Annotated in this window: 47 protein-coding genes, 1 pseudogene and 3 riboswitches; of the genes and pseudogenes, 33 read left to right on the top strand and 15 right to left on the bottom strand. The window is 68.0% G+C overall.

Features of this window, described 5'->3' with window-relative positions:
* From DQP58_RS11800 to DQP58_RS11715, 17 genes are all read left to right on the top strand, one after another.
* Positions 1-967: S8 family serine peptidase (locus tag DQP58_RS11800; RefSeq protein ID WP_165827849.1), on the top strand; the 967-nt coding region annotated here is incomplete at its 5' end.
* A gap of 19 nt (positions 968-986) precedes the next feature.
* Positions 987-2,195, top strand: a complete 1,209-nt coding sequence (eccE, locus tag DQP58_RS11795) for a type VII secretion protein EccE (protein ID WP_112708564.1) — start codon at positions 987-989, stop codon at positions 2,193-2,195.
* Entirely contained in the window at positions 2,192-4,024 is a 1,833-nt protein-coding gene (eccA5, locus tag DQP58_RS11790) for a type VII secretion system ESX-5 AAA family ATPase EccA5 (RefSeq protein WP_112708563.1), read from the top strand. Before eccE ends, eccA5 begins: the two co-directional genes overlap by 4 nt.
* A gap of 125 nt (positions 4,025-4,149) precedes the next feature.
* Positions 4,150-4,325: riboswitch (M-box (ykoK) riboswitch) on the top strand.
* A 282-nt stretch (positions 4,326-4,607) separates the two neighbouring features.
* Complete coding sequence (locus tag DQP58_RS11780; RefSeq protein ID WP_112708562.1) at positions 4,608-4,907, top strand: PE family protein; 300 nt, start codon at positions 4,608-4,610, stop codon at positions 4,905-4,907.
* Positions 4,908-4,925: 18 nt separating this feature from the next.
* The gene (locus DQP58_RS11775) at positions 4,926-6,107 is read left to right on the top strand and encodes a PPE family protein (RefSeq protein WP_112708561.1); all 1,182 of its coding nucleotides are present in this window, start codon (positions 4,926-4,928) and stop codon (positions 6,105-6,107) included.
* Positions 6,108-6,126: 19 nt separating this feature from the next.
* A complete protein-coding gene (locus DQP58_RS11770) occupies positions 6,127-7,338 on the top strand; it encodes a PPE family protein (protein WP_112708560.1) in 1,212 nt (403 codons plus the stop codon).
* Positions 7,339-7,355: 17 nt separating this feature from the next.
* Positions 7,356-7,691: a DUF732 domain-containing protein gene (locus DQP58_RS11765; protein WP_112708559.1), complete on the top strand. Its 336-nt coding sequence runs from the start codon at positions 7,356-7,358 to the stop codon at positions 7,689-7,691.
* A 1,105-nt stretch (positions 7,692-8,796) separates the two neighbouring features.
* The gene (locus DQP58_RS11760) at positions 8,797-10,056 is read left to right on the top strand and encodes a PPE family protein (RefSeq protein ID WP_112708558.1); all 1,260 of its coding nucleotides are present in this window, start codon (positions 8,797-8,799) and stop codon (positions 10,054-10,056) included.
* Between the two features lie 67 nt (positions 10,057-10,123).
* Complete coding sequence (locus DQP58_RS11755) at positions 10,124-11,527, top strand: PPE family protein (RefSeq protein WP_112708557.1); 1,404 nt, start codon at positions 10,124-10,126, stop codon at positions 11,525-11,527.
* A 39-nt stretch (positions 11,528-11,566) separates the two neighbouring features.
* Positions 11,567-11,890: a DUF732 domain-containing protein gene (locus DQP58_RS11750; RefSeq protein ID WP_112708556.1), complete on the top strand. Its 324-nt coding sequence runs from the start codon at positions 11,567-11,569 to the stop codon at positions 11,888-11,890.
* A 105-nt stretch (positions 11,891-11,995) separates the two neighbouring features.
* A complete protein-coding gene (locus DQP58_RS11745) occupies positions 11,996-12,322 on the top strand; it encodes a DUF732 domain-containing protein (protein ID WP_112708568.1) in 327 nt (108 codons plus the stop codon).
* A gap of 168 nt (positions 12,323-12,490) precedes the next feature.
* Positions 12,491-13,732: a PPE family protein gene (locus DQP58_RS11740; RefSeq protein ID WP_112708555.1), complete on the top strand. Its 1,242-nt coding sequence runs from the start codon at positions 12,491-12,493 to the stop codon at positions 13,730-13,732.
* 87 nt (positions 13,733-13,819) lie between these two features.
* Entirely contained in the window at positions 13,820-15,214 is a 1,395-nt protein-coding gene (locus DQP58_RS11735) for a PPE family protein (protein ID WP_112708554.1), read from the top strand.
* A complete protein-coding gene (locus DQP58_RS11730; RefSeq protein WP_112708553.1) occupies positions 15,211-15,528 on the top strand; it encodes a DUF732 domain-containing protein in 318 nt (105 codons plus the stop codon). Before DQP58_RS11735 ends, DQP58_RS11730 begins: the two co-directional genes overlap by 4 nt.
* Before the next feature lie 120 nt (positions 15,529-15,648).
* Positions 15,649-16,365 carry an MgtC/SapB family protein gene (locus DQP58_RS11725; RefSeq protein ID WP_112708552.1) on the top strand — a complete coding sequence of 239 codons (717 nt, stop codon included), beginning with the start codon at positions 15,649-15,651 and terminating at the stop codon, positions 16,363-16,365.
* 78 nt (positions 16,366-16,443) lie between these two features.
* Positions 16,444-17,406 (top strand): sterol desaturase family protein, encoded by a 963-nt coding sequence (locus DQP58_RS11720; RefSeq protein WP_205869406.1) that lies wholly within the window; start codon positions 16,444-16,446, stop codon positions 17,404-17,406.
* Positions 17,407-17,500: 94 nt separating this feature from the next.
* The gene (locus DQP58_RS11715) at positions 17,501-18,178 is read left to right on the top strand and encodes a hypothetical protein (protein ID WP_112708550.1); all 678 of its coding nucleotides are present in this window, start codon (positions 17,501-17,503) and stop codon (positions 18,176-18,178) included.
* 25 nt (positions 18,179-18,203) lie between these two features.
* Here DQP58_RS11715 and DQP58_RS11710 read toward each other — a convergent pair whose 3' ends face one another.
* Complete coding sequence (locus DQP58_RS11710) at positions 18,204-18,665, bottom strand: nitroreductase family deazaflavin-dependent oxidoreductase (protein WP_112708549.1); 462 nt, start codon at positions 18,663-18,665, stop codon at positions 18,204-18,206.
* Positions 18,666-18,785: 120 nt separating this feature from the next.
* Here DQP58_RS11710 and DQP58_RS11705 point away from each other — a divergent pair, with 120 nt between their 5' ends.
* From DQP58_RS11705 to DQP58_RS11695, 3 genes are all read left to right on the top strand, one after another.
* A complete protein-coding gene (locus DQP58_RS11705; protein ID WP_205869405.1) occupies positions 18,786-19,469 on the top strand; it encodes a TetR/AcrR family transcriptional regulator in 684 nt (227 codons plus the stop codon).
* A 133-nt stretch (positions 19,470-19,602) separates the two neighbouring features.
* The gene (locus DQP58_RS11700) at positions 19,603-20,103 is read left to right on the top strand and encodes a VOC family protein (protein WP_112708566.1); all 501 of its coding nucleotides are present in this window, start codon (positions 19,603-19,605) and stop codon (positions 20,101-20,103) included.
* Between the two features lie 49 nt (positions 20,104-20,152).
* Positions 20,153-21,646, top strand: coding sequence for an FAD-binding protein (locus tag DQP58_RS11695; RefSeq protein ID WP_112708548.1), 1,494 nt, complete (start codon positions 20,153-20,155; stop codon positions 21,644-21,646).
* A 3-nt stretch (positions 21,647-21,649) separates the two neighbouring features.
* Here DQP58_RS11695 and DQP58_RS11690 read toward each other — a convergent pair whose 3' ends face one another.
* Positions 21,650-23,569, bottom strand: a complete 1,920-nt coding sequence (locus tag DQP58_RS11690) for an ABC transporter ATP-binding protein/permease (protein ID WP_112708547.1) — start codon at positions 23,567-23,569, stop codon at positions 21,650-21,652.
* A 71-nt stretch (positions 23,570-23,640) separates the two neighbouring features.
* Between DQP58_RS11690 and DQP58_RS11685 the strand changes: the two genes are divergently transcribed.
* The 12 genes from DQP58_RS11685 to gcvP all read left to right on the top strand — a co-directional run bounded on the left by DQP58_RS11685 (position 23,641) and on the right by gcvP (position 37,163).
* Positions 23,641-25,284 carry an acetolactate synthase gene (locus DQP58_RS11685; RefSeq protein ID WP_112708546.1) on the top strand — a complete coding sequence of 548 codons (1,644 nt, stop codon included), beginning with the start codon at positions 23,641-23,643 and terminating at the stop codon, positions 25,282-25,284.
* 37 nt (positions 25,285-25,321) lie between these two features.
* On the top strand, positions 25,322-27,652 hold the full coding sequence (gene secA2 / locus DQP58_RS11680) for an accessory Sec system translocase SecA2 (RefSeq protein WP_112708545.1): 2,331 nt from the start codon (positions 25,322-25,324) through the stop codon (positions 27,650-27,652).
* 67 nt (positions 27,653-27,719) lie between these two features.
* Positions 27,720-28,349, top strand: a complete 630-nt coding sequence (locus tag DQP58_RS11675) for a CDP-alcohol phosphatidyltransferase family protein (RefSeq protein ID WP_112708544.1) — start codon at positions 27,720-27,722, stop codon at positions 28,347-28,349.
* On the top strand, positions 28,342-29,268 hold the full coding sequence (locus DQP58_RS11670; RefSeq protein WP_112708543.1) for a DUF881 domain-containing protein: 927 nt from the start codon (positions 28,342-28,344) through the stop codon (positions 29,266-29,268). Before DQP58_RS11675 ends, DQP58_RS11670 begins: the two co-directional genes overlap by 8 nt.
* Before the next feature lie 55 nt (positions 29,269-29,323).
* Positions 29,324-29,656, top strand: coding sequence for a small basic family protein (locus DQP58_RS11665; RefSeq protein WP_064950365.1), 333 nt, complete (start codon positions 29,324-29,326; stop codon positions 29,654-29,656).
* 22 nt (positions 29,657-29,678) lie between these two features.
* A complete protein-coding gene (locus DQP58_RS11660) occupies positions 29,679-30,545 on the top strand; it encodes a DUF881 domain-containing protein (RefSeq protein ID WP_112708565.1) in 867 nt (288 codons plus the stop codon).
* A gap of 28 nt (positions 30,546-30,573) precedes the next feature.
* Entirely contained in the window at positions 30,574-30,972 is a 399-nt protein-coding gene (gene gcvH, locus DQP58_RS11655; RefSeq protein ID WP_112708542.1) for a glycine cleavage system protein GcvH, read from the top strand.
* Positions 30,973-31,268: 296 nt separating this feature from the next.
* On the top strand, positions 31,269-31,742 hold the full coding sequence (gene garA / locus DQP58_RS11650) for a glycogen accumulation regulator GarA (RefSeq protein ID WP_369829979.1): 474 nt from the start codon (positions 31,269-31,271) through the stop codon (positions 31,740-31,742).
* Positions 31,742-32,494, top strand: coding sequence for a transcriptional regulator FtsR (ftsR, locus tag DQP58_RS11645; RefSeq protein WP_112708541.1), 753 nt, complete (start codon positions 31,742-31,744; stop codon positions 32,492-32,494). The genes garA and ftsR overlap by 1 nt, the downstream gene beginning before the upstream one ends.
* Before the next feature lie 112 nt (positions 32,495-32,606).
* The gene (locus DQP58_RS11640; protein WP_007771374.1) at positions 32,607-33,101 is read left to right on the top strand and encodes a bifunctional nuclease family protein; all 495 of its coding nucleotides are present in this window, start codon (positions 32,607-32,609) and stop codon (positions 33,099-33,101) included.
* A 273-nt stretch (positions 33,102-33,374) separates the two neighbouring features.
* Complete coding sequence (locus DQP58_RS11635) at positions 33,375-33,998, top strand: MerR family transcriptional regulator (RefSeq protein WP_112708540.1); 624 nt, start codon at positions 33,375-33,377, stop codon at positions 33,996-33,998.
* Positions 33,999-34,059: 61 nt separating this feature from the next.
* A riboswitch (glycine riboswitch) is annotated at positions 34,060-34,157 on the top strand.
* Positions 34,158-34,280, top strand: a riboswitch (glycine riboswitch).
* Between the two features lie 51 nt (positions 34,281-34,331).
* Positions 34,332-37,163: an aminomethyl-transferring glycine dehydrogenase gene (gene gcvP, locus DQP58_RS11630; protein ID WP_112708539.1), complete on the top strand. Its 2,832-nt coding sequence runs from the start codon at positions 34,332-34,334 to the stop codon at positions 37,161-37,163.
* A gap of 15 nt (positions 37,164-37,178) precedes the next feature.
* On the opposite strand, the gene DQP58_RS11625 is transcribed toward gcvP, so the two are convergent.
* The 7 genes from DQP58_RS11625 to DQP58_RS11595 form a co-directional block, all read right to left on the bottom strand.
* Entirely contained in the window at positions 37,179-37,823 is a 645-nt protein-coding gene (locus DQP58_RS11625; RefSeq protein ID WP_112708538.1) for a TetR/AcrR family transcriptional regulator, read from the bottom strand.
* Positions 37,824-37,904: 81 nt separating this feature from the next.
* Entirely contained in the window at positions 37,905-38,849 is a 945-nt protein-coding gene (locus tag DQP58_RS11620; protein WP_240629758.1) for an oxygenase MpaB family protein, read from the bottom strand.
* Between the two features lie 55 nt (positions 38,850-38,904).
* The gene (locus DQP58_RS11615; RefSeq protein ID WP_112708536.1) at positions 38,905-39,795 is read right to left on the bottom strand and encodes an oxygenase MpaB family protein; all 891 of its coding nucleotides are present in this window, start codon (positions 39,793-39,795) and stop codon (positions 38,905-38,907) included.
* 445 nt (positions 39,796-40,240) lie between these two features.
* Positions 40,241-42,328: a substrate-binding domain-containing protein gene (locus tag DQP58_RS11610; RefSeq protein WP_112708535.1), complete on the bottom strand. Its 2,088-nt coding sequence runs from the start codon at positions 42,326-42,328 to the stop codon at positions 40,241-40,243.
* 101 nt (positions 42,329-42,429) lie between these two features.
* Positions 42,430-44,634 carry a malate synthase G gene (locus DQP58_RS11605; RefSeq protein ID WP_112708534.1) on the bottom strand — a complete coding sequence of 735 codons (2,205 nt, stop codon included), beginning with the start codon at positions 44,632-44,634 and terminating at the stop codon, positions 42,430-42,432.
* A gap of 301 nt (positions 44,635-44,935) precedes the next feature.
* Positions 44,936-45,976, bottom strand: a complete 1,041-nt coding sequence (locus DQP58_RS11600; RefSeq protein WP_066872762.1) for a hemolysin family protein — start codon at positions 45,974-45,976, stop codon at positions 44,936-44,938.
* Complete coding sequence (locus DQP58_RS11595; RefSeq protein WP_112708533.1) at positions 45,973-47,343, bottom strand: hemolysin family protein; 1,371 nt, start codon at positions 47,341-47,343, stop codon at positions 45,973-45,975. Before DQP58_RS11595 ends, DQP58_RS11600 begins: the two co-directional genes overlap by 4 nt.
* A 305-nt stretch (positions 47,344-47,648) precedes the next feature.
* Between DQP58_RS11595 and DQP58_RS11590 the strand changes: the two genes are divergently transcribed.
* Positions 47,649-48,266, top strand: a complete 618-nt coding sequence (locus DQP58_RS11590; RefSeq protein WP_112708532.1) for a GNAT family N-acetyltransferase — start codon at positions 47,649-47,651, stop codon at positions 48,264-48,266.
* Here the strand turns inward: DQP58_RS11590 and mbtN are convergent.
* The 6 genes and pseudogenes from mbtN to DQP58_RS11560 form a co-directional block, all read right to left on the bottom strand.
* On the bottom strand, positions 48,233-49,417 hold the full coding sequence (gene mbtN, locus DQP58_RS11585; protein ID WP_430915904.1) for a mycobactin biosynthesis acyl-ACP dehydrogenase MbtN: 1,185 nt from the start codon (positions 49,415-49,417) through the stop codon (positions 48,233-48,235). The two genes, DQP58_RS11590 and mbtN, sit on opposite strands and share 34 nt — an antisense overlap.
* Complete coding sequence (mbtM, locus tag DQP58_RS11580) at positions 49,418-50,974, bottom strand: long-chain-fatty acid--ACP ligase MbtM (protein WP_112708530.1); 1,557 nt, start codon at positions 50,972-50,974, stop codon at positions 49,418-49,420.
* Complete coding sequence (locus DQP58_RS11575) at positions 50,967-51,242, bottom strand: acyl carrier protein (RefSeq protein WP_112708529.1); 276 nt, start codon at positions 51,240-51,242, stop codon at positions 50,967-50,969. The genes mbtM and DQP58_RS11575 overlap by 8 nt, the downstream gene beginning before the upstream one ends.
* Positions 51,243-51,292: 50 nt before the next feature.
* On the bottom strand, positions 51,293-52,729 hold the full coding sequence (locus DQP58_RS11570; protein ID WP_112708528.1) for a GuaB1 family IMP dehydrogenase-related protein: 1,437 nt from the start codon (positions 52,727-52,729) through the stop codon (positions 51,293-51,295).
* 47 nt (positions 52,730-52,776) lie between these two features.
* Positions 52,777-54,246, bottom strand: coding sequence for an NADP-dependent phosphogluconate dehydrogenase (gene gndA, locus DQP58_RS11565; RefSeq protein WP_112708527.1), 1,470 nt, complete (start codon positions 54,244-54,246; stop codon positions 52,777-52,779).
* Positions 54,247-54,345: 99 nt separating this feature from the next.
* Positions 54,346-54,485 (bottom strand): annotated as a pseudogene (locus tag DQP58_RS11560) (M56 family metallopeptidase); the annotation flags it as partial.

Raw genomic sequence — 54,485 nt, 5'->3', positions numbered from 1 at the left:
GGTGGCCCCGGACGTCGACATCATCGCGATCCGGCAATCCAGCCAGGCCTTCGGCCTCAAGGACGCCTACACCGGTGACGAGGATCCACAGACCTCGGCGAAGATCGACAACGTGCAGACGATGGCGCGGGCGATCGTGCACGCCGCCAACATGGGGGCTCAGGTCATCAACATCTCCGATGTGACCTGCATGAGCGCGCGCAACATCATCGACCAGCGCTCGCTGGGCGCTGCGGTGCGCTACGCGGCCGTCGACAAGAACGCCGTCATCGTGGCCGCCGCGGGTGACACCAGCAAGAAGGACTGCAAGCAGAACCCGCCGCATGATCCGTTGCAGCCCAACGATCCTCGCAACTGGAACGCGGTCACCACGGTCGTGACGCCGTCCTGGTTCAGCGACTACGTCCTGACGGTCGGCGCCGTGGACAACGACGGCCGCCCGCTCAGCCAGGGCAACCAGGGTCAGGCGTCGACGAGCGTGGCCGGGCCGTGGGTCGGGATCGCCGCACCGGGAACGGACGTCATCGGTCTGTCACCCCGCGATGACGGCCTGATCAACGCGATCGACGGGCCCGACAACACGCTGCTGGTCCCGTCCGGCACCAGCTTCTCGGCGGCGATCGTGTCCGGGGTCGCCGCGCTCGTGCGGGCGAAGTTCCCGCAGCTATCGGCGTATCAGGTCATCAACCGATTGACGCGTACCGCCCGGGCGCCGGCACGCGGCGTGGACAACCAGGTCGGGCACGGCGTCGTCGACCCGGTCGCGGCTTTGACCTGGGACGTGCCCGACGGTCCGGTGAAGCCGCCGCAGCAACTGTCGGCACCGCTGAACGTTCCGAAACCCGTGCCGCACCGGGATATGGTGCCAGTGTGGGTGGCCGCCGGCGGCTTGCTGGGCGCGCTACTCATCGGCGGCGGAGTGTTCGGTACGGCGATGCTGATGAAGCGATCGCGGAAACAGCAATAGGGGCGGAGCAGCAACACTCATGAAGGCTCAGCGCAGATTTGGGTTGTCGTTAACGTGGCCGCGGCTGACCGCGGTGTTCTTGGTCGACGTGGTGATCATGGTGGTGGCCAGCCACTGCCCCGAGTCATGGCAGGGCACGTATCGGATCGCGTTCTGGGTGGGCGTCGGTCTGGCCCTGCTGGTGACGCTGCTGTCGCTGGTCACCTATCACGGGCTGACGGTGACCTCGGGGTTGGCCACGTGGCTGTGGGACTGGTCCGCCGACCCGGGTTCGGCGCTGGCCGCCGGCCGCACCCCTGCCCTCGATCACCAACGCCAATACGGGCGCGACAAGGTCGGCGTGCGGCAGCACGACGGCCAGTTGGTCACGGTGATCGCGATCAACGGCGGCGACGAGGAGTCGGCCTCGCGGCTTCGTCACCGCAACTCGCCCCCCACGCTGCTGGTGTCGGCGGTCGCGTCGGGCCTGCGCCAGTTCGACATCCACCTCGACGACATCGACATCGTGTCGGTGAAGGTCCGGCGCGGCGGCCCCGAAGCCAGAGCCGCTGAGTTGTCCAAGCTGGACGACTGGGGGCCCGAAGAGTGGGAGGTGGCCAACGACCAGCCCACCTCCTACATTCGCCGCACCTGGCTGGTGTTGCGGATGAACCCGCAGCGCAACGTCGCCGCCGTGGCCGCCCGCGATTCGCTGGCGTCCACCCTGGTGGCGGCCACCGAGCGGCTCGCCCAGGACCTCGACGGGCTGACCTGTGCGGCCCGGCCGTTGACGGCCGACGAGCTCGCCGAGGTCGACCGGGCGGTGCTGGCCGATCTGGAACCGACCTGGAGCCGTCCCGGGTGGCGCCGCCTCAAGCACTTCAACGGTTTCGTCACCAGCCTGTGGTTGTCGCCGTCCGACATCACCACCGAGAAGCTGGACGAGCTGTGGGACGACGAGACCTTCGCGACCGTGCTGACCATCCGGCTCACCTCGCGCGGCGGCCGGCCGCAGGTATCGGCTTGGGTTCGCTACCACACCGAGAAGCGGTTGCGCAGGAACGTCGCGTCGGGGCTCAACCGTCTCACCGGACGCCAGCTGGCCGCCGTGCGCGCCAGCCTGCCCGCCCCCACGGCGCGCCCCCTGCTGGTGGTGCCGAGTCGTCCACTGCGCGCCGACGATGAAGACCTTGCGTTATCCGTCGACCAGCTGCGAGGGAGCTCGGCGGGCGTACCTGTAGCGCAATGACGAGGCCGCAATCCACCGCTGAAGGCGCCCGCAACGCGATGGTCGCCGGCCTGTTGGCCTCCGGCGTCTCGGTCAACGGGCTGCAGCCCAGTCACAACCCGCAGGTCGCGGCGCAGATGTTCGCCACCGCGACCAACCTGGATCCAGGCATGTGTGACGCCTGGCTGGCGCGAATCCTGGTGGGGGAGCAGAGCATTGACGTGCTCTCCGGTGCGTGGTCGTCCATCCGGACGTTCGGTTGGGAGACTCGCCGCCTCGGAGTCACCGAGCTGCAGTTCCGTCCCGAGGTTTCCGACGGGCTGTTCCTGCGGCTGGCGGTGACCAGCGTCGAGACGTTGGCGTGCGCGTACGCCGCGGTCCTGGCCGAAGCGAAACGCTACGAGGAAGCCGCAAAACTCATCGACAGCGTCGAGCCCCGCCAGCCCGTCGACGAGGAACTCGTCAGCTACGTGCGCGGTGTGCTGTACTTCCGCACCGCTCGGTGGCCGGATGTGCTCAACCAGTTCGCCGAGGGGAAGAGCTGGCGACAGCCCGAGCTGAAGGCCGCGGGTGCCGCGATGGCCACCACGGCGCTGGCTTCGCTGGGTGTGTTCGAGGAGGCCTTGCGCCGCGGTCAGGACGCCATCGAGGGTGACCGGGTGCCCGGCGCGGCCAACATCGCCCTGTACACCCAGGGGATGTGCCTGCGACACCTCGGCCGCGAGGACGAGGCCGTCGAGTTGTTGCGGCGAGTGTACTCGCGGGACCCGAAGTTCACGCCGGCCCGCGAGGCGCTGGACAATCCCAATTATCGGCTGGTCTTGACCGACCCGGAAACGATCGAGGCCCGCACCGACCCGTGGGACTCCGACAGCGCGCCGACCCGGGCCGAGACCGAGGCCGCTCGTCACGCCGAAGAGGCGGCGAAGTACCTGGCCGAGGGCGACGCCGAGCTCAACGCCATGCTGGGCATGGAACGCGCCAAGCGCGAGATCAAGCTCATCAAGTCGACGACCAAGGTGAACCTGGCGCGCGCCAAGATGGGCCTCCCGGTGCCCGTGACCTCGCGCCACACGCTGTTGCTCGGACCGCCCGGCACCGGAAAGACCTCGGTGGCAAGGGCTTTCAGCAAGCAGCTGTGCGGGTTGACCGTGCTGCGCAAGCCCGTGGTGGTGGAGACCAGCCGCACCAAGCTGCTGGGGCGGTACATGGCCGACGCGGAGAAGAACACCGAGGAGATGCTCGAGGGCGCCCTGGGCGGCGCGGTCTTCTTCGACGAGATGCACACGCTGCACGAGAAGGGCTACCAGCAGGGTGACCCGTACGGCAACGCGATCATCAACACGCTGTTGTTGTACATGGAGAACCACCGCGACGAGCTGGTGGTCTTCGGCGCCGGTTACGCCAAGGCCATGGACAAAATGCTGGAAGTGAATCAGGGTCTGCGACGGCGGTTTTCGACCGTCATCGAGTTCTTCAGTTACACCCCGGACGAGCTGGTCGCGCTGACGCGGTTGATGGGCCAGGAGAACGAAGACGTCATCACCGATGAGTCAGCCCACGCATTGCTGCCGTCGTACACAAAGTTCTATCTCGACGAAAGTTATTCCGAGGACGGCGATCTCATCCGCGGCATCGATACGCTGGGCAACGCCGGTTTCGTGCGCAACGTGGTGGAGAAGGCCCGGGATCATCGCAGTTTCCGTCTGGACGACGAGGACCTGGATGCGGTGCTGGCCAGCGACGTGACCGAGTTCAGCGAACGTCAACTGCTGCGGTTCAAGGAACTGACACGGGAGGATCTGGCCGAGGGTCTCAGTGCGGCGGTCGCCGAGAAGAAGGCGGACTAGCCGGGTCCTACCCCGTCCGGTGGCCGGCATTGCGCGCGCGGTTCAGGTAACGGGCGCATGAACCGTTGGGGATGCGTTGTCCTTCAGCTTGACTCGGCGACCGCCGAGTGCCACCATGGCCAATGCAAGCACCTCGCTAGGTGAGGCGTCTGCACGGACAAAGGCCACTGACCTCGAACGTCGAAAGACGCCCAGGGTCAGGACAGCTCTTCCCGGATTAAGGGTTGAGCCCAAGTGGCTTCCGGCTTCAGGTAGCCGGATACGCCGTGTGGTGCCGAAGCTCTGACGAGAGGGGTGCCGCGACCGACTGTTTCGCCTGGTCGTTCCTCCCCGTGTGCACCGTGTGGCACCCCCGCGTGCCCTGGCTTGGAGGAGGTGAGAGCGACGTGAGTCCCGACGACAGTCCGTATTCCAGATCGATGACCATCTCGCTTCGATCCGACCTCGGCATCGATATTTCCTGAATTGGCTTGTATTTAGCCAACTTTCGTAACGTGCGCGCTCACTGACGTGTGGCGCTGATGCGCGCCTCGGTGCGGCCAGGGATCCTGGCGCGCCTCATTTCTTCGTGGGGAGATTTGTAATGAACTTTGTTACCGCACAGCCGGATTCACTGGCCGTGGCCGCCGGTCGGCTGCACGAGATCGGCTCGGCGCTGACCGCGCAGAGCTCGGCCACCGCGGCCCCGATGACCGGGGTGGTGCCTGCCGCCGCGGACGTGGTGTCGATGCTGACGGCGGCGCGATTCGCCGGACACGGCCAGCTGTTCCAGGCGTTGAGCGCTCAGGCGGCGGCGCTGCACGAGAACTTCGCGATCACCTTGCAGGCCAGCGCCGGTTCGTATGCGGCCACCGAGGCCATCAACGCGGCGTCGGCCCGCTGACATCGTTGGGAATGCATCGTGTTGGATTTTGCGGCGCTGCCGCCGGAAATCAACTCGGCCAGAATGTATTCCGGGCCCGGATCGGGTCCGATGCTGGCCGCCGCCGCGGCATGGAGCACGATGGCCGCGGAGATGCGCTCGGCCGCAGCCGCTTGCGGGTCTGTGGTGACCGAACTGACCGGTTCGGGTTGGCTGGGGCCGTCGTCGATGTCGATGTTGGCCGCGGCCGCGCCCTATCTGGCCTGGCTGGACGGCACCGCCACACAGGCGCAGGAGGCCAGCGGCCAGGCGTTCGCGGCAGCGTCCGCCTTCGAGTCGGCCTTTGCCATGACGGTGCCACCGCCGGTGATCGCGGCCAACCGCGCTCAGCTGGCCGCGCTGGTGGCAACCAACGTGTTCGGCCAGAACACGCCCGCCATCGCGGCCACCGAGGCGCAGTATGCCGAAATGTGGGCGCAGGATGCGGCCGCGATGAACGGCTACGCCAGCGCTTCGAGCACCGCGTCGCAACTGGCTCCGTTGGTTACGCCGCCGTCCACCGCGAACACCGACGGGGTGGCGGCGCAGGCGAACACGGTGGCCCAGGCGGCCCAAACGCCAGCAGGTTCGGTGCAGTCGGCACTGTCGTCGGCCGGGGGCGGTATCTCGTCGCCCGGTTCGCTGTCGTCGTATCTGGCCGGCCTGCTGAGCGGATCGGATGATTCCGCTTTCGGTACGTTCACGAACGGCAACTTCTTCAGCACGGCCGTCGTCAATGGCGCGCTGGCCGGCGGTCCCTTCAACCCGCAGTTCATCATTTCCTCGGTCCAGGGCGTCCTGGCAGCCCAGCATGCGACGACGCTGGGGGGCCTCGCGGATTTCGCCGCCGACGCCGACGACGCCACGAGTGCCGGCCTGGCGTCGAGCACGGTGGGGTCGGCCGGCTTGGGCGGCGCGTCCGGCGGGGTGGGCAACGCGCGGCTGGTGGGATCGCTGTCGGTGCCGCAGAGCTGGACGTCGGCGGCCAATATCAACCCTGGCCAAACGGCCGTCCAGGCCACCGGCGTCACCGGTCTCACCGACACCACGGCGGCCCCAGCCGCGGGTGGGCCCGGAGGTGTCGCGGGGCCGACGGGTAGCACCGGCCGGCGACTGCGCCGCGCCATCCCCAAATACGGGTTCCGGCCCGTCGTCATGCCACGTCCGCCGGCCGCCGGCTGAACACTCTGGAGAAGATGCCATGTCGCTATATGCGGGATTGCCGCCCGAAATCAACTCGGCAAGAATGTATTCCGGCCCCGGCTCGGAATCGATGCTGACCGCCGCGGCCGCGTGGAACACCATTTCCGCTGAAATGCGTTCCGCTGCAACCAGTTATGAATCGGTGATCGCGGCGCTCACCAGCGAATCCTGGTTCGGACCGTCCTCGGCGAAGATGTCGGCGGCGGTGGCACCGTTCGTCGAGTGGCTCAACAACACCGCCGCCCAGGCGGAGCGGGCCGGTACACAAGCCAACGCGGCCGCGGCCGCATACGAGGCCGCGTTCGCCGCAACCGTGCCTCCGGCCCTCGTCGCGGCCAACCGCACGCAGCTGACGAAGTTGGTGGCGAGCAACCTGTTCGGCCAGAACGCTGGATTGATTGCGGCCAACGAGGCCCAATATGGCGAGATGTGGGCTCAAGACGCCGCCGCGATGACCAGCTACAGCACCGCCTCGCGCGCGGCAACCGAAATGAGGCCGTTCCAACAGCCGCGGTCCGGCACCACCAGCGGCGGCGTCGCGCAGCAAGCCGCCACGGTCGCTCAAGCCAACGACGCGACCGGCGCCGGCGACCCGTCGGGAGGACTGCTCGCATGGCTGGGACTCGCGCCGAACACTAACGGCTCCGGCCAGCCCGGGCTGGCGGGACTCATGAACTTTTTGGATGGATCCGACGGCAACGTGTTCGGGAGCTTCCTCAACAACGCCTCGGTCGCAAACTTGTCCAATGCCTTTACCACCAGCGGGTTGTTGAACCCGACGTCGTTCGTCGATTCGGCGGTCAACATGAATTCCATCTCGTCCTTGAATGCGGTAGACGCAAGCACGTCGGGACTGGGGGTGCTGGCGGCCGGTCTTGGTGGTACCGCCAACCTGGCGTCGGTGACCGCGCCCGGCGCGGCGGCGGTAGCCGGCGTCGGACAGGCGAGTCTGGTGGGGGCCTTGTCGGTTCCGCCTGCCTGGGGCGCGGCTGGGGCGGCAATCACGCCAGTGGCGGCGACGACCCAGGTCGGCCTAGGCGCTTACCACGGCTTCGGTTCTGCCACCCCGATGGTGATGGAACAGGCTGGGGGAGTCGGCATGCCGGGTGTGCCGCTGGCGGGCATCCCTGGTGGGCATGAGGACGAGTTCTCCGAGCCGATGTACGGGTTTCGCCCCCGCATCATGGGTCGCCCACCGGCCGCCGGATAAAGAGAGCGAATTCCGGCATGAAGTACCTACCGATTCTGACTGCCGTCATTGCCGTGGCCGGCACGGCAATACCAGCGCACGCCGGCTCCGACGACGACGCGTTCCTCGCCGCCCTCAACAAGGCGGGTATCACCTACTCGAACCCCGACCGCGCGATAAAGGCGGGGCAAAAGGTTTGCGACTTGGCCAACTCAGGCGCCACGGAGCTCGACATCATCAGGGACGTCCATGAGCTCAACCCGGCGTTCACCGCAGCAAAATCCGCCCTCTTCGTCCAGGCCGCGGCCAGCGTCTACTGTCCCGATCGTCTCTCCGCCAGCGATGGCGGAACAAACCCCCACAGCGGTGGCTAACGCCCATACCGGAGGCTGACAAACGTCGGGTGGCGCGGCGCTGACATCGTTTGCCCTGCCGAATCCGCGCCGGGGGACGGACCGCCTTCGTGATGCTCGGCCGTTCAATCCCTTACCTGAGCGCGCAATTCCCAATGGCGGCTGTTCGGCAACGTCTCATCGTCCATTGCCGCTGCTTCCAGTGAGACCGGAAAGCCGCAGTGATCTGCAGAAACGGCCTTCCAGGAAACTGCCAGTAGCTAATCAGTGCCACAGCAGAGTGGCCGCGTCTACTCGTATGAGGGAACCTTAGGAGAACGGTTGTGAAGATCAATTATCAGTTCGGCGCTATAGCTGCCCGAGGTGCTTTGTTCCGCGCCCGGGCCGCGCTCTCGGACGCCGAATATCGGGCCGTCGTTCCTGGTGTGCCGGTTACTACCGGCGCCCCGTGGAGCGCCGCTGCTCGGCTCGCGCGTCGGAAGGTCACCACCGGCGCCGGTCCGCAACCCGGAATACTTCGAGTGCGTCACCACAACCGACAGTGTTGTCCGGGGTGCTATTCCGACGGTCCGCACAATATCGCGCTTAGTAATTTCTTTAATTGATATAGGAGGCTGTCAAGATTCGCGATCGGAGACAACAGCGGTAGCTTCTGAGCGTAGTTTATAGCGTCGGCAACGGTGCCGATTAGGCAATCAGAATACGCGAGTTAGGCATCCACGGATTTGAGTTATATCAAGCCGTGTGGTCAACGCTGCCCACCTACGCTTTACCACGTGATTTACCCCACAAACTCAACCGTTGCATGCAGCGGTCTCACACAGGTCAAGCCGTTGCAAACACATTTGTTTAACAAACGTTTACCTGACGGGAACGCCCACTGAATAAGCGTTGGTCAGCATCGTCAGTGCAATAGCAGCGTGGCTTGACCAGTTGTTCATACGCCATTCGGGCGCCCATTTACAGCTAGGAGCGGTATGGCTTTGTTGCCTGCACCACATGAGGTTTGTGCATGTGTCCTATAACGATTCCGTCGCATTCCTTGCGAGGTGTCGCCATTGTGTCGATGTCGCGGCCATGGAGCGGTGCGTGCGCCAGCCGCCAGATGAGGGATCGGAGGCCCTAGATGTTGGATTTCGGGGCTTATCCGCCGGAATACAACTCGGGGCGGATGTACGTCGGTGCGGGCTCGGGGCCGCTGCTGGCCGCTGCCGCGGCATGGGACGAATTGGCCGCGGAGCTGCAAAGCACTTGGGCGTCGTACAGCTCGACCATCGAGACGCTTGCAACGGGGCCGTGGACAGGCCCATCCTCGATCGCCATGGCGGCCGCCGCCGCTCCCTACGTGGCCTGGATCCATGCCACCGGCGCGCAAGCCGAACAGGCCGGCGCCCAGGCCAAGCTCGCGGCCGGCGCCTACGAGGCCGCCTTCGCCGCGACGGTTCCGCCGCCGGTGATCGCGGCCAACCGCTCGCTGCTCGCGACGTTGATCGCGACCAACATCCTGGGCCAGAACACGCCGGCGATCGCCGCCACCGAAGCCCACTACATGGAGATGTGGGCGCAGGATGCCGCCGCGATGTATACCTACGCGGCGACCTCAGCTAGTGCCGCTCAGCTGACCCCGTTCGCCGAGCCGCCGCGAACCACCAACGATTCGGCGGGCCCCACACAGGCGGCCGCGGTCGCCCAGAGCACCGGGCAGTCGAGCTCGAACACTGCCAGCCACCTCGCGCAGCTGAGCAGCACGATGCAGCCCGCGGCCCAGGCCGTCACCAATGCCAGCTCCGCGGCGACGACGTCGACGGAATTGACCACGCCGAGTTTCATCACCAACTGGAACGAGTTCTGGTCGGTGGTGACGGGCGTGTACTCGCCGCAGTCGTGGACCACCATTCCCGGCGGTCCGTTCCTGTCGTTTGGCCAGGCCTATGCCTGGGGGCAGAACGGACAGGGCGCGGCCGCCTATCTGGCTGGGCCCAAAGCCATTTCCGGCGCGTTGGCGCCGCTGACCAGTGGTGCCAACGCCGTCAAGCCCGTGCTCAGCTCCGCGGTCGGGGCGGGGCAGGTATCGGGGTCGATGGGCAAAGCCGCTCTGGTGGGCAGCATGTCGGTGCCGCAGGGTTGGACCGAGGCCGCCCCGGCGATCCGAACCATCGCCCAGGTGCTGCCGACCAACATGGCCGCGGCGCCGGCCGCAATGGTCGGCGAAGAGGGCGTGTTCAGCCAGATGGCCCTGTCCAGCTTGGCCGGACGCGCCGTCGCGGCCGCCGCAACCCGGCCCGCCGGCGGTGCCGCCTCGGTGGCGGGTTCGCTGGGTGGCGTTGCCGCCGAGGCCGATCCGGCCGCGGCCACCATCATCGTGATCCCGTGCATCGAGGAGTGATCGCGATGACGCAATCGGATGGCAGCCAATCACCGACCGCCCGGACGCGAAGGTAGGGGTACGAGAGATGTTTTACGGAGCCTTTCCACCCGAGTTCAATTCGGGCCGGATGTACAGCGGTCCGGGCGCGGGGTCTTTGGTGGCCGCGGCGACGGCCTGGCAGAACCTGGCCACCGAATTGCAGTCCACCGCAGCGTCTTACTCGTCGGTGCTCTCCAGCCTGACGGCCGGGCCCTGGGTGGGACCGTCATCGTTGGCGATGGCGAGCGCGGCCGCCCCGTACGTCGCCTGGATGCAGCAGACCGCCGCGCAGGCCGCCCAATCCGCGATCCAGGCCACCGAGGCCGCGGCCGCCTACGAGACGGCCTTCGCCGCCCACGTGCCGCCGGCGGTGATCGCGGAAAACCGGGCCCTGCTCGCACAGCTGGTGACGACCAACCTGTTCGGGCAGAACACGGCGGCGATCGCCGCGAATGAGGCCCAGTACAGTGAATTTTGGGCTCAGGACGCCACCGCCATGGACACTTACTTCGCCTCGTCGGCGACGGCGTCCAACAACCTGACGGAGTTCAGCCCGGCGCCCAAGACCACCAACGAGGCGGCCGAGCCGATGCAGGCCGCCGCGGTGAGTTCGGCGGCCAGCACCCCGGCCGCCAACGTCGCGAACGCGGCCGCGTCGGCGGCGACCACCACCCTGCCCTACAGCGGGCCCTTCTCCGTCCCGGCGAACCTGGCCTATCTGTACCAAACGTTCATGACCAATCTGTTCAATACCGTCCCGGGCGGGGCCAGCTTCTACACCAGCATGTACAACGCCGTGAAGGTGCCACTGGGTTTGACCACCCAGTTCAACGACATCGGCTTGCTGGTCAACTTTCCGTTGTCCCAGTGGCTCAAGTTCGCACCACCCGTCGGGTACGGGGCGCTGCCAAAAGACGCCCTGGGCGCCGGGCTGGGGGCGTTGGGCTTCGGCCGCGGCACCCTGTACAGCTCGATCACCCCGATCGCCGGCATGGGCAACGCCGGCACACTGGTCGGAAAGCTGTCCATCCCGCCGAGCTGGGCCACGTCCACCCCGGCCGTGAGAACGGTTGCGGCCGCGCTCTCGGCGGCCGGAACCGAAGCCGTGCCCGCGGCCGCGCTGGGCCAGGGGAGCCTGTTCAGTTCGATGGGGCTGGCCGGGATGCTCGGCAGCGCCGTCGGCTCCGGTGGACCCACGGTGGCGCGTGCCGGTGTGCGCAACCGGATGACTCCCATCAAGGACCTCAAAGACAAGCAATCACCGGAACAGCTGAAACGCCTTGTCGCACAGATCTCGGAGCAGCCCGAAACCGTGCAACACCACAACGTCGATCAAGAGAACCTCGACGCGCTGCTCGAGCAGCTGGCCAAGAAGCCGGGCATCCACGCCGTGCATCTGAAGAAGGGCGACAAGTCAAAGGTCATACCCGCCGATGCCCAATTGGGTTGAGCGGCAAGGACAATCCGCCACGACGGAAAGGTGATAGCGATGAAAAGACTACTGGCGTTGCTTGGCGTCTTTGCGATGATCGGGCTGGCCGCACCGGCGTACGCCGACCCTCCGCCGGTGCCCGACGGGGACGACGGCGGCTTCGTCGCCGCGCTGCAGCAGGCCGGCTTCAGCTTCAACAGCCCGGGGTCGGCCGTCGCCGCCGGCAGGGCGGTGTGTTCGTGCTTGAACAACGGCGAATCAGGCCTCGAGCTGGTCCACGACGTGAAAACCCACAATCCCGGGATGGACATGGAGATGGCGTCGAATTTCGCCGTGCTTTCCGCGAAGTACTACTGCCCCCACCAGCTCGCCAAGGCCTGACGCCCTGCCGCAGCACTGACCCGTGAAACACACTGCCGCTCAACATGTCTGCGAAGCGCCGCGCGCCGCTGCGGTCACGTCCCGAACATGGGACAATCACCGGTCATGAGACTGCTGCTGGCGCTCGGCGTCGGCGTTTCGGCCGCGATCGCGCTGGCCCCGCCTACCCATGGCGACCCGGCGGCGCCCGGCGTCGACGAGGCCGGTTTCCTCGCCTCGCTGCGGAGCGCGGGCATCACCTACTCGACCCCTGACGGGGCGATCAAGTTCGCCAAAGCGGTGTGCGTGTCGATGGCCAACGGCGAATTCGGCCCGCAAATGCTGGACGAGCTCAAGAGTGAAAACTCCGGGCTCACCAATGATCACGCCGCGTCTTTCCTGGCGATCGCGGCGAAATACTATTGCCCGCAGCAACTCGACGCAAAACGCTGACCTGGCGACGGCGGGTTCGACCGCGGCGCGGCGGAGCACCTCTCCAATCACATGAAACATAGATATGTTCCGCCTGCGAATCCCATGAATTCCATTTGAGCCGGAGCTTGTTTGCCGGCTGGTCGCGTATGCGCTCCTACCCTGGCGCCAGAGGACGGGAGGCAACGGGTGGACTTTGGGGCGCTGCCACCAGAGGTCAATTCGGGACGGATGTACGTGGGCGCCGGATCGGGGCCCTTGCTGGCTGCCGCCGCGGCATGGGATGCGCTGGGAGCCGAGCTGTATTCCTATGCGGCGGCGTACAGTTCGACGATTTCGGGCATGACCGTCGGGTCGTGGTTTGGACCGGCAGCGACGTCGATGAGTGCCGCCGTCGCCCCGTATGTGGCATGGGCAAATCAGTCCGCTGCCCAGGCAGAGCAGGTCGCGATGCAGGCAAGACTCGCTGCCATGGCCTACGAGACAGCGTTCGCGGCGACTGTGCCCCCACCGGTGATCGCCGCCAACCGCAGCCTGTTGATGACGCTGATCGCCACGAACATCCTCGGCCAGAACACCGTGGCCATCGCGGCCGCCGAAGCGGAGTACGCCGAGATGTGGGCCCAGGACGCCGCGGCGATGTATGCCTACGCTGCCTCGTCGGCAGCGGCCACACAGTTGCCGCACTTCACTGAGCCGCCGCAGACCACCGATTCGTCCGCGGTGGCGAGGCAATCCGCAGCGATGGCGCAGAATGCCGCGCCGGACGTCGTATCCCAGCTGCCGGCGCTGATCGACGCGCTGCCCGCGATGCTGCAAGGCCTGGCGTCGACACCGTCGGCGGCGGCGGCGACGCCGGCGGCATCGATCATCGAAGCCATTTACCCCATCACCGCCGCCCTCAGGCCGTTTTTCGCCGCCATCACCGGCGCCTACAGCCCCATCGGGGCGATCATCTTGCCCGGCGGCTGGTGGCTGCTGTCCCTGCAGGCCTTGGGGCTGGCCCAGAACGCGCCGGGTGTCGCCGAACTGCTCGGCGGCGGGAAGGCCATCGCCGGCGGGCTGTCGCCGCTGGCTCCGTTACGGGGTGGTTACGTCTCCGCGGTGACACCAGAGAACGGGGGCGTAGCGGGTTTTATGGGCCGCGCGACCCTGGTCGGCTCGCTGTCGGTCCCGCAAGGCTGGGCCGCAGCCGCGCCCGTGATGAAGACAGTCGCCTCGGTACTGCCGAGCGCGAGTATGGGGCCTGTCCCGACGATCCCCACGACGCCGCAAGGGGTCATGTTCGGCGAGATGGCCGCGGCCAGCCTGGCCGGACGCGCCTTGGCGGGCGCCGGTGTCCGCACCGTCAGCAATGGCACTACCGGCCTCGCGGCGGCGGCCGATGGCGTTACCACCACGGCCACAATCATTGTGGTACCGGCGGATTGAGCGGACCTTCGACATGACACCTCGGACGGCACCAAAACCGGCGGCCCATGGAGGACGCGCCATGCCCTCGGTGACCAGGGCGCCGCGATGAATTTCGCTTTCCAGCCACCCGAGATCACCTCTGGCCAGATGTACCTGGGTCCGGGGGCGGGACCGATGCTGACGGCCGCCGCCGCGTGGGACGCGTTAGCGGTCGAATTGCAGTCGGCCGCATCGTCTTACAGTTCGGTCATCGAGGGGCTGACGAACGAGGCGTGGGCCGGCCCGTCGGCCGTCGCGATGGCCGCCGCGGCCGCGCCATACGCGGCCTGGATGTCGACGACCGCGGCGCAGGCCAAGACGGCGGCCATCCATGCCACGGCGGCCGCGGAAGCCTACGAAAGCGCCTTCGCGGCGGTGGTGCCACCGACCGCGATCGCGACCAATCGCGCACGATTGGCAATGCTGTTGGCCACCAACGCTTTCGGGCAGAACACCACCGCGATCGCCGCAACCGAGGCCGAATACGGCGAAATGTGGGCGCAGGACGCCGCCGCCATGTTCGGCTACGCCAGCGCGTCTGCCGCCGCCACGCGCCTATCCCCATTCACCGAGCCACCCCAGACCACCAACGCGACGGGAATCGCGGCCCAGTCCGCCGCGCTGGGCCAGGCCAGCGCTCTGGCGAGCGGTACCGGTGCGGCCGCGGACGCCGCGTCCCCACCGTCGGGCATCATCAGCCAGCTACTCGAGGCCCTCGGCGGCGCTTCCCGCGGCTACATGGAGTTCTGGGACCAGGTGCTCAACACCCTCACGGGTTCCCCGCTGGCCGGCACGACGTGGCAGAATACCTTCGGCATCCTCGCCGACATCGGCCGGTTCAGCACGGTCGCCAACGACAGCATGAGCCCGATCAACCTCGCCATGACCGAGTTCAAGATGTTCTACAAAGTGCCGGTCGAGGGCACGGAAATCCCAAAGTCCGCCTTGGGTGCGGGGCTCGGTCTGCGTTCGGCCGGCGCCGGCCTGACCGGCGCGGTATCAGCCGGCGTGGGCGAGGCGAACGTTGTGGGCAAATTATCGGTGCCGCCGACCTGGGCCTCGGCGACCCCGGCGATCAGGCTGGCCAGCAGCCTTCCCGCCGCCGGCCTGGCCGCGGCCCCCACCGCCGCGATCCCAGGCAGCCTGCTCGGTCAGATGGCGCTGGGCAGCCTGACCGGGGGCGCCCTCGGCGCTGTCGCGCCGCAAGTCGTGGGCGGCGGAGGCGTCCGGGCCGGCGGCGCCACGAAGAGCACCGAGCCCGTCAAACTCGACGAGGTCATCGCGAAGCTGCAAAAGCAACCGGAAGCCGTGCAGCACTGGAATGTCGACAAGGCCGGACTGGACGCTCTGCTCGACCAACTGTCGACAAAGCCCGGCATCCACGCGGTGCACGTGTCCAGCGGTGACACGCCCACGGTGACCCTGCCCGACGCCCCGGGCAGGAAGGCGCGAACGGTATGAGACTCCTAGTTGCGCTGCTCGGCGCCATGGGCACGATCAGCTTCGCGGCGCTCGCGCATGCCGAGCCCGAGGGTGACGATGGGGCGTTTTTGGCAAACCTCAACAGTTCGGGCATCACCTACAGCAGCCCGGGCCAGGTCATCGCGTCCGCCAAAGCCGTGTGCGGCTTGCTGGGCAGGGGCGAGACGGGTTTGCAGGTCGTCAGCGACATCAAGGATCAAAACCCCGGCATGACGATGGACGCCGCCGCCAAATTCGCGGCGCTCGCGTCGAGCGCCTACTGTCCCCACCACCTGACGCCCAAAACCGGTTAGCCTGGACTCGCCGTTCGCCGGGTCATACTCCCGACGTCGGCGATTCGGCCGGCTCCACTTGCCGTTAACCCGGATCTGGTTAGCTCCCTTCGCCGGCTTGCAACCGGGAAGGAGCGTGTCTTGGAGACGTTGAGCGCCCTCGATTTCGCGCTCCGGCTCGGCGTCGGCGTCGGCTGCGGCGCCCTCATCGGCCTGGAACGGCAATGGCGGGCGCGTCGGGCCGGGCTGCGCACCAACGCGCTGGTCGCCGGAGGCGCCACCCTGTTCGTCCTGTACGCGGCCGCCACCTCCGACAGCAGCCCGACGCGCGTCGCGTCCTATGTGGTGTCCGGTATCGGATTCCTCGGCGGTGGGGTGATCCTGCGGGAGGGCGTCAACGTCCGTGGCCTGAACACGGCCGCCACCCTGTGGTGCTCGGCGGCGATCGGCGTGCTGGCGGCTTCCGGGCACCTGGTGTTCGCGCTGATCGGCACCGCCACCGTCGTCGGCATTCATGTCCTGGGACGCCCGCTCGGCCGGCTGATCGATCGCGACAACAGCGCCGAGGAAGACGAGAGCCTGCTGCCGTATCTGGTCCAGGTGATCTGTCGTCCCAAGCACGAGAAGTACGCCCGCGCCCAGATCATCCAGCACGCCGGCAGCAACGACATCACACTTCGCGGGATCCACACCGGCAACCCGGACGGCGACGAGGTTGCGCTGACCGCCCACCTGCTGATGAACGGCGATGCCCCGGCGCGGCTGGAGCGGCTGGTGGCCGAACTGTCGCTGCTGCCCGGCGTCCGCGCGGTGCAGTGGTATGCCGGGGACGAAGCGCAGTCCGACGATCGTCGCTGATCTACGCGCCCCCGCGGCGCGTCGCCCGACCAACAATGGCGAGGTGACTATTGCGGCGCTCGTCGTAGTCTTACCTGTGTGAGCGCCCTCTCAGGCTTCCTATCCGCGCTGCCTCCGCAGATGCGGGATCCGGTGCTGTTCGCCGTCCCGTTCTTCCTGCTGCTGTTGACCCTCGAATGGACCGCCGCCCGAAAGCTGGAACATCTGACGGCCGAGGGGGCCGAGAGCGCCCAGACCGTCGACGCCGCGCGGCCGGCGTCGGGAGCGCACCTCACCCGCGATTCGGTGGCGAGCATCTCGATGGGGCTGGTGTCGGTGGCCACCACCGCCGCCTGGAAGACGCTGGCGCTGTTCGGCTACGCGGCGATCTACGCCTACGTGGCGCCCTGGCAGCTGCCCGCGACCCGTTGGTACACCTGGGTGATCGCGATCCTCGGTGTGGACCTGCTCTACTACGCCTATCACCGGATCGCGCACCGCGTGCGGTTGATCTGGGCGACGCACCAGGCCCATCACTCCAGCGAGTACTACAACTTCGCCACCGCGCTGCGCCAGAAGTGGAACAACAGCGGCGAAATCCTGATGTGGATCCCGTTGCCGCTGTTGGGGATTCCACCGTGGATGGTGTTCTTCAGTTTTTCGCTGAACTTGATCTACCAGTTCTGGATCCACACCGAGCGCATCGACAAGCTGCCGCGGCCATTCGAGTTCGTCTTCAACACGCCGTCGCATCACCGGGTGCACCACGGAATGGACAAGGTGTATCTCGACAAGAACTACGGCGGCATCTTCATCGTGTGGGACCGGCTGTTCGGCACCTTCCAGCCCGAGCTGTTCCGGCCGCATTACGGGCTCACCAAGCGCGTGGACACGTTCAACATCTGGACGTTGCAGACGCGCGAATACGTCGCGATCGCCCGCGACTGGCGATCGGCGACGCGCCTGCGTGACCGGTTGGGGTACGTGTTCGGCCCGCCGGGCTGGCTGCCGCGGGCGGCCCGTCCGGCCGACGCCACCACCCCGCTCGTGACCTCGCTGTAACATTTGCGCGGGCCGGCGCGAAAAGCTGAGCGTGGCGGAGGGTTACGCCGTGACCCCCGCCTCCCGTCAGGATCGGCCCGATGGATCGGAGTTCATGGTGCATCGACTGGCAACGCGCGCATTCGCCGCGTCGACTTCTGTCGCAGCGCTCGCCTCCTTGCTGCCGGCCGCGCAGGCCAAAGCCGACGTCATGGTGTATCCGGGCATGGAGATACGCCAGGACAACCGGGTGTGCACGCTCGGCTACGTCGACCCCGCCCTCAAGATCGCGTTCACCGCGGGCCACTGCCGCAGCGGGGCCGGAGTGGTGACGGACCGGGGTGGCGCCGTCATCGGCCGGATGGCGGCCTTCCGGGACAACACGCCCAGCGGGACGACGGTGTCCACCAGCCAGACGATCAGCGACTACGAAGCGATCGTGCTGGACAACAGTGTCACGGCGAACAACATCCTGCCCGGCGGTCGGCCGCTCGTCTCCGATCCCGGGCTGGCGCTCGCGCCCGGACAGCCCGTCTGCCATTTCGGCGTGATCACCGGGGAAACCTGCGGGACCGTGGAAAGCGTGAACAACGGCTGGTTCACCATGTCGCACGGCGTGCAAAGCCACAACGGCGATTCGGGCGGACCGGTGTACCTGACGCCCAACGGCGGCCCGGGGCAGATCGTCGGGATCTTCAACAGCGTGTGGGGTGACTTGCCCGCCGCGGTGTCGTGGGGGGCCACGTCGCAGGAGGTCCGCGAGGATCTCGGCGTGCGCGACAACGCGCACTAGGTCATTGCGTGCGCGACAACGCGCACTAGGCCAAGCCGGCCGCGCCGATCGGGGTCAGCGCGAACACCGGAATCGAAGCAGCGGCGGCGCGGAACTGCTCGTCGGTGCTGTCCGGGGTCAATCCGGCGACGTACCCCTTGACCTGCCAATACCACCGGGCCAGATAGCGCCTCAGCAGCTCCGGCTTGGCCGCGTCGTCGACCTCGCTGACCCGGACGCTGCGCCGGTGCCAGCGGGGGCCCACCTCGACGACGGCGGCCGCCCGGACATTGCGGGCCCACTGGGTGTTGCCGCGCGGGGAGATCAGGTAGTCGATGCCGTCGACGGTCAGCAGGTTGATCACGACGGCGCGGGGCTTTCCGGTTTTGCGGCCGCGCACCCGCAGGGCCCGGGTGCCGGCGATGCTGATCCCCGCTTCGGCCAGCGAGCGGACGACCCGGTTGGCGGCGCGCGCGGCCCGGTTCGGTTGTTCGTATCGCGTGGACATGTCGTGGCCTCTCAGCAATCCCGATCGAAATTCGAGAGCGGTGCTCTCTGATTGGACGATGCTGCCACGACCCGCCGCGGAAAGCAAGAGCGGTGTTCTCGGTTGTGCCAGACTGGCCGCGTGGGCAAACGCCAGGAATCGCGCGAGCAGATCGAGGCTCGCATCATCGAACTCGGTCGCCGCCAGTTGGTCGACCGCGGCGCCGCCGGACTGTCGGTGCGTGCGATAGCCCGCGACCTGGGCATGGTGTCGTCGGCGGTGTACCGCTACGTGTCCAGCCGCGACGAACTGCTGACCCTGCTGCTCGTCGACGCCTATTCCGACCTGGCCGATGCCGTGGATCGAGCCCGTCAGTCGATCGGCGACCTGTGGAGCGACGATGTCGTCGCCATCGCGCGGGCCACCCGGGAGTGGGCCGTCGCGCACCCGGCCTGCTGGGCCCTGCTGTACGGCAGTCCCGTGCCCGGATATCACGCGCCGCCCGAGCGCACGGTTGCGGTGGGCACCCGGGTGGTGGCGGCGCTGTTCGACGCGGTCGCCGCAGGAATCGCCACCGGTGACATCCGGCTAACCAATGATGTTGCCCCGCAACCGATGTCTTCGGACTTCGAACGAATCCGTCAGGAATTCGGGTTCCCCGGTGACGACCAGGTGCTGGCCAAGTGCTTTTTGCTGTGGGCGGGTGTGCTCGGTGCCATCAGCCTCGAGGTGTTCGGGCAATACGGCGCCGACACCCTGACCGACCCGCAGGGCGTCTTCGAGGCCCAGCTGCGGCTGCTGGTGGACGTACTGAGCCGGCACTGAGGGGTGCAGCGGCCACCGGCAAACCGGAATTAGAACGTGTTCACCCGGCGATCGGGCGGCCGGTGGAGCCGGCCACGGCAAAGTCGTTCGGCCCCCTTCTGGCGGCCCGGCGGCTGGACTATTGTGCGAGACGATGACGCTTCCCCTCGAATCACCGACGCAGATTGCCTGGGTCACCGGCGACCTGGATGCCACCGAAACGGCCCTCACCGGGCTGTTAGGGGTCCGCAAGTGGGTGCGCATACCCGAGGTGCACTTTGCTCCGGAGGCGTGCAGCTACCGCGGCGAGGCCGCCGACTTCTTTGCCAGCATCTCGCTGAGCTACCTCGGCGACATGCAGTTGGAACTGATCCAGCCGGTCCGCGGTCAGAACATCTATAGTGACTTCCTGTCCGAGTGCGGGCCGGGTTTGCACCACATCTGCATGGAGGTCGAAAGCCCCGAGCAACTGGAAGTGGCGGTGAGCGAGGCCGGCGAGCGGGGCGCCGCGGCTGTGCAGCGAGGCGTGATGCCCGGCGGTATCCACTTCGTCTACCTGTCGGCGCCGCAGGCGGGTGTGCCGTATGTGGAGCTTGCGTACGTTTCGCCCGAAATGCGGGCCTTTTACGACTACATCAAACAGGAGCAGCGGTGAGCCGCGCCGGCGACGGTGCGCGACGCAGCGATGAGGAGGAGTGGCGCCAATGAGCACGGAGATACCGGCGACAGTCAGCGCGAACGACGTGACCGCGTGGTCGGATGACGTCGACGTCCTGGTGATCGGGTTCGGCATTGCCGGCGGCTGCGCCGCGGTGAGCGCGGGGGCCGCCGGCGCGCGGGTGCTGGTGCTCGAACGCGCGGCCGCGGCGGGCGGCACCACTTCGCTTGCCGGGGGCCACTTTTACCTCGGTGGCGGGACCGCGGTGCAGCAGGCGACCGGTCAAGACGATTCCGTCGAGGAGATGTACAAGTATCTGGTCGAGGTGTCGCGGGAACCCGAACTCGACAAGATCCGCGCCTACTGCGAGGGCAGCGTCGAGCATTTCAATTGGCTGGAAGATTTGGGTTTTCAGTTCGAGCGCAGCTATTACCCGGGCAAGGTCGTCGTGCCGCCGGGCACCGAGGGACTGAGCTATACCGGCAACGAGAAGGTCTGGCCCTTCTGCGAGCGGGCCAAACCGGCACCGCGCGGGCACTCGGTGCCGGTGCCCGGCGAATTGGGCGGCGCGAGCATGGTTGTCGACCTGCTGCTCAAGCGGGCCGACGCCCTGGGCGTGCAGATCCGCTACGAGACGGGGGTGACCAACCTGGTCACCGACGGCGATGGCGCGGTCGTCGGCGTGGCCTGGAAACACTTCACCGAAACCGGCGCCATCAGGGCCAAGTCCGTCATCATCGCGGCCGGCGGATTCGCGATGAACCCGGAGATGGTCGCCGAGCACACGCCCGCATTGGGTCAGGAGCGACGCACCAAACACCACGGCGTAGTGGCGCCCTACATTCTGGGCAATCCCAACGACGATGGACTCGGCATCCGGATGGGCGTCTCGGCCGGCGGCGCCACCAAGAACATGGACGAGCTGTTCATCACCGCGGCGGCCTACCCGCCCGAGGTGTTGCTTACTGGTGTGATCGTCAACAAAGACGGCCAGCGGTTCGTCGCCGAGGACTCCTATCACTCGCGAACGTCGGCCTTCGTGTTGGAGCAGCCGGACCAGACGGCGTACCTGATCGTCGACGAGGCGCACACCGAGATGCCCGCCATGCCGCTGATCCGCTTCCTCGACGGGTACGAGACCATCGCGGAAATGGAAGCCGCGCTTGGCATTCCGGCCGGCAATCTCGCGGCCACGCTGGACCGCTACAACAAGAATGCCGCCGCGGGCGAGGACCCCGATTTCCACAAGCAGCCGGAATTCCTTGCACCGCAAGACAATGGCCCGTGGGCGGTGTTCGATCTGTCGCTCGGGCGGGCGATGTACTCGGGATTCACCATCGGCGGCCTCGCGGTGACCGTCGACGGCGAGGTGCAGCGGGAAGACGGCTCCGTCGTGCCCGGCTTGTACGCCGCCGGGGCGTGCGCGTCCAACCTCGCCCAGGACGGCAAGGGCTACGCGAGCGGAACGCAGCTGGGCGAAGGGTCGTTCTTCGGCCGCCGCGCCGGAGCGCACGCGGCGCAACGCGCCGGGGGAGCGTAGGCGTCAGACCGGCGCGGGTTCCTTTTCGACGGGTCCCAATTGCCACGGGCCGCCGCCGAGCAGATGCAGCTGCTGGGAGTGGTGCTGTTCGACGGTGGGTCGGTGGCTCACGCTGACCATGACGCACTCGGGCAGCTCGGTCCGCACCAACTGGTACAGCGCGAATTCCAGCCCCTCGTCCAGCGCGGAGGTGGCCTCGTCGAGGAAGACCGCCTTCGGCTGGGTCAGCAGGATGCGCGCGAAGGCGACCCGCTGCTGTTCGCCAGGCGACAGCACCTTGGCCCAGTCATTCTCTTCGTCGAGCCGGTTGATCAGCGGCGCCAGGGCCACCTTGGTGAGGATGTCGCGCAGCTGTTCGTCGGGCACGTTGTCCGGCGAGTTCGGGTAGCACACCACGGTGCGCAAACTGCCCAGCGGCACATACGGCAGTTGGGACAGGAACATCGTCGCGTTGTCGCCGTCCGGGCGGCACAGGGTCCCCGACGCGTACGGCCACAGTTCGGCGAGGCTGCGCAGCAGCGTGGTCTTGCCGGCCCCGGACCGGCCGGTGATCACCAGGCTGTCGCCCGAATCGAGCTGGATGTCCAGCGAGTCGACCAGCTGGTCGCCCTCCGGCGTGCGCACCTCGATGCCGCGCAGTTCCACTGCGGAATCCTCGCTGGGCTTGACCAAGATGGTGGGCAGCGCGCGGCCCTTGCTGTTGGCGTCGACGAGGCCGTGCAACCGGATGATCGCCGCCCGGAAGGCCGCGAACGCGTCATAGTTGTTCCGGAAGAACGACAGTGAGTCGTTGATGTTGCCGAAAGCCTGCGCGGTCTGGGTGACATCGCCGAAGGCGATCTCCCCGGCGAACAGGCGCGGCGCCTGAATTGCCAACGGCAGCGGAATGATGGTCTGCGTCGCCGACCAGTTCCATCCGTTGAAGATGATGGTCCGGCGGACAAACCTGCGGTAGTTGTCGATGACCGGCGTGAAGCGCCCCCACAGTTGCGCCCGCTCGACGCGCTCGCCGCGGTAGAAGCCCACCGCCTCCGCGGCGTCGCGAAGGCGCACCAGGGCGTAACGGAACGCGGCGTTGAGTTTCTCGTTGTTGAAGCTCAGCCAAATCAGCGGGCGCCCAAGCCAAATCGCGACCACCGTCGCGATCAAGACATAGATCAGAACGGTCCAGAACATCGCACGCGGCACGGTCACACCGAAAAGATCGAAGTCCCCGGACAGATTCCACAGGATCGCGGCGAACGAGATCACCGATGCCACCGCGTTGACGGCACCGAACAGCAGGGTGTTGGTCGTCCCGTTGGACGGGATGTTCGGGGTGCCGCCCACCCCCGCGGTGAAGATGTCGACATCCTGTTGGATGCGCTGGTCGGGGTTGTCAATAGTGTTGTCGATGAACAGATCCCGGTAATAGGCCCGGCCCGCGAGCCAGTCGTCGGTGAGATGGCCCGTCAACCACATGCGCCAGGCGATGATGAACCGCTGCGTCAGGTAGATGTCGAGGATCACTCGGGCGATGAAGATGGCCGCCAGCAGGATGAAAATCCCGAGCGAGACCCAAAAGTTGTGGATCCCGGACTGTTTGACCTCATTGTTCCCCGTGGCGAGCCCTTTCAGTGCCACCTGCAACGCCGTGTACATGTCGTTGCTCTGATAGCTGAACAGGACGTTGAGCCGGACCGAGAAGAGCACCAGCAGCAGCAGCACACCGAGCCCCAGCCACGCCCTGACGCTGGTCGGCCCGACGAAGTAGCCGCGCGTGATCCGCCAGAATTGGCGGCCCCACGGGGTCAGATACCTGGCGGCGACCAGCGCGGCCAGCAGGCAGACGGCACCGATAACCCATGCGATGGCCAGCCACCGCAGGGAATCCTGAAATGCCGACGACCAATCGATGGACGGTTTGAACAGCTTCGAGTCCAATTTCGGCGTCTCCTTCTGCGGTCGGCACTTCCCCGCAAATTACCCGAGCGGTCCTCGAATAGGCTGCGCAGATGAGCATCGACGCTCCATCCAGCCAGACCGTACATGCCGGCCGACTCATCGCGCGCCGCCTCAAAGCCAGCGGTGTCGACACCGTCTTCACGCTGTCCGGCGGTCACCTGTTCTCCATCTACGACGGGTGCCGCGACGAAGGAATCCGCCTGATCGACACCCGCCACGAGCAGACCGCGACCTTCGCCGCCGAGGGCTGGTCGAAGGTGACGCGGTCGCCGGGCGTGGCCGCGCTGACCGCGGGGCCGGGCATCACCAACGGGATGAGCGCAATGGCCGCGGCGCAGCAGAACTCCTCGCCGCTGGTGGTGCTGGGTGGTCGGGCGCCGGCGCAGCGCTGGGGCATGGGGTCGCTGCAGGAGATCGACCATGTGCCGTTCGTGGCGCCGCTGGCCCGCTTCGCCGCCACCGCGCAGTCCGCGGGCGAAGCCGGCCGGCTCGTCGACGACGCGCTGCGCGCCGCGGTTACAGCGCCCTCGGGCGTCGGCTTCGTCGACTTCCCGATGGACCACGTGTTCTCCATGTCCGACGATGACGGCCGGCCCGGCGCGCTCGTCGACCTGCCGCCCGGCCCCGCGCCCGACGGTGCGGCCCTGAGTCGGGCCGCGGCCCTGCTCTCCGCGGCGCAGCGGCCGGTGATCATGGCGGGCACCAATGTGTGGTGGGGGCACGGCGAGGCGGCCCTGCTGCGCCTGGCCGAGGAACTGCATATCCCGGTGCTGATGAACGGCATGGCCCGCGGCGCGGTTCCCGCCGATCATCCGTTGGCGTTCTCCAGGGTCCGCGGAAAAGCGTTGGGGGAGGCCGACGTTGCGCTGATCGTGGGGGTCCCGATGGATTTCCGGCTCGGCTTCGGCGCGGTCTTCGGGCCAGACACCGAGCTCATCGTGGTCGACCGGGTCGAACCCGACCGCCGCCATCCCCGGCCGGTGGCGGCCGAGCTGTACGGCGACCTGTTGACGATCCTCGCCGCGCTGGCCCCGGCCACCGGGAACGACCATCGCGGCTGGATCGACGAACTGCGAATCGCCGAGAAGGCGGCGCGCGACAAGGAGAAGGCCGAACTCGCCGACGACCGCATCCCGCTGCACCCGATGCGGGTCTACGCCGAGCTCGCGCCGATGCTGGACCGCGATGCGGTCGTCGTCGTCGACGCCGGCGATTTCGGGTCCTACGCCGGGCGGGTGATCGACAGCTACCAGCCGGGCTGCTGGCTGGACAGCGGGCCGTTCGGCTGCCTGGGGTCGGGCCCCGGCTACGCCCTGGCCGCCAAGCTGGCTCACCCGGACCGCCAGGTGGTGCTGCTGCAGGGCGACGGCGCGTTCGGGTTCAGCGGCATGGAGTGGGACACCCTGGTTCGGCACAACGTGCCGGTCGTCTCCGTGATCGGCAACAACGGAATTTGGGCGCTGGAGAAGCACCCCATGGAAGCGCTGTACGGCTACTCGGTGGTCGCCGAACTCCGTCCCGGGACGCGCTACGACGAGGTGGCCCGCGCCCTGGGCGGGCACGGCGAACTGGTCGCCGCGCCCGGCGAGCTGCGGCCCGCGCTGGAACGGGCCTTCGCCAGCGGCCTGCCGGCCGTCGTCAATGTGCTCACCGACCCCGACGTCGCATATCCACGCCGGTCCAACCTCGCGTGATGGATCCGCGCGGTGGGTCACCGCGTACCGTTGACCTGTGCCTAAGACGACCCGCGCTCAACCCGGCCGGCTGAGCAGCCGCTTTTGGAAGCTGCTCGGCGCCAGCACCGAAAAGGATCGCAGCCGCTCGCTCACCCAGGTCAAGGACTCGTCGGAGTACGACGACGAGGCGGCCGGGCTGAGCGACGAGCAGCTGCGCAAGGCGGCCGGGCTGCTCAACCTCGACGACCTCGCCGATTCCGAGGACATCCCGCAGTTCCTCGCCATCGCCCGGGAGGCGGCCGAAAGATCGACGGGCCTGCGCCCATTTGATGTGCAGCTGCTCGGGGCGCTGCGCATGCTGGCCGGCGACGTCATCGAGATGGCCACCGGGGAGGGCAAGACCCTGGCCGGCGCGATCGCGGCCGCCGGCTACGCGCTGGCCGGTCGGCACGTGCACGTGGTGACGATCAACGACTACCTGGCCCGCCGCGACGCGGAATGGATGGGCCCGGTCATCGAGGCGATGGGCCTGACCGTCGGCTGGATCACCGCCGAGTCGACCAGCGCGCAACGCCGGACCGCCTACGGCTGCGACGTCACCTACGCCTCGGTCAACGAGATCGGTTTCGACGTGCTGCGCGATCAGCTGGTGACCGACGTCGCCGACCTGGTGTCGCCCAACCCCGACGTGGCCCTGATCGATGAGGCGGACTCGGTGCTGGTCGACGAGGCGCTGGTGCCGCTGGTGCTGGCCGGCACGACCCACCGGGAGACACCGCGGCTGGAGATCATCAAGCTGGCCGGCCAGCTCGAGGCCGGCACCGACTACGACACCGACGCCGACAGCCGCAACGTCCACCTGACCGAGACCGGCGCCCGCAAGGTGGAAAAGGCGCTCGGCGGCATCGATCTGTACTCCGAGGAGCACGTCGTCACCACCCTGACCGAGATCAACGTCGCGCTGCACGCCCACGTGCTGTTGCAGCGCGACGTGCACTACATCGTGCGCGACGACGCGGTGCACCTGATCAACGCCGCGCGGGGGCGCATCGCGCAACTGCAACGCTGGCCCGACGGCCTGCAGGCCGCGGTGGAGGCCAAGGAGGGCATCGAGACCACCGAAACCGGCGAGGTGCTCGACACCATCACCGTGCAGGCGCTGATCAACCGCTACGCGACGGTGTGCGGCATGACCGGCACGGCGCTGGCCGCCGGTGAGCAGCTGCGCCAGTTCTACAAGCTCGGTGTCTCACCAATTCCGCCGAACGAGCCCAACATTCGCGAAGACGAATCCGACCGCGTGTACATCACCGCCGCCGCCAAGAACGACGCGATCGTCGCCCACATCGCCGAGGTGAACGAGACCGGGCAGCCCGTGCTGGTGGGCACCCGCGACGTCGCCGAATCCGAGGACCTGCACGAGCGGCTGCTGCGCCGTGGGGTGCCCGCGGTGGTGCTGAACGCGAAAAACGACGCCGAGGAAGCTCAGGTGATCGCCGAGGCCGGCAAGTTCGGCGTCGTCACCGTCTCCACCCAGATGGCCGGGCGCGGCACCGACATCCGCCTCGGCGGCTCCGACGAAGCCGACCACGACCGGGTCGCCGAGCTCGGCGGGCTGCACGTCGTCGGAACCGGGCGACACCACACCCAGCGGCTGGACAACCAGCTGCGCGGGCGCGCCGGGCGGCAGGGCGACCCGGGGTCGTCGGTCTTCTTCTCGAGTTGGGAAGACGACGTGGTGGCGGCCAACCTCGACCACAACAAGCTGCCGATGGACACCGACGAGGACGGCCGGATCGTCAGCCCGAAGGCGGCGGGCCTGCTCGACCACGCCCAGCGCGTGGCCGAGGGCCGCATGCTGGACGTGCACGCGAACACCTGGCGCTACAACCAATTGATCGCCCAGCAGCGCGCCATCATCGTGGACCGGCGAAACACGTTGCTGCGCAACCCAACCGCGCGGGAGGAGCTGGCCGAGCTGGCGCCCAAGCGCTATAAGGAGCTGGCCGAGACCGAGGGGATCACCGAAGAGCGCCTGGAGACGATCTGCCGGCAGATCATGCTGTATCACCTCGACCGCGGCTGGGCCGACCATCTGGCCTATCTGGCCGACATCCGCGAAAGCATCCATCTGCGGGCGCTGGGCCGGCAGAACCCGCTGGACGAGTTTCACCGGTTGGCGGTCGACGCCTTCGCGTCGCTGGCCGCCGACGCCATCGAGGCGGCCCAGCAGACGTTCGAAACCGCCAACGTCCTCGACGAGGAGCCCGGGCTGGATCTGTCCAAGCTGGCGCGGCCGACGTCGACGTGGACCTACATGGTCAACGACAACCCGCTGTCGGATGACACGCTGTCCACTCTGAGCCTGCCAGGGGTGTTCCGCTGAGCTCGTGCCGATCGCAAGCGCGGCGCAGCCGGGCGCTCGGCGCTCAGTCGCGTTAAGGTCACGGCTCATGGAGCCGGTGCTTCCGCCCAACCGGGTGCTGACGGTGCCCAACGCGCTCAGCGCTGTCCGCCTGGCGCTGATCCCGGTGTTCGCCTATGCGCTGCTGGTCGCCCACGCCAACGGGTGGGCCGTCGGGATTCTGATGTTCAGCGGCGCCTCGGACTGGGCGGACGGCAAGATCGCCCGGCTGCTGGATCAGTCCTCCCGGCTCGGGGTCCTGCTCGACCCGGCCGTCGACCGCCTCTACATGGTGGCCGTGCCCATCGTGCTGGCGTTCAGCGGGATCGTGCCCTGGTGGTTCGTCATCGTGCTGCTCGCGCGCGACGGCCTGTTGGCCGCGACGCTGCCGCTGCTGTGGAGTCGAGGGCTGACGGCGCTGCCGGTGACCTACATCGGCAAGGCCGCGACGTTCGCCCTGATGTCCGGCTTCCCGCTGGTGCTGCTGGGCACCTGGGATGCGCTGTGGAGTCACGTGATCGGGGCCTGCGGATGGGCCTTTTTGATCTGGGGCATGTATGCCTACCTGTGGGCGTTCGTGCAGTATGCGGTGCAGATGACTCTCGTGCTGCGACGGATGCCCAAGGTCGATCGCGGTTCTCGCCCGTCGGCCGCGGCGAAGGTGGCTGACCATGGCTGATAGGGATCCGCTGCTCGGCGGCTATGACCCCAATGCCGGGCACAGCGCGCATGTGGCGTCGCGACCGAAACAGATCCCGGTGCCCTCGCTGCTGCGCGCCCTGCTCTCCGAGCACCTCGATCCCGGTTACGCCGCGGCGGCGGCCAAGCGCGGTGCCGCCGACGCGCCATCCGGTGGGCGCCGGCGGGTGGTCGGCTGGCTCTGGCAGGCGCGGGCGGCGCTGCTGATCGCGACGGTGTTCGCCGCCGCGGTCGCGCAGGCCCGCTCGGTGGCCCCGGGGGTGCGCACCGCCCAGCAACTGCTGTTGGGCAATGTGCGGTCGGCCGAAGGCGCTGCGGCCAAGCTGAACCAGCGCCGCGGCGAGCTGGTGACGCGCGTCGACGACGTTCAGCGCCACGCCCTGGCCGACGACGCCGAGGGGCAGCGGCTGCTGAAACGCCTCGACGCGTTGAGCCTGGCCGCGGCCAGCACGGCGATCATCGGGCCCGGCCTGAAGGTGACCGTCACCGATCCCGGCGCCAGCCCGAACCTTTCCGACGTGTCCAAGCAGCGGGTCAGCGGCAGCCGGCAGATCATCCTGGACCGCGATCTGCAATTGCTGGTCAACTCGTTGTGGGCCAGCGGCGCCGAGGCGATCTCCGTCGGCGGGGTGCGGATCGGGCCGAACGTGACCATCCGGCAGGCCGGCGGCGCGATCCTGGTCGACAACAACCCGACCAGCAGCCCGTACACGGTCCTGGCCATCGGGCCGCCGCGGGCGATGCGCGACGTCTTCGACAGCAGCCCCGGCCTGCAGCGACTGCGGCTGCTGCAGATCTCCTACGGTGTCGTGGTTACGGTGGACGCCGCCGACGGTCTGTCGCTGCCCGCCGGATCGATCCGGGATGTCAAGTTCGCCAAGCAGATTGGGCCACGGTGAGAGAAGTCCTGAACAGCCGCATTCCCCTGTGCGAGACGCGGACGGGAAACCACACATGATCGGTATCGCAGCGCTGGCGATCGGCATCGTGCTCGGCCTCGTCTTTCACCCCGCGGTGCCAGAAGTCGTGCAGCCCTATCTGCCGATCGCGGTGGTCGCGGCGCTGGACGCCGTGTTCGGCGGGTTGCGCGCATACCTGGAACGGATCTTCGACCCGAAGGTCTTCGTGGTTTCGTTCGTGTTCAACGTGTTCGTGGCCGCCCTGATCGTCTATGTCGGTGACCAATTGGGCGTGGGCACCCAACTGTCCACGGCCATCATCGTCGTGCTGGGTATCCGCATCTTCGGCAATGCGGCCGCGCTGCGGCGCAGGCTGTTCGGGGCGTGAGGCATTTGAGGTCGAGGTTGACGTGAGCCGGGATCCGCAAGATCGCGCCGGCGGCCAACGGGCCGCCGGCCAGGGTGGTGACGGTGCGACCCCGGGACAGGGTTCGCCGCGCGGCCGCCACGAACTGGCCGCGAAAGGCCCCCGTCCCGAAATCGGTGCGGTGCACCGCACCGGGTTGTCGGGGATGGTGCGCGGCGGCCGCTCCCGGATGGCGTTCGGGACGCTGGCCGCGATGCTGTGCCTGCTGCTGGGCCTCGCGATCGTCACTCAGGCCCGCCAGACCGAGTCGGGTGACGCGCTGGAGACGGCGCGGCCGGCGGACCTGTTGGTGCTGCTGGATTCGTTGCGGCAGCGCGAAGGCACGCTCAACACCGAGGTGAACGAGCTGCAGAACACCCTGAATTCGCTGCAGGCGTCGGGAAACAACGACCAGGCCGCCATCCAGTCCGCGCAGTCCAGGCTGGCGGCGCTGTCCATTCTGGTGGGGGCGGTCGGTGCCACCGGGCCCGGCGTCACCGTCACGATCGAGGACCCCGGGCCCGGGGTTTCGCCGGAGGCGATGCTCGACGTGATCAACGAGTTGCGCGCCGCCGGCGCCGAGGCGATCGAGGTCAATGACGCACACCAGTCGGTGCGAGTGGGCGTCGACACCTGGGTGGTGGGGACGCCCGGGTCGCTGACCATCGACTCGAAAACGCTGTCGCCGCCGTATTCGATTCTGGCGATTGGCGATCCGCCCACCCTGGCCGCGGCCATGAACATTCCCGGTGGCGCGCAGGACACCGTCAAGCGCGTCGGTGGGCGAATGTCGGTCCAGCAGGCCGACCGGGTGGACGTGACCACCTTGCGGCAACCAAAACCACACCAATACGCTCAGCCGGTCAAGTGAGCATCACCCGAACAGAACAGGATCACTCGTGAGCGATATCCCGCCCGATCTGCGCTACACCGCCGAACACGAATGGGTTCGTCGAAGTGGGGATGACACCGTGCGAGTGGGCATCACCGATTTTGCGCAATCGGCGTTGGGCGATGTGGTTTTCGTTCAGCTGCCCGACGTGGGCACCGAGTTGACCGCGGGCGAATCCTTCGGTGAGGTCGAATCCACCAAATCGGTGTCGGACTTGTATGCGCCCATCTCGGGCAAAGTCTCGGCGGTCAACGCCGATCTGGACGGCAGTCCGCAACTGGTGAACTCCGACCCGTACGGCGCCGGGTGGTTGCTGGACGTCCAGGTGTCCGAGGTCGGCGAATTGGAGTCGACGATTTCTTCGCTGCTCGACGCTGAGGCCTACCGCGGAACGCTCACCGAATGACGATTGCTAATGTCCCTGCAGCCCCGCACCGCCCGGCGGGCGGCGGGGCCAGGGTACGGGGGAATCGGAGTTTCGGTTCGTCAGGTGGTAGGCGCATTGCAGGCCGGTGCGCGGTACCGTCGACACATCGACCTTTGAAGACCTTCGAAGATCTCTGAAAGACATGTGACAGACACTTTGACAGTACGACACGGCAGTAATCGGCATACCGGGCAGACAAACCTGGTGCACAGGCCGGCCGAGCGGCCCGGACAGACAACGCCACAGCAGCCAGTGAGGAGCAGCGCGTGACGGACATGGACTCAGGCAGTCAGCAGGACCAGAATTCGGACGAAGTCACGGTAGAGACGACTTCGGTCTTCCGTGCGGACTTCCTCAACGAATTGGACGCGCCCGCGCAGGCGGGAACCGAGAGCGCGGTATCCGGAGTCGAAGGGCTCCCGGCGGGCTCGGCGTTGCTGGTCGTCAAGCGGGGACCGAATGCCGGTTCGCGATTCCTGCTGGATCAGGCCACCACGTCGGCCGGACGGCACCCCGACAGCGACATTTTTCTCGACGACGTGACCGTCAGCCGCCGGCACGCCGAATTCAGGTTGGAAAACAACGAATTCAGCGTGGTCGACGTTGGTAGTCTCAACGGCACTTACGTCAACCGTGAGCCCGTGGACTCGGCGGTGCTTGCCAATGGCGACGAGGTGCAGATCGGCAAGTTCCGCTTGGTGTTCCTCACCGGACCCAAGCAGGGTGAGGATGGAGGATCTTCGGGCTAGTGAGCGCACCCGATAGCTCGGCACTGGCCGGGATGTCGATCGGGGCGGTCTTGGAGTTGCTGAGGCCGGACTTCCCCGATGTCACCATCTCCAAAATCCGCTTCCTGGAGGCCGAGGGGCTGGTGACGCCGCAGCGGGCCGCGTCGGGGTATCGAAGGTTCACCGCTTATGACTGCGCGCGGTTGCGGTTCATCCTTACCGCGCAGCGTGATCACTATCTGCCACTGAAGGTCATCAGGGCGCAACTGGACGCCCAGCCCGACGGCGAGCTGCCGCCCGTCAAATCGTCGTATTCGGTCCCGCGACTGGTGTCGGTGGCGGGAACCGGGGACGGCGCCGGCGCTGAGGCGCGCTCGGACACTTCGGCGGTGGCCCCCACCCACGTCCGGTTGAGCCGCGAAGAGCTGCTGGCGCGCGCGGGCGTGGACGACGAGCTGCTGACCTCGCTTCTCAAAGCGGGAGTCATCACCACCGGGCCCGCCGGGTTTTTCGACGAGCACGTCGTGGTCATCCTGCAATGCGCCCGGGCGCTGTCGGACTACGGTGTCGAGCCGCGGCACTTGCGGGCGTTCCGCTCGGCCGCCGATCGGCAGTCGGACCTGATCGCCCAAATCGCCGGGCCGGTAGTCAAAGCCGGCAAGGCCGGCGCCCGCGACCGCGCCGACGATTTGGCGCGCGAGGTCGCCGCACTCGCCATCACGTTGCACACGTCGTTGATCAAATCCGCCGTTCGCGACGTTCTGGATCGGTGAGGACTAGACTTCGGTCGACAGCTTGGTTTTCGGCAGTAGGGCGGATTTTTGACCTCGCCGTCCTGGCGAGTAACCAATCTAACCGGCGCCACAATGCGGAGGGCAGACACAAATGGGTGAAGTTCGTGTTGTCGGCATTCGCGTAGAGCAGCCGCAGAACCAGCCGGTGTTGTTACTGCGCGAAACCAACGGTGACCGTTACCTTCCGATCTGGATCGGTCAGTCGGAGGCCGCCGCCATCGCCCTCGAGCAGCAAGGCGTCGAGCCCCCGCGCCCGTTGACGCACGATTTGATCAGGGATGTCATTGCCGCCCTTGGGCATTCGCTCAAAGAGGTGCGGATCGTCGATCTGCAGGAGGGCACTTTCTACGCCGACCTGGTGTTCGACCGCAACATCACCGTGTCGGCCCGCCCCTCGGACTCGGTGGCGATCGCGCTGCGCGTCGGCGTGCCCATCTACGTCGAGGAAGGCGTGCTTGCCCAGGCCGGCCTGCTGATTCCGGACGAGAGCGACGAGGAAGGCGGCACCGCCGTTCGGGAGGACGAGGTGGAGAAGTTCAAGGAATTTCTCGACAGCGTCTCGCCCGACGATTTCAAGGCCACCTAAACGTGTTACCAGCGCTTTGGGATCGGGGAGCCGGCTGGTTTAACCTGGATGGCGACATCACGGATGCGTCTCAAACAGCACCGTGATCTCGACACGCTGGCGGATAGCTCGCCGAGTTGGCCCCGCGGCGGCCATACTTTGATCGCGACTACAGGCGCGGTGGCTATCTACAGGGCGTAAGCTCTACTAGCACTCGGGCTTGAGCAACCGTGGCTGCGATGCAGCCTTCAGACGCAGCCAACGACGAGAGCGCGATCGCGGAGAGGAACCACCGTGAGCGAGCAGCCACGCCAAGAGCAGCTCAACCTAGCGGACAGCCCGGCGCCCAGTGACCGCAGCGTCACCGTAGCCAGCGCACCCGTACAGCCCGGCCTGTTCCCGGACGACTCCGTGCCCGACGAGCTGGTCGGATACCGCGGTCCGAGCGCCTGCCAGATCGCCGGCATCACCTACCGCCAGCTGGACTACTGGGCCCGCACCTCACTGGTGGTCCCGTCGATCCGCAGCGCGGCGGGCTCGGGCAGCCAGCGCCTCTACTCGTTCAAGGACATCCTGGTCCTCAAGATCGTCAAGCGGTTGCTGGACACCGGGATCTCGTTGCACAACATCCGCGTCGCCGTCGATCACCTGCGCCAGCGCGGCGTCCAGGACCTGGCCAACATCACCCTGTTCTCCGATGGCACCACCGTTTACGAGTGCACCTCGGCCGAAGAGGTCGTCGACCTGCTGCAGGGCGGGCAGGGCGTCTTCGGCATCGCCGTGTCCGGCGCCATGCGCGAGCTGACCGGCGTCATCGCGGACTTCCCCGGCGAGCGGGCCGACGGCGGCGAATCGATCGCCGAGCCCGAGGACGAGCTGGCGTCCCGGCGCAAGCACCGCGACCGCAAGATCGGTTGACGGCGCACCGCGCCACGCGCGACGCCGCGCTTCGCGCGGCCGAGTAAACTGGGCGGCGCATCGCATTCGTGCGGGAGAGTTTCGTGGCTGCCAGTCACGGACGCCGAAGGAGCAACACCTCTCCGTCAACCTCTCAGGCACCCGGACCGCGCGACATCATGATGCCTCTGGAAAGCGGCGTGGACCGGTGGGTCCGCACCCGCCGATGGGGAAAGGCGCTCAGCAGCACCGGGCGCCGAATCTCTCAGGCGCCCGGCGATGGGTGAAGACAGAGGGAGAGGGCCGTTAGTCCTCTGCCCCGATCCGTCTTCGCCCGCCCACACAGGAGTTCCAGTGTCCGATCAAGTCACCTTCGCAGCTCGGCACATCGGCCCGGACAGCCAGGCCGTCGCGGCCATGCTCGCCGTCATCGGTGTCGACTCGCTGGACGAACTGGCCGCCAAGGCGGTTCCGGCCGGCATCCTGGACCCGCGCGGCGACGGCGGCGTCGCACCCGGTCTGGACCAACTGCCGCCGGCGGCCACCGAGACCGAGGCGCTGACCGAGTTGCGGTCGCTGGCCGAGGCCAACACGGTCGCCGTGTCCATGATCGGACAGGGCTACTACGACACGCTCACGCCGCCGGTATTGCTGCGCAACATCCTGGAAAACCCGGCCTGGTACACCGCCTACACGCCATATCAGCCGGAGATCAGCCAGGGCCGCCTCGAGGCGCTGCTGAATTTTCAGACGATGGTCGCCGACCTCACCGGCCTCGAGGTCGCCAACGCCTCGATGCTGGACGAGGGCACCGCGGCGGCGGAGGCGATGACACTGATGCATCGGGCGGCTCGCGGCAAGGCGAACCGCCTGGCCGTGGACGCCGACGTGTTCGGCCAGACCGCGGCCATCGTGGCCACCCGCGCCAAGCCGCTGGGCATCGAGGTCGTGACCGCCGACCTGCGTGACGGCCTGCCCGACGGCGACTTCTTCGGCGTCATCGCCCAGCTGCCGGGGGCCGACGGCCGCGTCACCGACTGGTCGGCCCTCGTCGAGCAGGCCCACGAGCGCGGCGCTTTGATCGCCATCGGCGCCGACCTGCTCGCCTGCACGCTGGTCACCCCGCCCGGTGAGATCGGCGCCGACGTCGCCTTCGGCAGCACCCAAAGATTCGGCGTGCCAATGGGATTCGGGGGACCACACGCCGGCTACCTGGCGGTGCACGCCAACCACGCGCGTCAGCTGCCGGGCCGGCTGGTCGGGGTGTCGCTGGATGCCGACGGTTCGCCCGCCTACCGGCTGGCGCTGCAGACGCGCGAACAGCACATCCGCCGCGACAAGGCGACCAGCAATATCTGTACGGCGCAGGTGCTGCTGGCGGTGATGGCCGCGATGTACGCCAGCTACCACGGCGCCGAGGGGCTGACGGCGATCGCGCGCCGCGTCCACGGCCACGCGGGGGCGATCGCCGCCGCCCTCGGCGATGCGCTGGTGCACGACAAGTACTTCGACACCGTGCTGGCCAGGGTGCCCGGGCGCGCCGCCGAGGTGATCGCCGCGGCCAAGGCCAAGGGCATCAACCTGTGGCGGGTCGACGACGACCACGTGTCGGTGGCCTGCGACGAGGCCACCACCGACGAGCACGTCGCCGCCGTGCTCGAGGCCTTCGGGGTGGAACCCGCCGGGCAGGCGGGAGCCGAGGCCGGCATCATCACCCGCACATCGGAGTTCCTCACCCACCCCGCCTTCACCGAGTACCGCACCGAGACGGCGATGATGCGCTACCTGCGCGCGCTGGCCGACAAGGATATCGCGTTGGACCGCAGCATGATTCCGCTCGGGTCGTGCACCATGAAGCTGAACGCCGCCGCGGAGATGGAGCCCATCACCTGGCCGGAATTCGCCCGCCAGCATCCCTTCGCGCCGGCATCCGACACCCCCGGGCTGCGCCGCCTGATCGCCGACCTGGAGAGCTGGCTGGTGCAGATCACCGGCTACGATGCCGTCTCGCTGCAGCCCAACGCCGGGTCGCAGGGCGAGTACGCCGGCCTGCTGGCCATTCACGATTACCACGCCAGCCGCGGGGAACCGCATCGCGACATCTGCCTCATCCCGTCCAGCGCGCACGGCACCAACGCGGCCTCGGCGGCCCTGGCCGGGATGCGGGTTGTGGTGGTGGCCTGCCACACCAACGGCGACGTGGATCTCGACGACCTGCGCGCCAAGGTCGGCGAGCACCGCGACCGGCTGTCCACGCTGATGATCACCTATCCGTCCACGCACGGCGTGTACGAGCACGACATCGCCGAGATCTGCGCCGCGGTGCACGACGCCGGCGGCCAGGTGTACGTCGACGGCGCCAATCTCAACGCGCTGGTCGGGTTAGCCCGGCCGGGCAAGTTCGGCGGCGACGTCAGCCACCTGAACCTGCACAAGACGTTCTGCATCCCGCACGGCGGCGGGGGACCCGGCGTGGGGCCGGTGGCGGTGCGCGCGCACCTGGCGCCGTTCCTGCCCGGCCATCCGTACGCCCCCGAACTACCCCAGGGCCACCCGGTGTCCGCGGCGCCCTACGGGTCGGCCTCGATCCTGCCGATCAGCTGGGCCTACATCAGGATGATGGGCGCCGAGGGGCTGCGCGCCGCCTCGCTGACCGCGATCACCTCGGCCAACTACATCGCCCGGCGACTCGACGAGTACTTCCCGGTGCTCTACACCGGCGAGAACGGCATGGTCGCTCACGAGTGCATCCTGGACCTGCGGGGCATCACCAAGTCCACCGGAGTCACCGTCGACGACGTGGCAAAGCGCTTGGCGGACTACGGGTTTCACGCACCGACCATGAGCTTCCCGGTGGCCGGCACGCTGATGGTGGAGCCCACCGAGAGCGAGAGCCTGACCGAGGTCGACGCGTTCTGTGACGCGATGATCGCCATCCGCGCCGAGATCGACCGGGTGGGCGCGGGGGAGTGGCCTGTTGAGGACAACCCGCTGCGCGGTGCACCCCACACGGCCGAGTGCCTGGTGGTCAGTGAGTGGGACCACCCGTACACCCGGGAGCAGGCCGCCTACCCGCTGGGCAAGGAGTTCCGGCCCAAGGTGTGGCCGCCGGTGCGTCGCATCGACGGCGCCTACGGCGACCGCAATCTGGTCTGCTCGTGCCCGCCGGTGGAGGCGTTCGCCTGACGGTCCGGCCGGCCCTCAGCCGGGTGTCGTCGCCGGCGCCTGCACCACCAACGGCACCAGATACCGGCGGGCGAAATCGCGGGCCTGGCTCAGGTTGTAGATCGGGATGGTCGATTGCGGCGTCTTGATCAGCGAGATGATCAGCCGCCCGATCATCTCGCCGACGATCTCGGTGTCGAGATCGGCCGCCAGCTCGCCGCGCTCCTGCCAGCGGCGAAGCCACGCGGCGATGTAGCCGCGGGTCATGGCGATCAGGTTCTCATCGGTCAGGTAGGCGGTCAGCTCCCCGGCGGCGGGTGATTCGCGGATGCTTCGGGTCAGCAGCTTGGGCGCCGAGGCTTCGTGAACGAAGGCGGCGAAGACTTCGGCGATCCCTTCTTGCGGTGTCGACGCCCGGCCGGCGACCTCGGAGACCAGCGTGCTGAGCCGTAGCGACTCGTCCATGATGGTCAGCCGCACCAGGTTTCGCTTGTGCCGGAACCGGCGGTAGACCGTGGCGACGCCGACACCGGCGGTGTTGGCGATGTCCTGCATGGTGGTGTTGGAAAATCCGCGCTCGGTAAAACAGGTGCGCGCCGCGGTGACGATGGTGCGCGCGGTCGGATCGAGGGTGGCCAGGCCGTCGGACACCAAGCCGAGCAGCATCGCGGGGTCTACCATCTGGCCTCCAGCCGATCGGGGTGTCACGACGATTGTGCGCTATGGGACGCCCGCGTCGGCGTCGCCGGGCGCTTCGGCGACCTAGGGTGCCGAATCAGGCCGGTCGGGCGCGGCGAAGGAATCCAGCAGCACCGAGCGATAGCGGTCGCGGAGCCGCTCGTACTGGTAGCGGTTGTAGGCCAACGGCTCCAGGGCGAGCCGGCGCGGCAACCATCGCCAGCCCAGCTGCAACGCGGCAACATAGACGGCGAACTCGAATTGCTCGCGCGCACTCCGCCGCACGCCCAGCAGTTCGCGCATGGTCGGATGGGCGACCGCGGCGGAACACACGACCATCGGCCGCGACGCCAGCGCCGTCATCACCGGCCAGACCAGTCGCAGCACTGGCCGAACTTGTTTGGGTACCAACAACTTCGGGATGGGCGGCGCGACGAAACTGCGCTTGGCGAATTGCAGGAATTCGTTGTCCGCCAGGTCTTTCGAGGCGACGGAGTCGTAGTACTCGAGCATGTCGTGCAGCGTCGCCGGCAGCTTCGCCTGCTTGCTGGGCAATTCCAGGAACTGCACCTCGCCCCGCAGCGTCTGGTAGACGACCTCCTTCTCGGCCGCGGTGAGCCGGCGACCGCACACCCGCAGATAGGCCTGATACAGCAGGTTGAGGCCGCTCACCGCCACCCAGATCCATACGTCGGGATTCAGTGCGCTGTAGCGGGTGTCGCTGAACGAGTCCTTGCCGGCGCCCCGCACGTCTCGATGCAATCGCTTCAGGTCGGCCCGCGACGTCCGCGCGTCCGCACTATCGCCGAAGGTCGCCAGGGCGGTGAACGCGAAACTGCGGATGCCGCGGTCGGTGAAGTTGTCCGCGAACCGGCCGCTGCGGTCCACCGCCGCCGCGATTTCGCGGTGCGCCACCTGGTCGAGGGCCAGGCGGCCGAACGCCGCCGCCAACGGCGAGCCCGCGAACCACCGCACGTCGTCCGCCAATTCCCGTTGCGTCGCATCCGGTTTCGACGCCGCGCCGGGCATGCTGTCATGGAAACTCGCCGTCGTCGTCATGCCGGTCCTCCTTAGCCGGGTCGGGTCACACCACCGTCGCGCCGATCCGGTGACGCAATCGCATGTCCCACACCACCGCATGTACGCCGAGGCGCACCAGGAACCGCGGGGTGAACAGGTCCAGTAGCCCGAAGATGCGCTGCCAGCGGTCGAATCGGCGTTGCTGCGCGTCCGACCAGGCGAACCCGAGCTTGTCGCGCAGCTGCGGGGGCAGGTAGCCAAGGGTCATGAAGAGGTTCCATCCGCCGAACAGCGCCGGGATGGGTGTGGGCAGGAAATCGAGGCGCGCGATGCCGGTCAGATAGCTGCGCATCCGGTCGTCGAAGTCGAGCCGATCGAGTTGGTCATGCCAATAGCGGGCGGCCGCGTCCAGGTCGGCGGGCCACATGTCGCGCGGCACCTGCAGCGTGGTGGCGAACACCGATGCGGCCCGGTGCACCGCCTCGGGGTCTCGCCGCGAGCGGCCGCCCCGCAGCTTGCGGGTGTCCTCAAAGACCGCGGCCATGCAGGACGCCACCCAGAGCTGCAGCGCGGGGTCAAAGGCGTTGTAGCGCACCGGGCTTTGCGGCCCGGAGCGCACCTGGATGTGCGCGGCGTTGACCGCGTCCCGATAAACCTTGCGGTCGTTGGCATTTCCGGCGATCGCCACCGCAATGTAGGTGAAGGTGGTTCGGGCCCTTTTGAAGGGATGCTTGTACAGGTTGCCGCTGTCGACCTTGCTCTCCATCACCCCATAGGCCACACCCGGATTCGCCAGTTGCATCACGACGTTCGCCGCACCGTAGGCCGGGGACAGCCAGGGCGACATTTCCTCGGCCAGAAACGCGGTGTCGAGGGAATCGGTGTCCGCCCGCCGGGCACCCCGATCCGGCGGCACCGCCGCGTCCTCCGGGCCGGTGGGCAGGGGATGGGCCATGCTGTGCCTTCCTGACTTAACTGATAGCTCAGACGGATTCGAACGCCGGCTCGCCGCGGTGCGCCGCGGGGTAGCGGACCCTGGCGGGCAGCGCGCGGTCCAATGCCCGCACCGCGACCAGTGTCCGCGAGATGCGCCGGCGTCAGCGCCGGGCCGGCTGGTGCGGCGGCCATCTTCGACTAGTCTCCCTCAGCCCACGCCTGATAGAAATCAAGGCGGATTCTATCGTGGAGTCTGGCACAGACCGCCGTCGTTGGACAGGGGCGGCGACGGATTCATTCGGTATCGGCGCGAACGCGGGCTCTGATAACGCAGCGACCGCGATCTTCGTTTTCGCATCCGCCGGCGACAGGCGGCATCCAGCCCTATCAGGCGATAGGTTGCCGCGCCGGCTCTCCCTCGCCGCATCGGCTACGCGCTGGGTGGGCCGGGCCGGTCAGCGCCGTCAGCTCAGAAAGTTGTTGACCGCCGACGCGAGGTCGGGGGTCGCCGACGTCGCGAGGTTCTGGTAGCTGCCGCCGCTGAGTTGGGCGACCGCTTCCCAGGTCGCGCGGTCCGGGTCGGCCCCGAAATCGATGACGTTCACCGCGATGGGCTTGGCCGGATCGGCACTCTTGCGGATGAAGTCCTGTAGCCCCGGCCCGTCCAGCGTCTGGTCGGTGTGTGGCCCCGCGGTGATCAATAGAATCGAATTATTCTGGCCCGCATGATAATTGGCCTGCATGTCCTGGTAGAGCATCCGCAGGGTGGTGAATGAGACCGCGCCACCGCCCGACGAGTACTGCTTGTCCAGCGCGGCGGCCAGCGCGGCCGAACGCGGCTGGCCGCTGGAGGGATTGACGGGGTCGGACAACGGGCCGCTGGCCACCTCCGAACGGCCCTCGTGGCCGTCGAACGTCCACAGGCCCACCACCGCGGACGCGGGCAGCGCCTTGATCCTGTCCTGCAGCGCCCCGACCACGTTGGCCAGCCGGGTTTTTCCGCCTTCCTGACCGGGCATCGACTGGTCGAGCATGATGGTCGTGGCCTGTCCGCTCGACGGGCTGGCCATCGCCTCGGCGAGGGTGGCGCGCATCGCGTCGTCGCCAACTGACAGCGCCGCGGGCAGCGACGGGAAATTGGTGACCGGGCTGCTCGGCGGTTTCACCCCGTTGACGCGGAAGCCGGCCTTGGCCAACTTGGCCTGCTGGTCGGACTTGTGCATGAATCGCGAGAACTCGCTGGCCGCCGAGGCCTGTTCGCGGGTGAGCCATGAGCCGCTGAGCAGAACGGTGGGGTAGTCGGCAACCGCCGCGGACCCGGGCGGCAGCCAGAAGGCCAACGCGCCCTTGGCGTCTGGCAACGATTGCCCGCGCTGGAACAGTTGCTGTTCGGTGGTGACCACCGCGTGCACCGGCGCGGTCGCGGCGTCACCGGGCTTCAGCAGGGTATTCATCGCCTCGGTCAGCGAGTTGTCGGCCAGCTTGGGTTGCGCGCTCAACAGGCTGCGCACCGCGCCGGTGCCCTGCGTCACCGGTGCGCCGGGCGGCACCGACGCGGCCGCCACCGCCTCGCCGGCCAGAAACGAGGCGTCCGCATTGCCGTTCATCGGTAGCGCCAGGCGCAGCGAGCCCCATCCCGGTAGATTCAACCCCGCCAACGCATTCGGATTGGTTTGCAGCCCGGGCAGCGCCGCCCAGTTCTGGTTCGCCAGGGCCGGCGCGAGTTGGGGACGGATGGCCAGCACCACCGGCGAGGTGGCCAGCGAATGGCTCTCGGTGACGGTCTTTTGCGCCGTGGCGCCGGCGAGACGCGCGGCGGAGAGCGAACTGCCCGGAATCCACAGCGCCGGCTGGCCGCCCAGTTCCGCGGGCCACTTGCCGATGAAACCGTTCAGCACGGCGTCGGAGTTGGCCGGCTTGACGCTCACCACCATGCAGCGGTCACCGATCGGCCCGGCGGACTTGTTGTAGCTCTCCGCGAATTGCCCGATGGCATCGGCGATGGACGGATCGGCCACGACGGGCACCGTCTCCTGGCCCCCGACGCAGCCGCCGGCCGCCTTGTGTGAACGCTTTGACAACGCGTCACCGAAGAAGCTCCACAGGATGACCGATCCCACCACCACCACGACCGCGATAAGCGCCACGATCACGCCGATGCTGACGCCGCGACGGCCAGCCTCGCTGCGGTGACCGCCCCGCCAATCGCCGAGCCCGCGATGCCCGCCCCGGAAGAGCGACGGCGATGCGGCCGCCGGCTCAGGCTTCGACGGGGCCGCCTGCCGTGACGGGAATTCCGGGTAGTCGTCGGCGGCGCCGGCTACGAAGGCATCATCGGCCGGATAGGCGTCGTCGGGATGGTCACCCTCGTCGGCATAGTCACCCTCGTCGGCGTAGTCATCGTCGTCCGAGTACAGGTCGGCTCCCGAATCCGCGCCGGCATCCCGGCGGTGATCTCCTGCCTCTAGCCCTCGAGACGGCTCGTCGACGGCGTCGTCGCGAGATGGCTCGTCGAGGGAGTCGTCAGGGTCGGGCGCACTGTGCCTACCCATAGCAGTGCCCTCGGCCTTTCCGTCGATCCATCGTTAACTCGGCGCCGATCTTAGTCATCGGCGGCGCTATGCCACGTTTCGAACCGGAACTGAGCGGGGGCTCAATTCTGCGGGCCGGCTGCCTTGGCTTCCCGCCGACGGCGATGCAGGATCGGCTCGGTGTAGCCGTTGGGCTGCTGCGTTCCGGTCAGGATCAGGTCCTGGGCGGCGAGGAAGGCCAGGCTGTCGTCGAAGTTGGGCGCCATCGGCTTGTAGGCCGCGTCCTTGGCGTTCTGCTCGTCGACCAGCGGGGCCATCCGCTCCAGGCTGGCCCGCACGTCCTCCTCGGTGATCACGCCGTGGCGCAGCCAGTTGGCCAGCAGCTGGCTCGAAATCCGCAGCGTGGCACGGTCTTCCATGAGCGCCACGTCGTGGATGTCGGGCACCTTGGAGCAGCCGACGCCCTGAGCCACCCAGCGCACCACGTAGCCCAGGATGGACTGGCAGTTGTTGTCGACCTCTTCGCGGATCTCCTCGGAGGCCCAGGCCAGTTCCTTGGCCAGCGGGATGGTCAGCAACTCCTCGATCTTGGTGCGCTTCTTGCCGGCGAGTTCCTCCTGCACGGCGCCGACGTCGACGTAGTGGTAGTGCATCGCGTGCAGGGTGGCCGCCGTCGGCGAGGGCACCCAGGCGGTGGTCGCGCCCGCTTTGGGCTGGCCGATCTTCTGTTCGACCATGTCGGCCATCAGTTCGGTCATCGCCCACATGCCCTTACCGATCTGAGCCTTACCCTTGAAGCCGGCCGCCAGCCCGATGTCGACGTTGGCGTCCTCGTAGGCCTTGATCCACGCGGTGCTCTTCATCGCGCCCTTGCGGATCATCGGGCCGGCCTCCATGGAGGTGTGGATCTCGTCGCCGGTGCGGTCCAGGAAGCCCGTGTTGATGAACACGACCCGGTCGGCCGCGGCCTTGATGCAGGCCTTGAGGTTGACGGTGGTGCGCCGTTCCTCGTCCATGATGCCGACCTTCAGGGTGCCCTGGGGCAGGCCGAGGACGTCTTCGACGCGGCTGAACAGCTCGCAGGTGAACGCGACCTCGTCGGGTCCGTGCATCTTGGGCTTGACGATGTAGATGGACCCGGTGCGGCTGTTTTGTAGCGGACCGTTCACCCCGTCGTTGTCCGAGCCGGTCTTGAGCCCGTGGATCGCGGTCAGCCCGGTGAACAGCGCATCCATGATGCCCTCGAACACCTCGTTGCCCTCACCGTCGACGATCGCGTCGTTGGTCATCAGGTGACCCACGTTGCGCACGAACAGCAGGCTGCGGCCGGGCAGGGTCAGCTCGCCCTCGCCGTCGGGTGTCTTGTAGGTGCGGTCCTCGTTGAGCACCCGGGTGAAGGTCTTGCCGTCCTTGTCGACCTCTTCGGACAGATCGCCCCTGTTCAGCCCGAGCCAGTTGCGGTAGCCGAGCACCTTGTCGTCGGCGTCGACGGCGGCCACCGAGTCCTCGAAGTCCATGATCGTGGTGATGGCCGATTCCAGGACCACGTCCTTGATGCCGGCCGAGTCGGTCTTGCCGATCGGCGATTCCGGATCGATCAGAATCTCGATGTGCAGGCCGTGATTGACCAGCAGGACCGACCAGCTGGGGGAGCCGAGGTCGCCGGTGTAGCCGGCGAACTTCTCCGGGCTGGCCAGGCCGACGGAGCCGTCGGCGGTCGCGATCTTGAGCTGGCCGTCCTCGACGGACAGGCCCGTCGCGTCGGCCCACGACCCGGATTCCAGCGGCACCGCTTCGTCGAGGAACTTGCGGGCGTAGGCGATCACCTTGTCGCCGCGGACCTTGTTGTAGCTCGACCCCTTTTCGGCGCCGTCGTCTTCCGGGATGACGTCGGTGCCGTACAGCGCGTCGTACAGCGAGCCCCACCGGGCGTTGGCGGCGTTCAGCGCGAAGCGTGCGTTCAGCACCGGCACCACCAGCTGCGGGCCGGCGGTCGTGGTGATCTCGTCGTCGACGCCGGAGGTCGTGATGGTGAAGTCCGCGGGTTCGGGCAGCAGATAACCGATTTCGATGAGGAACTGACGGTACTCGTCGATGTCGAGCGGCGCGATGACGCGGCTCCGGTGCCACTTGTCGATCTGGGCCTGCAACTCGTCGCGGCGCTTCAGCAGGTCCTGGTTCTTCGGGGTGAGGTCGGTCACGACCTTGTCGACACCCGCCCAAAAGCTGTCCGGATCGATGTCGGTGCCGGGCAGCGCCTCGTTGTTCACGAAGTCGTACAGCACTCGGGCGACGCGCAGGTTCCCCGCCGACACGCGATCAGTCATGATTCTCCTCCGTCGTGGGCCGCACTGGACCGTCCATGGGCCGTCCATGGGCCGGACAGGCCCAGATTGGCAATGTCATAAGCCTACCGAGCGCAGCGCGGTGAGCGTTATTCGCCCGACCCGGCAGGCGCAGGTCAGGCCACGCTGACAGCCCCAAGAACGACGCTGCGGCGAGCACCGGGATCCGTGTCCAGCAACGCATGTTCCGCGCGCCCGCGGTTGCCCGCCCTCCAGCACTTTCTTAACTGGTAGCCGTGAAGATCATACGGGCTGCGCGCAGTCGCTCCGGCCGGCCAGTGCGCTACGCCTCGCGCATGGTCCCGACCAGGTCTTCCACCAGGTCTTCCATCGCCACCATGGCGACCACGGCGCCGGTCTCGCCGGTGACCAACGCCAGATGGCTGTTGCTGCGGCGCATCCGGGACAGCGCGTCGGCCAGCGGCAGTGACCGGGACAGCCGCGGCAGCGGCCGCACCATCGCCAGATCGATCACCGTCCGCGGATCGTCGTCGAGCGTCAGCACGTCCTTGATGTGCAGATATCCAACGAACACGCCGCTGACGCTGGCCACCGGGAACCTGGAATAGCCGGTTTGGGCCAGCGCCTGCTCGACCGCCCCGACCGTCGGCCCCGAGCCCGCCGCGGCCACCGGAACCGCGTGCACCGCGGCGAGGGGGACCGCCACGTCACCGACCACGCGGTGGCGAATTTGCAGCGCCCGGGTCAGCCGGGTGCGTTCCTCGCGGTCCAGCAAGCCCTCGGACTCGGACTCGGCGATCATCTCGCTGAGCTCGACGGGTGAGACTGTGATCTCCAGCTCGTCCTTGGGTTCGACGCCGAACGCGCGCACCACCACGTTGGCGCACTTGTTGTAGAACACGATGAAGGGGCGGGCGGCCCGCACGTAGGCCAGGTACGGCGGGACGAGCAGCATCGCGGTGCGCTCCGGGCCGGCCAGTGCGATGTTCTTCGGCACCATTTCGCCCAGCAACACGTGCAGGGTCACCACGATCGCCAGCGCGATCGCGAACGACAGCGTGTGCAGCAGCGCCGGGTGAATTCCGGTGAGCCCCAGCGTCGTTCGCAGCAGATTGGACACCGCCGACTCCCCGATCCGCCCGAGCAGCAGCGACGCGGCCGTGACGCCCAACTGGGCCCCGGCCAGCATCGACGGCAGCTGCTCCCCGGCGCGGATCACCGTGACCGCGGCCGCTTTGCCCTGCTCGGCCAGCGCCTCGAGGCGGTCGCGGCGCGCCGAGATCAGCGAGAACTCCGCGCCGACGAAGAACGCGTTCACGCCGATCAGCAGGCAGGCCAGCAGCAGGCCCATGGTGTCGCTCATCGGCGCCCCCCGGCGGCGGGGATCTCGCCGTGATTGCTCAGTTCGATCAGCTCCAGCAGGTCGATCCGGCGGCCGTCCATCCGGATGACCGTCGCCTGCCAGCGGGTCACCGCGTCCAACAGGCCGTCGGCGTCCAGTGCGGGCAGCTTGACCGTGTCGCCGGCCACCGGGATGTGACCGATCTCGCGCAGCACCAGGCCGCCGATGGTCTCGTAGGGGCCCTCCGGCGCTCGGAAACCGATCGCGGTGGCCACCTCGTCGATGCGCAGCAGGCCCGAGACCCGCCAGCCACTGCCGGCGGGCACCACGTCCGGGGTGGCATCGTCGTGCTCGTCGCGGACGTCGCCGACGATCTCTTCGATCAGGTCCTCGACGGTCACCATGCCGGCGGTGCCGCCGTACTCGTCGACGACCAGCGCGGTCTGCAGGCTGTTGGCCCGGATCTCGGCCATCACCGCGTCGCCGTCCAGGGTGGACGGCACCTTCGGAACGGGTTGGGCCACCGTGATCAGCCGGGTGCGGCCCCGTTCGGTGCGCGGGATGGCGAACACCTGCTTGACGTGCACGATGCCGACCGTCTCGTCGAGGTCACCATCGACGATGGGGAAGCGGGAGAAGCCGGACTCGGCGGCCGCGGTCACCAGGTCGGCGACGGTGTCGTCGGTCTGCAGCGCCACGATCTTGGAGCGGGGCGTCATCAGCTCCTCGGCGCTGAGCGTGCCGAACTGCAGCGATCGGCGCACCAAGGCGGCCGTGGCGGCGTCCAGCGCGCCGCTGCGCGCCGACGAACGCACCAGCGACAGCAGCTCCTGCGGGGAGCGAGCCGACCGCAACTCCTCGGCGGGTTCGACGCCCAGCCGGCGCACGATCCAGTTGGCCGCGCCGTTGGTCAGGCGGATCGCCGGGGTCAGCAGCAGCGAGAACACCAACTGGGCGCTGACGACCGCGCGCGCCGTGGACAGCGGCCGGGCCACCGCGAGGTACTTGGGGACGAGCTCGCCGAACACCATCGACACCGAGGTCACGATCACCAGCACAACAAAAGCCATGATCGCGTCGCCGACCTTGTCGGGTATGCCGACGGCATCCAGCCACGGGTGCGGCAGGTCGTCCACCATCGGATCGGTCAGGTAACCGGCCGCCAGGGTGGTGACCGAGATGCCCAACTGGGCGCCGGACAGTTGGAACGACAGCCGGTGGTGGGCGCGGCGGATCCAACGGTCCCGCCGACCACCGCCGCGGGCGTTGGCCTCCACCGCGCTGCGGTCGAGGGTGGTCAGCGAGAACTCCGCGGCGACGAAGACGGCGTTGCCGAAGATGAGCACCGCGATCGCCACAACGCTGATCACGGTGACGGTGACGTTCATGACTTACGCCGCCCCGACGCGAGAACGCCGATCAGGAGAAAAGGCGCCGGGGGAGGCTCCGCATCGGGCGATTCGTCGGACCGCCCGTGCGCCCGCAAGCCGATGGCCTGCCCGGGTGCCTGCGGCACGTCGATCCTTTCGCTGCCAGATGGCGAGGCGGTCGCGGTTGCTTCCGTCTTTGCTGTCTTATGCTAGCCCGGGCCGCCGCCGCACGGCGCCGCCCAGCGCGGGCAGCCGACCGCATCGGCTCATCGGCCCGGCCCAACTATGGTTTGGCTAACCTTACCCGGTAGGCTCTGCGCACTATGTCCGACGCTCAGACGCCGTCCATTCACGTCCTGCCGCGCGAACGCTTCGACATCCCCGACGACGTGGCTCGTATCCCCCGCCCACCGGTTCCCACGCTGGAGCCGCCCTTCGCCATGCGCGTGGCGCACCTCGAGGACGCGGACATGGTGACCGAGTGGATGAATCGTCCGCATCTGGCGCAGGCCTGGGAATACGACTGGCCGGCGCCCCGGTGGCGCCAGCACCTGAGCGCCCAGCTGGACGGAACGTATTCCCTGCCGTTGCTCGGCAGCATCCGGGGCAGGGATTGCGCCTACCTCGAACTGTATTGGGGCGCAAAGGATCTTATCTCGCGCCACTACGACGCCGAGCCGTACGACCTGGGGCTACACGCCGCGATCGCGGACCTGAAGCTGGTGAACCGCGGCCTAGGCCCGATGCTGTTGCCCCGGATAGTGGCCAGCGTCTTCGCGCTGGAGCCTCGGTGCCGGCGGGTCATGTTCGACCCCGATCACCGCAACACCGCCGCGCGCCGGCTGTGCGAGTACGCGGGATGCAAGTTCCTCGGCGAGCACGACACGACCAACCGGCGCATGGCGCTCTACGCGCTGGAAGCCCCGATCACCGACTCGTAGCCGCGGTAATCGGGCGTCATCGCGGCGGCCACCAACTCCCACAACACCTCGTCGGTGCCGCCACCGACCCGGGCCAGCTTCATGTCGCGCCACCACGCCCCCAGCGGCGTCTCATCGACGAGATATCCCGAGCCGCCGAAGATGTGCATGCACTCCGACATCACTTCCTCACCGAGGCGGGCCGCGGTCACCTTGACGCCCGCGGCGGCGCGCAGGTCCAAACGGCCCTGCGCCGCAATGCCGTTCAGTCCGTGTCGCAACAGATCGACGCGCGCCTGCAGATCCGCCATCCGCAGTCGCAACGCCTGATGCTCGAACAGCGTGTGGCCGAACTGACGCCGAGTCATCATGCGGGCCAAAGTGATTCCGATCGCCCGTTGGCACGACGCGGCGATCTGCCCGGCGATCGACATTCGTTCGTGCGCCAGTCCCCAGCTGATGGCGGCCAGCCCGGTGCCGGCCCGCGCGACCAGGGCGTCGGCGGGCACCCAGGTGTCGATGTGCACGGCGGCGGTGTCCAGCGGCCCGGCGCCGAGCTTGTTGTAGGGCTGCTGCACGCTGACCTGCGCGGTGGGCACCGCGATCAGCGCGACGTTGCCGTGTTTGCTGGCCGAGTCGTGGTCGACGCTGCGGGCCACCACCATGATGTGGTCGGCGATGGGGGACAGCGACACGAACTTCTTGATGCCGCGAACGTCGAAACCGCCGTCCCGAGAGGATATTTCGGTGCGAACGATCTGCAGGTCCGACCCGCCCGACTCCTCGGAGGCCCCGATGCACAGCACGGCCTGGCCGTGGATCGCCCGCTCGCAGATGTCCTTGAGGTAGTCCGACTTGCCGAATCGGCGCAGCACACAGATGGCCGAGTCGTGCAGGCTGACGCCGACCCCGATGCCGGCCGACGACAGCCCGCCCAGCGCGAGCGCCAGTTCCACCAGCCGGGCCACGTCGGGCAGCGGTCCGGTGCCCCACTTCTGGCTGAACACCCCGCAGGTGCCCAGGTGCTCGATCAGATCACGCGGAAAGCGTTGCCGCGCTTCGGCTTCGGTCGTCCAGGCCAGCACCCGGTCGTCCAACGCGCCGGCGAGCAGGCGCCGGTAGTCGTCGAGGGTGGTGTCGGGTGCCTCGGTCGGCACGGATGTTGTCGTCACTTAGTCCACCGCCTCCAGAGCGCGCCGGACTTCCAGCCGGCGCAGTTTGCCCGACGACGTGCGGGGCAGCGACCCCGGTGCCATGAAGATCACGTCGGAGGGAACGACGCCGCACATGGACGCGACGCGCTGAATGATTTCGGCTCGGGCGCCCGCCTGATCCGCCCTGCGGAATTCGGCGGCGACGATCAGGCCCGGGCGAGCGGACCGCTCGCCGCTGCCCAGCGCCACCACGGCGCCCTCGCGGACCCCGCAGACCCCGGCGGCGACCGTCTCGACCTCGGTCGGGAAGATGTTGCGACCCGCGAGGGTGATGAGCTCCTTGGCCCGCCCGCACACCACCAGCCCGGCTTCGTCGAAGAAGCCGAGATCCCCGGTGGGAAGCCAGTCTTCGCGGTCCAGCGGCGGGTGGTCGCGGTAACCGTCCATCAGCGAGGCGCCCCGGATCTCGATCTCGCCGATGTCGCCGTCGGCGTCGTCGTGCGGCGTGATGCGGATCTCGGTGCCCGGAATCGGCTGGCCCAGCACCGCGTGGCGACGCGTTCCGGTCTCGCCTGCGATGCTGGCGACGCGCAGCCCGGTGCCCGGCGCGGGCACGGTGACGGCGCAGGTCGATTCGGCCAGCCCGTAGGACGGGGTGGCGGCACCGGCGTCGAATCCGAACGGGGCCATCGCGTCGGTGAACCGTTGGTATCCCTCGCAGTCGACCGGTTCGCCACCGTTGATGGCCACCCGCACCGCGCCCAGGTCGACGTCGGACACCCGGCGGGCGTACCTGCCCAGCAGGTTGTAGGCGAAGTTGGGCGCGGCGGTGATCGTCGTCCGGCTCTCCGAGAGCCAGCTCAGCCAGCGAAACGGCGAGGCGGTGAAAGCCGCCGTCGGCGCCAGCCATAGCGACATCCCGCCCAGCGCCGAGGCGAGCAGGAAGGACAGGCCCATGTCGTGATAGAGCGGCAGCCACGAGCAGCCGACATCGGCCGACGTCACGCAGAGGCGCCGATTGAGCCCCCGCAGGTTGGCCAGCACCGCGCCCGGCGACAGCATGGCCGTCTTGGGCGAGCCGGTGGATCCCGCCGTCCCCTGCAAGATCGCCGGATTACCCCCGGCGGCAACCGCGGCGCATGAGCGGCCCGTATGTGCCGCTGCGGCAAGGCTTTCGATGACCATGTCGCCCGGCGGATCCACCGCCTGCAAGCCGTCCAGCTGCGAGCCGTGGCTCAAGACGGTGCGCACGCCGATGCCGCTGAACCGGGCCAGCGTCGAGGCCGCCCATTGCCGGCCTTCGGCGCCGCGCACCGGACCGGGCAGGATCGACACGGCGGCGCCCGCGAGCCACGCGCCCTGGATGGCGGCGACGAACGCAAGGGTCGGCTCGCCGACCAGCCCCACCGCGGCCGGGCGCCCCCGATCGAGCAGCCATGCGGCGGTGCTTTCGGCCAGCCCGTGCACTTCCGGCCAGGGATGGTGGCCCCACGTCGACGTCTCGCGGTCGAAGACAACCAGTTCACTGGTGCCCGTGCGCATCGCGTCCGTCAGCGCCGCGGCCAGTTCACTCATCGCGGGGTTTGGCGGCGATCGCGGCCTGCAGGTCCGCGACCGTGTCGCAGCTCAGTAGTTCCTCTTCCGACAGCGAGACGCCCAGCCGCTCCTCGATCGCCACCATGCCCACGGCGAAGGCCACCGAATCCAGTCCGACGTCGTCGACCAGCCGGGCATCGGGCGTCACGCGGGCCGTGTCGACGTTCAGCTCGTCGCGCAGGATGCTGAGCAGCTCCGGGCTGACGTGGGCGGGGGAGGCCGAGGAGGTGGGGGAAGAGGAGGTCATGGCGCAGTAGGTTAGCAGCCACAGTTAGGCAAGGCTAGCCTTACCTTTAGTCACCACCCCTGCGGCAGCGGATGCCCCTCGGCGAAGCCCGCGGTCGACTGCACCCCGATCACCACCCGGTCGTAGAGCTGCGCCAAGTTCGCGGCACCGACATAGGTGCAGGTGCTGCGCACGCCGGAGGTGATGTGATCGAGCAGGTCCTCGACCCCGCCGCGGGCCGGATCCAGCCCCATCCGGGACGTCGAAATCCCCTCCTCGAACAGCGCCTTGCGGGCCCGGTCGAACGCCGTGTCCGCCCCGCTGCGCGCAACCACCGCACGCTTGGAGGCCATGCCGTAGCTCTCCTTGTACGGCTGGTCATCGCGGTCGCGCATCAGGTCACCGGGCGACTCGTAGGTGCCGGCGAACCACGATCCGATCATCACGTTGGACGCCCCGGCGGCCAGCGCCAGCGCCACGTCCCGCGGGTGCCGGATGCCGCCGTCGGCCCACACGTGCCCACCCAGTTCCCTTGCCGCCGAGGCGCATTCGACGACGGCGGAGAACTGGGGGCGGCCGACACCGGTCATCATCCGGGTGGTGCACATCGCCCCCGGCCCGACGCCGACCTTGACGATGGTCGCCCCGGCGTCCAGCAGGTCACGGGTGCCGTCGGCCGAGACGACGTTGCCGGCCACCAGCGGCACGCCCAGCTGCAGCGCCGCGACGGTCCGGATCGCCTCGATGGTCTTGACCTGGTGCCCGTGCGCCGTGTCGATGACCAGCACGTCGATCCCGGCCTCGACCAGCGACCGCGCCTTGGCTCCGACGTCGCCGTTGATGCCGACGGCCGCGCCCACCCGCAGCCGCCCGCGCGCGTCGACCGCCGGGGTGTACAGGCCCGCGCGGATGGCGCCGGTGCGGGTCAGCACGCCGGCCAGCGTGCCGTCGGCGTTCGTCACCACCGCGATGCCGAGGGGTGACTGCTCGAGCAGATCGAAGACCTTGCGCGGGTCCGTCCCCACCGGGGCGCTGACGAAATCGGTCATCGCGACGTCGCGCACCCGGGTGAAGCGGTCCACGCCCAGGCACGACGACTCGCTCACCAGGCCCAGCGGGCGGCCCTCGAAGGTCACCACCGCGACCCCGTGCGCCCGCTTGTGAATCAGGGCGGTCGCGTCGGACACCGAATCGTCGGGCCCGAGCACCACCGGGGTGTCGAGCACCAGGTCGCGGCTCTTGACGAACTCCACCGTCTGCTGCACCGCGGTGATCGGGAGGTCCTGCGGCAAGATGACGAGCCCGCCGCGCCGCGCCACCGTCTCGGCCATCCGCCGCCCCGCCACCGCGGTCATGTTGGCGACGACGACGGGGATCGTGGTGCCCGACCCGTCGTCGGTGGACAGGTCGACGTCGAAGCGGGACGCGACCTCCGAGCGGTTCGGCATCACGAACACGTCGTTGTAGGTCAGGTCGTATGCGGGCCTGTGCCCGGCGAGAAACCTCATCGCAGTCGCCCCACCCTCATGCCCCCTTCACGCCAGTGGTGTCCCCGCTACGCGGGCACTTCGGTGCGATCCCCGCTCCACAGCGTGTGGAAACGCTTGGCCGGGTCGTCGTCGATGCGGCCGTAGGTGTGCGCGCCGAAGAAGTCGCGCAGGCCCTGAGTGAGTGCGGCCGGCAACCGCTCGGTGCGCAGCGCGTCGTAGTAGGACAACGCCGAGGCGAACCCGGGGATCGGGATGCCGAGTTCGGTGGCCTTCACCACGACCCGGCGCCAGCTGTCGATCGATTCCTCGATGGCGCTGCGGAAGTAGGGCGCGACGATGAGCGTCGGCAGGTCGGGGTTTTCGTCGAACGCCTCTTTGATCCGGTTGAGGAACTTCGCCCGGATGATGCAGCCCCCGCGCCAGATGGTCGCCATGTCGCCGGGAGTGATGTCCCAGTCGTATTCGGCGCTGCCGGCCTGGATCTGGTTGAAGCCCTGGGCGTAGGCGATGATCTTCGACGCGTACAGTGCTTTGCTCACGTCGTCGATGAATTGCGCTGCGTCGCTTGGCTTCTCGCCCAGCTGCCCGGACGCAAGCCCGGTGGTGGCCTTGCGCTGCGCCACCGAGCCCGACAGCGCGCGGGCGAACACCGCCTCGGCGATGCCGGTGACCGGCACGCCGAGATCCAGGGCGGACTTCACGGTCCAGCGCCCGGTGCCCTTCTGTTCGGCCTCGTCGAGGATGAGGTCGACCAGCGGCTTGCCGGTCTTGGCGTCGGTCTGGCGCAGCACCTCGGCGGTGATCTCGATCAGAAAACTGTCCAGGTCGCCCTTGTTCCACTCGGCGAACACGTCGGCGATCTCGGGGGCGGTCTTGCCGAGCCCGTCGCGCAACAGCTGGTAGGCCTCGCCGATCAGCTGCATGTCGGAGTACTCGATGCCGTTGTGCACCATCTTGACGAAGTGTCCGGCGCCGTCGGGGCCGATGTGGGTGCAGCACGGCACGCCGTCGACGTGTGCGGAGATCTCCTCGAGCAGCGGGCCCAGCGACTCGTACGACTCGGCCGGACCGCCGGGCATGATCGACGGGCCGTTGAGCGCGCCCTCTTCGCCACCGGAGATGCCGGCGCCGACGAAGTGCAGCCCGCGCTCCCGGATGGCCTTCTCCCGGCGGATGGTATCGGTGTAGAGGGCGTTGCCGCCGTCGATGATGATGTCGCCTTCTTCCATGGCGTCGGCGAGTTCGTTGATGACAGCGTCGGTGGGCGCACCGGCCTTGACCATGATCAGCACCCGGCGCGGCTTTTCCAGCGCGTCCAGGAATTCGGCGATGGTCTCCGACCGCACGAACGTGCCCTCGTCGCCGTGCTCTTTGAGCAGCGCATCCGTCTTGGCGATCGACCGGTTGTGCAGCGCCACCGTATAGCCGTGCCGGGCGAAGTTGCGGGCGATGTTCGAACCCATCACGGCCAGGCCCGTGACGCCGATCTGCGCGGTGCCGGTCTTGGATCCGAAGTGGGCATCCGACGAACTCATGTTGTCGCCTCTCAAGTTGGAGAACTTTCCGAAAAGCTTTCGGTGACACTGTGGCACAGCGAACAGTCAGGCGCCCGGGGTGATCGGTTCTCCGCGGTGTCAGACGTTGAACAGGCGTTGCAGCTCGGTGAGCCACGGGACGGCCAGCGCGACCGTGGGCACCACGAATACGGCGGCCGCGGCCAGGTAGGCGGCCGCCGACAGCAGGGGACTGTTGCCGCGTCCGCCCAGGCGGCGCA

Origin of the sequence: Mycobacterium colombiense (assembly GCF_003284975.1) — a bacterium.
GTDB classification, from domain to species: Bacteria; Actinomycetota; Actinomycetes; order Mycobacteriales; family Mycobacteriaceae; genus Mycobacterium; species Mycobacterium europaeum_A.
This window is presented reverse-complemented; position numbering and strand designations above follow the sequence as displayed.

Excerpts from the sequence above, each read along its gene's own strand:
- eccE (WP_112708564.1), top strand. The coding sequence starts at position 987 with ATGAAGGCTCAGCGCAGATTTGGGTTGTCGTTAACGTGGCCGCGGCTG.
- eccA5 (WP_112708563.1), top strand. The coding sequence starts at position 2,192 with ATGACGAGGCCGCAATCCACCGCTGAAGGCGCCCGCAACGCGATGGTC.
- DQP58_RS11780 (WP_112708562.1), top strand. The coding sequence starts at position 4,608 with ATGAACTTTGTTACCGCACAGCCGGATTCACTGGCCGTGGCCGCCGGT.
- DQP58_RS11770 (WP_112708560.1), top strand. The coding sequence starts at position 6,127 with ATGTCGCTATATGCGGGATTGCCGCCCGAAATCAACTCGGCAAGAATG.
- DQP58_RS11765 (WP_112708559.1), top strand. The coding sequence starts at position 7,356 with ATGAAGTACCTACCGATTCTGACTGCCGTCATTGCCGTGGCCGGCACG.
- DQP58_RS11760 (WP_112708558.1), top strand. The coding sequence starts at position 8,797 with ATGTTGGATTTCGGGGCTTATCCGCCGGAATACAACTCGGGGCGGATG.
- DQP58_RS11755 (WP_112708557.1), top strand. The coding sequence starts at position 10,124 with ATGTTTTACGGAGCCTTTCCACCCGAGTTCAATTCGGGCCGGATGTAC.
- DQP58_RS11750 (WP_112708556.1), top strand. The coding sequence starts at position 11,567 with ATGAAAAGACTACTGGCGTTGCTTGGCGTCTTTGCGATGATCGGGCTG.
- DQP58_RS11745 (WP_112708568.1), top strand. The coding sequence starts at position 11,996 with ATGAGACTGCTGCTGGCGCTCGGCGTCGGCGTTTCGGCCGCGATCGCG.
- DQP58_RS11735 (WP_112708554.1), top strand. The coding sequence starts at position 13,820 with ATGAATTTCGCTTTCCAGCCACCCGAGATCACCTCTGGCCAGATGTAC.
- DQP58_RS11730 (WP_112708553.1), top strand. The coding sequence starts at position 15,211 with ATGAGACTCCTAGTTGCGCTGCTCGGCGCCATGGGCACGATCAGCTTC.
- DQP58_RS11715 (WP_112708550.1), top strand. The coding sequence starts at position 17,501 with ATGGTGCATCGACTGGCAACGCGCGCATTCGCCGCGTCGACTTCTGTC.
- DQP58_RS11710 (WP_112708549.1), bottom strand. The coding sequence starts at position 18,665 with ATGTCCACGCGATACGAACAACCGAACCGGGCCGCGCGCGCCGCCAAC.
- DQP58_RS11700 (WP_112708566.1), top strand. The coding sequence starts at position 19,603 with ATGACGCTTCCCCTCGAATCACCGACGCAGATTGCCTGGGTCACCGGC.
- DQP58_RS11695 (WP_112708548.1), top strand. The coding sequence starts at position 20,153 with ATGAGCACGGAGATACCGGCGACAGTCAGCGCGAACGACGTGACCGCG.
- DQP58_RS11685 (WP_112708546.1), top strand. The coding sequence starts at position 23,641 with ATGAGCATCGACGCTCCATCCAGCCAGACCGTACATGCCGGCCGACTC.
- DQP58_RS11675 (WP_112708544.1), top strand. The coding sequence starts at position 27,720 with ATGGAGCCGGTGCTTCCGCCCAACCGGGTGCTGACGGTGCCCAACGCG.
- DQP58_RS11670 (WP_112708543.1), top strand. The coding sequence starts at position 28,342 with ATGGCTGATAGGGATCCGCTGCTCGGCGGCTATGACCCCAATGCCGGG.
- DQP58_RS11665 (WP_064950365.1), top strand. The coding sequence starts at position 29,324 with ATGATCGGTATCGCAGCGCTGGCGATCGGCATCGTGCTCGGCCTCGTC.
- garA (WP_369829979.1), top strand. The coding sequence starts at position 31,269 with ATGGACTCAGGCAGTCAGCAGGACCAGAATTCGGACGAAGTCACGGTA.
- DQP58_RS11640 (WP_007771374.1), top strand. The coding sequence starts at position 32,607 with ATGGGTGAAGTTCGTGTTGTCGGCATTCGCGTAGAGCAGCCGCAGAAC.
- DQP58_RS11625 (WP_112708538.1), bottom strand. The coding sequence starts at position 37,823 with ATGGTAGACCCCGCGATGCTGCTCGGCTTGGTGTCCGACGGCCTGGCC.
- DQP58_RS11620 (WP_240629758.1), bottom strand. The coding sequence starts at position 38,849 with ATGCCCGGCGCGGCGTCGAAACCGGATGCGACGCAACGGGAATTGGCG.
- DQP58_RS11615 (WP_112708536.1), bottom strand. The coding sequence starts at position 39,795 with ATGGCCCATCCCCTGCCCACCGGCCCGGAGGACGCGGCGGTGCCGCCG.
- DQP58_RS11610 (WP_112708535.1), bottom strand. The coding sequence starts at position 42,328 with ATGGGTAGGCACAGTGCGCCCGACCCTGACGACTCCCTCGACGAGCCA.
- DQP58_RS11605 (WP_112708534.1), bottom strand. The coding sequence starts at position 44,634 with ATGACTGATCGCGTGTCGGCGGGGAACCTGCGCGTCGCCCGAGTGCTG.
- DQP58_RS11600 (WP_066872762.1), bottom strand. The coding sequence starts at position 45,976 with ATGAGCGACACCATGGGCCTGCTGCTGGCCTGCCTGCTGATCGGCGTG.
- DQP58_RS11595 (WP_112708533.1), bottom strand. The coding sequence starts at position 47,343 with ATGAACGTCACCGTCACCGTGATCAGCGTTGTGGCGATCGCGGTGCTC.
- DQP58_RS11590 (WP_112708532.1), top strand. The coding sequence starts at position 47,649 with ATGTCCGACGCTCAGACGCCGTCCATTCACGTCCTGCCGCGCGAACGC.
- mbtM (WP_112708530.1), bottom strand. The coding sequence starts at position 50,974 with ATGAGTGAACTGGCCGCGGCGCTGACGGACGCGATGCGCACGGGCACC.
- DQP58_RS11575 (WP_112708529.1), bottom strand. The coding sequence starts at position 51,242 with ATGACCTCCTCTTCCCCCACCTCCTCGGCCTCCCCCGCCCACGTCAGC.
- DQP58_RS11570 (WP_112708528.1), bottom strand. The coding sequence starts at position 52,729 with ATGAGGTTTCTCGCCGGGCACAGGCCCGCATACGACCTGACCTACAAC.
- gndA (WP_112708527.1), bottom strand. The coding sequence starts at position 54,246 with ATGAGTTCGTCGGATGCCCACTTCGGATCCAAGACCGGCACCGCGCAG.